Genomic DNA, 54,453 nt, shown 5'->3' on the forward strand with positions numbered 1-54,453 from the left:
GCAAAAGCGCTTGTCGCCGACAAAGGCTACGACAGCTGGCGGTTGGTTGATCTCATCGCCAGAACCGGGGGCTGCGCCAACATTCCAACCCGCCGGCACGTTAAGAATAAACGCGTGGTCCCGCCAGAACTCTATCGGGAGCGCAATCGCATCGAACGCTTCTTCTGCAGGCTCAAGCAATTCCGCCGCGCCGCAACCCGCTTCGACAAACTCGCGCGAAATTACATGGCCACCCTCAACCTTGCCTCGCTCCGAATATGGCTACGGCATGTTGAGTCCACGCCCTAGGGTCTGCGCTGCGTCGCTTAGCTCCTTGCTTCGCCCGTGGATGACGAGGCGGCCGAGTGCTAATGCGCCTCGTCCCAGTTGTTCGCCGCGCGGGCGTCGACGTGCAGCGGCACCGACATCGATACCGCCGGCATCGCGGCGTTTTCCATGACGTGGCGCACGACCGGGATTGTCGCCTCGACTTCCCCTTCCACCGTTTCGAAAATCAGTTCGTCATGCACCTGCAGCAGCATGCGGGCCGATAATTTTGCCTCGTCCAGCGCTTCCTCCATGCGCACCATGGCGCGGCGGATGATGTCGGCGGCCGTGCCTTGCAGGCGGGCGTTGATCGAGGCGCGCTCGTTGAATGCGCGCAGCGACGGGTTCGAGGACCTTATATCCGGATAATGAATGCGGCGGCCGAAGATCGTTTCAACGAAACCGTGCTCGCGCGCATAGGCCTTGGTCTCCTCGATATAGTCGCGGATGCCGGGGAAACGCTCGAAATACTTCTTGATGTAGTTGCTCGCTTCCTCGCGCGGGATCGACAGCTGGTTGGCGAGGCCGAAGGCCGAGATGCCGTAGATGATGCCGAAATTGATCGCCTTGGCACGGCGACGAATTTCCGATGGCATGCCCTCCACCGGCACGTTGAACATTTCCGAGGCGGTGATGGCATGAATGTCGGCGCCGTCGGCGAAAGCCTGCCGCAGTTGCGGGATTTCGGCGACATGGGCAAGCACGCGCAGTTCGATCTGGCTGTAGTCGGCCGAAACCAGCTTGTTGCCCTTGTCGGCGATGAAGGCTGTCCTGATCTTGCGGCCTTCGGCGGTGCGCACCGGAATGTTCTGCAGGTTCGGGTCGGAGGATGACAGTCGGCCGGTCGTCGTCGCGGCCAGCGCGTAGGAGGTGTGGACGCGTTTGCTGTCCGGGTTGACGAAGCCGGGCAGCGCGTCGGTATAGGTCGATTTCAGCTTGGTCAGCTGGCGCCAGTCGACGACCTTGCGCGGCAGTTCGTGACCCTCGGCGGCGAGGTCTTCCAGCAGCTGCGCCGAGGTCGACCACTGGCCTGTCTTGGTCTTCGAGCCGCCGGGCAGGCCCATGCGGCCGAACAGGATGTCGCCGAGTTGCTTGGGCGAGCCGATGTTGATGCGCTCGCCGATGAGCTGGTAGATTTCCTCTTCGAGCCGGGCAGCACCTTGCGCCAGTTCGCCCGATAGCCTGGACAGAATCTGCCGGTCGACGGAGATCCCGCGCTGTTCCATGCGGGCCAGCACCGGCACCAGGGGCCGCTCCAGCCGCTCATAGACCGAGACCAGTCCTTTGGCGGCAAGCCTGGGCTTCAGCACCAGCCAGAGCCGCAGCGTCACATCAGCGTCTTCGGCGGCGTGCGCGGTCGCCCTGTCGATGTCGACCTGGTCGAAACCGACCGAGCTCTTGCCGGACCCGGTCACGTCCTTGAGCTGGAGGGGGGTGTGGCCGAGCCATTTCTCGGCCAGCGCGTCCATGCCGTGACCGTGAGGCGTGCCGGCGTCGAGCACGTAGGAGATCAGCATGGTATCGTCGAACGGCGCGACATCGATGCCGTAGCGGCTCATGATGACCAGATCGTATTTCAGGTTCTGCGCGATCTTGAGGACCGATTTGTCCTCGAGCAGCGGTTTCAGCACCGCCAGCGCTTCGCGCAGCGGGATCTGGTTTTCGAGCGTGCCACCGCCGAGCAGATCACCATTGCCGCTCTTGTGGGCGAAGGGAATGTAGCCGGCGCGGCCTGGTGCAGTGGCGATGGCCATGCCGATCAGTTCGGCCTGCATCGGATCGCTCGACGTCGCCCTGACGTCGAAGGCGGCGATGCCGGCCTCGCGCGCCTCGGCGACCCAGGCCTTCAGCGTCTCGATATCGCGGATGCAGTGATAGGCCGCCGTGTCGATCTTGCCGGTGGTCGCGCGCTCCAGCCGCAAGGCTGAGAGCAGGGAAGGGGTATCGCCTTGCTTGGCGGCGTCCGTCGCGGATGGCGCCGCTCCGTTGGCCTGACCGGGCTCGACAGCGCCGCGGGCCGGCGCTCCGGCACCGACGTCAGGGCCATGCGCATTGTCGGCGCGTTCGACGGTCACCGCCACGGCCTGGACGTCGCCGGCCTCGGTGCTGGTCGCTTCCGCGACGCGGCGGGTCAGCGAGGTGAATTCCATGGTTTTCAGGAAGCCGATCAGCTTCGGCCCGTCCGGGGCATGCAGGACGAAATCGTCCAACCCCTCGGCCACCGGCACGTCGTTCTTCAGCGTCACCAATTGGCGCGAAATGCGCGCCTTGTCGGTATTGGCGATGATCGATTCGCGTCGCTTGTCCTGCTTGATCTCGCCGGCGCGGGCCAGCAGCGTGTCGAGGTCGCCGAACTGCTCGAGCAACTGCGCCGCAGTCTTTGGCCCGATGCCGGGCACGCCGGGGACATTGTCGACGGAATCGCCGGTCAGCGCCTGCAGGTCGACCATCTTTTCCGGCGGCACGCCCCATTTCTCGATGACTTCGGGAATGCCGATCTGACGGTCCTTCATCGGGTCGTACATGCCGACGGTGTCGCCGACCAGTTGCATCAGGTCCTTGTCGGAGGAGATGATGGTGGTATCGCCGCCCGCTTCGCAGGCAAGCCGACAGTAGGTGGCGATGAGATCGTCGGCCTCGAAGCCCTCCATCTCGATGCAGGGCAGGTTGAACGCCCTGGTGGCCTGGCGGATCAGGCCGAATTGCGGGATCAGGTCTTCCGGCGGCGCAGAACGGTTGGCCTTGTATTCGGGGTAGAGGTCATTGCGGAAGGTTTTGGAGGAATAGTCGAAGATGACCGCGAAATGCGTCGGCACGATGCCTACATCGGTGTTGCGGGCATCGAGCATCAGCTTCCACAGCATGTTGCAGAAGCCGGAAACGGCGCCGACCGGCAAACCATCGGATTTGCGGGTCAGCGGCGGCAGCGCATGATAGGCACGGAAGATGTAGCCGGAGCCGTCGACAAGGAAGAGATGATCGCCTTTTTTCATGTCGGCAGGGATAGCGCGGGGCCGGCATCGCGTCCACTGACAAGGCTGGTTTTTTGCTGCCATCCAGCTTCGCGCATGGCAGTCGCGACTGACAGCGAGTTGACAGGTCCGCGTTGCTAGTCGGGCCGGTAACCGGTCCCGCGGACGGAACCGGCGGACAACCGGAAACCGAGGTTACAATATGATTTCACTACAGCATGTTCATCCTGTTCTCGTCCACTTTCCCATCGTTTTCTTTCTCACGCTCGCAGCGTTCGACATGGTCGCAGCATTTCGCGGCAAAGCGGTGACCGGACGTTCTTCCGCGGCAAATGCCTCGACCGGGTTGGCCCTCCTGGCCGGGCTTTCCGCTATCGTCGCGTACTTCTTCGGCGATCTGGCACTCACAATTGCCGAGAATGGAGGGTTCTCAAGTGACATTGCCGAGATTCATGAAAGTCTCGGCATGGCCACCGCGACTGCCTTTGTCATCTGGGCCGCTGTGCGTGCCTTTCTATGGTGGCGCGACATTCGCTTGAGCGGCCGGCTTGGCGCGGCAGTACCCGCCATGGAATTCCTCGGCGCGGCACTGGTCATGACCACCGCCTACTATGGCGGCCAACTGGTTTATGAACTTGGGGTCAATGTCGCACACGCCGCTGGCTAACCGGCAGCGATCACGCCCACGTTACAAAAGTGTAACGTTGACGCCCTTGAATCGCCACGTTCGCGGACCCAAATACACGTCATCGGCAGTTTTCGCCGAAGTCCGGAGCAAGGCCCGTCCCCCGCCTATCCCGGACACCTGCGGCAGCCTATCCCCCCTCTCCGGGCTGCCGCATCGTTTCGAGTATGAGGCCGCCGTGGTTCCCCCTCCACCACGGCGGTCTTTTTTTGCCTTGCGGCAGCATTTGCAGCCCGTGGTCCAACGATCGCGGGCTTTTCGTTTTGGCCCGCTCCCTTTACGGTTCCGGCACTGAATCGAAAGGCTTGCCAAATGTCCGCAGTTTCCCCCGTCCTCGACCGCCTCGACCAGAATCTCGACCAGAGCCTGGAACGCCTGTTCGGCCTGCTCAGGATCAAGTCGATCTCCACCGATCCGGCCTATGCCGCCGACTGCCGCAAGGCGGCGGAGTGGCTGGTGGCGGAACTCAAGCTGATCGGCTTCGACGCCAGCGTGCGCGACACGCCAGGCCACCCGATGGTGGTCGCGCATCATCAAGGACCGGCCGGTGCGCCGCATGTGTTGTTCTACGGCCATTACGACGTGCAGCCGGTCGATCCCATCGAGTTGTGGGAAAACGACCCGTTCGCGCCTGCGATCAAGGAGGTCGGACCCGATCACAAGGTGATATCAGGGCGCGGCTCGGCCGACGACAAGGGCCAGCTGATGACCTTCGTCGAGGCTTGCCGCGCCTGGAAACAGGTGCACGGCAGTCTGCCGTGCCGCGTCACCATCCTGTTCGAGGGCGAGGAGGAGTCCGGCTCGCCGTCGCTGAAGCCGTTCCTCGAGGCCAATGCCGAGGAGCTCAAGGCCGATTTCGCGCTGGTCTGCGATACCGGCATGTGGGACCGCGACACGCCGTCGATCTGCGTGGCGCTGCGCGGGCTGGTCGGCGAAGAGATAACGGTCAAGGCCGCCGACCGCGATTTGCATTCGGGCCTCTACGGCGGCGCGGCCGCCAACCCGATCCGCATCCTGTCCAAGATCCTGGCCGACATCCACGACAAGGATGGCCACATCACCATCCCAAGCTTCTATGACGGCGTCGAGGAGACGCCCTCGCAGGTGCTGAAATCCTGGGAGACGCTGGGCGAAACCGCCGAGACGTTCCTCGGGCCTGTCGGCCTGTCGATCCCGTCGGGTGAAAAGGGCCGCTCGGTGCTGGAATTGACCTGGGCACGCCCGACAGCCGAGTTCAACGGCATCATCGGCGGTTATACCGGCAAGGGCTTCAAGACGGTGATCGCGGCGGAAGCCTCGGCAAAGGTTTCGTTCCGTCTCGTCCACAAGCAGGACCCGGCCAAGATCCGCGACGCGTTCCAGAAATTCGTCGAGGAACGCATTCCCGCCGACTGTTCGGTCGAGTTCCATCCGCATGGCGGCTCGCCGGCAATCCAGCTTTCCTATGACTCGTCGTTCCTCGCCAAAGCCAAGGATGCACTTTCCGATGAATGGCCGAAGCCGGCGGTGACGACCGGCAGCGGCGGTTCCATTCCCGTGGTCGGCGACTTCCAGACCTATCTCGGTATGGAATCGCTGCTGGTCGGCTTCGGCCTCGATGACGACCGCATCCACTCGCCCAACGAGAAGTATGAGCTCTCCTCCTTCCACAAGGGCCAGCGCTCCTGGGCGCGCATTCTCGACGCACTGACGCGCTGAGCGGAGCCAAAGATGTTTTCCTGTTGATTTTTCACCGGATCGCGGCGAGGACGGGGAACGCCGCGACCGGAGAAGACAATGGCCGACATCCGTTTCCACAAGCATGATCTGCCCGACCTCACCCATTACAATGTCGGGGCGGTGGCCATCGATACCGAGACGCTGGGGCTGAACCCGCATCGCGACCGGCTCTGCGTGGTGCAGATTTCGCCGGGCGACGGCAGCGCCGACGTCATCCAGATCGCCCCCGGCCAGAAGAAGGCGCCGAACCTCGTCAGCCTGCTCAGGAACCGCAGCGTGACGAAGCTGTTCCACTACGGCCGCTTCGACCTTGCCGTGCTCTACAACGCGTTCGGTGTGATGCCCGAGCCGGTGTTCTGCACCAAGATCGCGTCACGGCTGACCCGCACCTACACCGACCGTCACGGGTTGAAGGATATCTGCTTCGAGTTGCTCGGCGTCGGCCTTTCCAAGGCGCAGCAATCGTCGGACTGGGCGGCCGAGACGCTGTCGCCCGAACAGCTCGAATATGCCGCTTCCGACGTGCTCTACCTGCACCGGTTGCGCGATGTGCTGGCCGGGCGGCTGGCCCGCGAAGGGCGGACAAAGGAGGCCGATGCCTGCTTCCGCTTCCTGCCGACGCGCGCGAAACTCGATTTGATGGGCTGGGCCGAAGAGGATATCTTCGCCCACAGCTGACGGCTCGCGGCCGCTGCCGTGTCCGCTGCCAGGGAACCAGACGCATACGGACGCGTTCTGTTGGGCTCGAAGAGGGGATGAGATGACCGATCGAAAGCCGATATCGACCGCGCCGACCGATGGCTCCAAGGTTTCCGTCATGTGGAAGAACAGCGACGGCGTCGTCAGCGAATCCATCGCGCAATATCGCGACGGCGGATGGTGGGTCTACACCGACAGCGACACCCAGAAAAAGGTCGAACCGACCAGTTGGCGGCCCGCTTCCAGCGACGACGACGATTAGCGCGGCTCACCGTTTCACAGAAACGGCGAGCTGCCGTAACTCGTTGTTTTGATGCAATCCCAAGGAAAAGCGCTGTGCGCTTTTTCCGGGAAAACCGCTTCACACTTTTCCTGGAATTGGTTAGTGAGCGCCAAACTGGCGAGGCCGGCTGCTTTCGAATAGCCTGAAGCCGTTGATATCGGAGCCGATTCGGAGCCTTCCGCTGCGCGATCGTGCTCTTCCTCGGAGGAAATCGTCATGGGTGTCGAAAGCCTGCTCGTCTTCATCATCATCGGTGCCATCGCCGGCTGGCTCGCCGGTCTCATCGTTTCCGGTTTCGGCTTCGGCCTGATCGGCAACATCATCGTCGGTATCGTCGGCGCGTTCATCGCCGGCTGGCTGTTCCCGCGGATCGGCTTCTCCATCGGCGGCGGCATCATCGCCTCCATTATCCATGCCACGATCGGCGCCATCATCCTGCTGGTGCTGGTCAAGGTCTTGAAACGAGCCTGAGGCTCGAGCTTTTCAACCAACGCAATTCCTGTGGGAAAACCGCTTCACACCGTCCTGGAATTGCTTCAAAGGAGCGCGCCATGAAGCAGAATACGCTCTATCTCATCATTGGCGCGCTCATCGTCGTGGTCATCGCGCTTGGCGTCTATGTCTACCGCGAGCAGACCAAGCCGAAAGGCGTTGAACTGAAGATCGACGACAAGGGCATTTCGATCCAGCAGAACTGAGCCCGGCGCCGATTGGGCGGCGACATCAACCGTATGACGGTGACCTACGCGCTGGTGCCCGATCTGGCAAAGGCGGCGGGTCTCTCACCGTTATGGCCCAAACTCCTGCATTGCGCTTGACCGTCGGGGGCCGTGATCAGGCTTAGTCGGCGACATCGAAGCGGGGCAGGCAGCTGTCGATGACAGGGAGCAGTTGGACAGTTCGCGATCCCTGTGAGGACCAGACGCTGGCGTTTTGCTCGCGGGCGTCGATGACCGGTTCACGGACGGCGGTACCGCTTCCGTTTGAGGCGCCCGGCCAAAACCCAGCGCCAATGGCGGTGACGAATTTAGAAAATCGTAAGGTTTTTCAAAAGGCTGCATAAACCTTGCTTTAACCCGCCCTTAAATCGCCGCATCTACTCTGCAACCGGAGCGCCATAGGCACCCCGGGGACATCAAGCGCAGCGCATGGCGAACCGCAGAGACAGTCGCATCGAGCCCAGTTTCGAGGGACCGCCACAGGCGCGATCCGAGGCGGGTCTTTCGGTGAGCGAGGAGGACCGCGTCGTGCCGAGCAACCGCAAAGTCTCCGCCAAACGCAAATCGTCGAAGGCGAAATCGTCGCGCGGCGGACGCGGCAGAAGCCGGCGCGGCCTGTTCGGCCTGCTCGGCCGGCTGTTCTACTGGTGCTTCGTGCTCGCCATCTGGGGCGGCATCGCCGTGGCTGGCGTCGTCGTCTATTACGGCGCCAAGATGCCGGCGGCCACCACCTGGTCGATCCCCGACCGCGCCCCCAACATAAAGATCGTTTCGGTCGATGGCCAGTTGCTCGCCAACAGGGGCACGAGCGGCGGCGAGGCCGTCGGCCTGCACGAAATGTCGCCCTATATTCCGGAAGCCGTCATCGCCATCGAGGACCGCCGGTTCTATTCGCATTTCGGTGTCGATCCGATCGGCCTGTCGCGCGCCATGGTGACCAACCTGCTCGGCGGGCATTTCTCGCAAGGCGGTTCGACGCTGACGCAGCAATTGGCCAAGAACCTGTTCCTGAAGCCCGACCGCACGCTGGAGCGCAAGGTGCAGGAGGTGCTTCTGGCGCTGTGGCTGGAGCACAAGCACACCAAGGACCAGATCCTCGAAATGTACCTCAACCGGGTCTATTTCGGCTCCGGCGCCTACGGCGTCGAGGCGGCTTCGCGGCGCTATTTCGGCAAGAGCGCGCGCGATGTCACGCTGTCGGAGGCCGCCCTGCTTGCCGGCCTGTTGAAGGCGCCATCGAAATTGTCGCCGGCCCGTGATCCGAAAGCCGCCGAAGAGCGCTCGCAACTCGTGCTCGCCGCCATGCGCGAGGAGGGCAAGATCAGCGACAAGGAGCTGAAGACGGCGCTCAGCGCGCCGGCGACGCGCGCGCCGTCCTACTGGACCGGCTCGGAAAACTACGTCGCCGACACCATCATGGAAGAACTGCCCGACCTGATCGGCGACGTGCGCGGCGACATCGTCATCGACTCGACCGTCGACCTGAATCTGCAGAAGCTCGCCGAGCAGTCGATCCGCCGGCTGATCGACGAGAGCGGCAAGAAGCTCAACGTCACCCAGGGCGCGCTGGTGTCGATCGACGATTCCGGCGCGGTGCGCGCCATGGTCGGCGGCTACGACTATTCGACCAGCCAGTTCGACCGCGCCTCCGAGGCGCGCCGCCAGCCCGGCTCGGCGTTCAAGCCGTTCGTCTATATGGCGGCGCTCGAAGCCGGCCGCACGCCCGACAGCATCCGCAACGACGCGCCGATCAAGATCGGCAACTGGACGCCGGACAATTACGGCGGCAAGTATTTCGGCAAGGTGACGCTAGCGACGGCGCTGGCAAAGTCGCTGAATTCGGTGGCGGCGCAACTGGCGATGGAAGTCGGGCCGAACGCCGTGGTCGAGGCGGCGCACCGCATGGGCATCCAGTCCGAATTGCAGGCCAACACCTCGATCGCGCTCGGCACCTCGGAAGTGACGCCGCTGGAACTGACCTCGGCCTATGTGCCGTTCGCCAATGGCGGCTACAAGCCCGACATCCATTTCATCCGCCGCATCACCTCGGCCGACGGCAAGGTGCTCTATGACAGCGGTGGCAGCGGCAGCGCGCCGCGCGTCGTCAAAACCGAGATCGTCGGCATGATGAACTCGATGATGATGGGCACGGTCGAGTTCGGCTCGGCCAAGAAGGCGGCTTTTGCCTGGCCGTCGGCCGGCAAGACCGGCACGAGCCAGAATTCGCGCGATGCCTGGTTCGTCGGCTACACAGCCAATCTCACCACCGGCGTGTGGTTCGGCAATGATGATGGCACGGCGATGAAGAAGGTCACCGGCGGCGCGCTGCCGGCGCAGGCCTGGCACGAATTCATGGTCGCGGCACATGAGGGCGTACCCGTGCGGCCGCTGCCAGGCACCTGGAAATCGACGCCGGCCGACACGATCGTGCCCGACGACATACCCTCGGCCGACAACAACCAGCCGGCGCCGGTTCCGTCCGCGTCGGTTGGCCAGCAGGCTCCGGCGGCGCCGCGAGCCGCTCCCGTTGCTCAAGCGCCAACGCCGGTCCGCCCGGTGCGACCCGCCCAGACGGTCGATGCCGATGGTTTCGATATGCCGGCTGACAGTGGCACGACCGCCTCGGTCGGGCATCCGGTGCCTCCGGGCAGTGTCGGCGGTCCGCTGAAGAAGAAGCAGACCTCGATCCTGGATATTCTGGGCGGCGGCTGATGGCGGTCGCCCCGGCGGTCGGCAGCGGCGTCAATCCGCCTCTCGCCAGCGCCACGGTGTTCGGCTACATCTCCGGCCGGAGACCGTGACATGGCTGAACTCGACACCAGAAAAACCATCGTGCTGACCGGCGCCAGCCGGGGCATCGGCCATGCCACGGTCAAGCGTTTTTCGCGCGAGGGCTGGCGCGTCATCACCTGCTCGCGGCAGGCCTTTGCCGAGGACTGCCCGTGGCCGGCCGGTCCGGAAGACCACATCAAGGTCGACCTCGCCGACCAGGAAGATGTCGGCATCGCCGTCTCGGAAATCCGCCATCGGCTGGAAGCACATGGCGGCCAGCTCAACGCACTGGTCAACAATGCCGGCATTTCGCCCAAGCTCAAGGACGGCAACGGCCGCATGAATTCGATCGACACGCCGATGCATGTCTGGCGCGACGTGTTCCAGGTCAATTTCTTCGCGCCGATCATGCTGGCGCGGGGTTTGTTTAAAGAGTTAGCCGCGGCCAAGGGCTCGATCGTCAACGTCACCTCGATCGCCGGCACCCGCGTGCATCCCTTCGCCGGCACCGCCTATGCGACCTCGAAGGCGGCGCTGGGCTCGCTGACGCGCGAGATGGCGCATGATTTCGGCCCGCACGGCATCCGCGTCAACGCCATCGCGCCAGGCGAGATCGACACGGCAATCCTGTCGCCAGGCACGGAAAAGATCGTCGAGACGATCCCGCTCAGGCGCCTCGGCACCACGGCGGAGGTCGCCGACATCATCTTCTTCCTGTGCTCGCAGCAGGCCTCCTACGTGACCGGCTCGGAAATTCACATCAATGGCGGCCAGCACGTTTGAGCCGTTCGGGCCAAAGCTTGCTCATCCGGTCATAGTGAGGACGGCCTTGCCGCTGAAGCTGCGCTGGCGCAGGGCGCCGAGAGCCTGGGCGATGTCCGTCCAAGGTACGGTCAAGGCGACACGGGTTTCCAGCCGGCCAGCTGCAACCAGGGCAAGCAGGGAGGCGATATCCGCGCCGATGCCCGCACCAGACGTGTAGTAGGCGAAAGTCTGAAGCCTCGCCCCCTCGTGGTCGGGAACGAACTGGCGGAATCCGACCGGCGTCAGTTCGCCGCTGCTCGAACCGAACATGACGATCGTCCCGCCAGGGGCGATGCGGTCGATCGCGCGGGCGAGGCTTTCGCCGCCGACCGACTCGGTGATCAGCGAAAACGGCCCCTCGGCCTGATCGATCGCCCCGACAACTTGCCCGGCCCCGAGTCCGTGGAGATCCTCTTCATGCCGGGCGGCGGCGATCGCGGTCACCGAGGCACCTTGCTCGCGAGCGATCTGGATCTGGAAACGGCCGACCGCACCGCTTGCGCCGGTAATCAGGACCTTTTGGCCGGCGAGGTCACCACCGTGGCGCAAGGTCCTCAGCGCCGTCGTGCCCGCGACCGGAAGCGTGGCCGCGGACGCGAAGCCGACCTCATCCGGCATGATGGCGAGGCGATCGGTCGGAATGGCGACGCGTTCGGCCCAGCCACCCTCGTCGACCAAAGCCGCCACCCGGGTGCCCACGGCCGGTCCGGAGCCGTCGGCCGCCGCCCGCTCGACGAACCCGACGACATCCTGGCCGGGTATCCAGCCGTCCGGGCGTATGGCGAGCAGGCGCAGCTCGCCGCGGTTCAAAGAGGTCGCGTGGACGGCGATCAGCGCTTCGTTCGCGCGAGGTCGTGGCTCATCGACCTCGGTGCGTTTCAATCGGGCTGCATCTTCGGAAGAGATGGTGAGGGCGAGCATGGGTGCACCTTTGCCAATTGCGGCGAGAACGACCCAAGCCTATCGATTTGTGTGAACGAATAATTTAGATATAGAAGCAATCGATCGCTAAAAATCGGCAATGATGAGACAGCCTCTTCGCTACCCATGGCTCAATTTCGACGTCGATGACGTTCTTGCTCCGGCGATCGCCGTGCGCGTCGACGTCACCGAGACCAAGGCCGAGGTGTCGCAGCACTGGCATCGCAAAGGGCAGCTCATCTTCGCGCTTGGCGGCGGCGTCACCTGCCGTGTTCCCAGTGGCCTCTGGATGGTGCCGCCGCATTGCGGCGTGTGGGTGCCGAGCACCATGGAACACAGCAACATCGCGACCGCCAATGCCCGGCTATTCTTCGTCTACATCGAGCCTGGGGCGGCCGAACTGCCGGATCGGTGCTGCACGCTTTCGATCTCGCCGCTGCTGCGCGAACTCATCATCGAGCTGTCGGAGTGTGCTCCTGATGACGTACGGTGCGCTTTCCTGGGAAGCGTTCTGCTCGCCGAACTGCCTGATATGCCTGTCCAGCAATTGCATCTGCCGATCTCTTCCGAGCCGCGCCTGCGGCGGATCGCCGAAGCGTTGGCGCAAGACCCCGCGGACCGCAGCACGCTGGCGCAGTGGGCCAATCGCCTTGCGCTCAGCGAGAGCAGTCTCGCCCGTCTCGTCGTCAAGGAGACCGGCTTGAGCTTCGGCCGCTGGCGCCAGCAATTGCACTTGATCGTTGCGATCAGGGAGCTGGCTTCGGGCGCAAGTGTTCAGCGGGTTTCCGGCGATCTTGGCTATGGGTCCGTCACAGCCTTCATCACCATGTTCAAAAAGGCGCTCGGCAAGCCTCCCGCACAATATCTCGGCAGCATCGCCCGTAATGGCGGTTCTGCGTTCGTGGCGTGATCAGGCGGCGGACGGCTCAGTCGCGGAAGGCTTGTGACCGAGCACCTCTTCCACGATCCCGCGTGCGATCTCACGCTCGCCCATGATCACGGTGTCGGCCCCGAGCCCCTTGAGATGCTCGACCTCGGCATCGGAATGGGCGCGGGCGACGACGTTGATGCTGGGGTTGGCCGCACGGGCGCGCAACACAATCTGGCCGGCCTCGAACGCATTGGGGATGGCGAGGATCAGCCGCCTGGCGCCTTCGGGATTGGCGGCGGCGAATACCTCGGCGTTGGCCGCGTTCCCGGCGACGGTCTCGATACCGTCGGCTTTCAACCTGGCCAGTGTCTTGTCGGCATCCTCGATGACGAGGAAGGGCTGCGCCGCTTCCTTAAGCGCCGCGCCGACGAGGCTGCCGACACGGCCATAGCCAATCAGGATGGCATGGCCGGCAAGGGCCGTCTTCGGCGGTGGGCCATCTTCTTTGGACGCCGAAGCCACCGAGGCGACCTGACCGGGTTCCGTCGCCGGGCCGACCGGCTTGGCGTCCGCCGGCGGGGCTGTCCTGGCGGCACGGGCCTCAAGCCACGGCTTCATCCAATCAATGACCAGGAACATCAGCGGGTTGAGCACGATCGACAGAATGGCGCCGGCCAGGATCAGGTCGCGGCCCTGCTCGGGCAGAAGTTTCAGCCCAACGCCGAGTTCGGCCAGGATGAAGGAGAATTCGCCGATCTGGGCAAGGCTTGCCGAAATCATCAAGGCCGTTGCCACGGGATAGCCGAAGGCGACGACGATAACGAAGGCCGCCAGCGACTTGCCGATGACGATAATTGCCAGCGTCGCCAGGATCGGCAGGCCGTTGCTGAACAGGCTGAACGGGTCGAACAGCATGCCGACCGAGACGAAGAACAGCACCGAGAAGGCATCGCGCAGCGGCAGCGATTCTTCCGCCGCGCGGTGGCTGAGCTCGGATTCGCTCATGATCATGCCGGCGAAGAAGGCGCCCAGCGCCAGCGAGACGCCAAACAGTTTCGCCGCGCCGAAGGCGACGCCGAGCGCAATGGCGAGCACGGAAAGGCGGAACAGTTCGCGCGACCCGGTATGGGCGACGTAGTGCAGGATCCAGGGAATGACCCGGCGGCCGACCACCAGCATGATGACGACGAAGGCGGCGACCTTGGCGAGGGTAATGCCGACGACGCCCCAGATGCCGTAGCTAGCCGGCAGCGACAGCAGGCCGTTTGCGTGCACATCCGCCTGTTCCTGGCCGCCGAGCACGCCGGCAAGAGCCGGCAAAAGCACCAGCGCCAGCACCATGGCGAGATCCTCGACGATCAGCCAGCCGACGGCGATGCGACCGCGTTCGGTCTCGATCAACCGGCGTTCCTGAAGCGCGCGCAGCAGCACCACGGTCGAAGCGACCGACAGCGCCAGGCCGAATACCACACCAGCGCCCATGGACCAGCCGAGCATCCAGGCAAGCCCGACACCGAGCAGAGTGGCAAAGCCGATCTGGACGATGGCGCCAGGCACGGCGATGGCGCGGACCGATAGTAGGTCCTTGAGCGAGAAATGCAGGCCGACGCCGAACATCAGCAGGATGACGCCGATCTCGGCCAGTTCATTGGCAAGGCCGGCATCGGCCACGAAACCAGGCGTGTTCGGCCCGACCAGCACGCCGGCAACGAGATAGCCGACCAGCGGCGGGATGCGGAAACGATTGGCGAGAGCGCCGAAGACGAAAGCCAGCCCCAGACCGGCGACGATGGTGGCGATAAGGGGCGTGTCATGCGGCATTGTCTATGGAGCGCCTTTCAAGTTTGCGATGTCGGATGTGCGCCGCCCGAAGCCGCCGCCTGTTTGCAATATGGTGGAAGGGGTGACGGTGATGCAACCCGCACGGATGCGAAAATCGACAGTCAGGCCTCAATACTTTACCGGCGGCGGCGAGGCCGGCGGTAAAGTCTTTCACCAAGGCGCGGCGTCTTGATCGGCGCCGATCGGCCTGATGATCAGGCCGCCTTCAGCAATGCCTCTATTTCGAATACAGCGTGATTGGTCAGTGTCTTTGGGATCTCGGCGGTGACCTTGTCCCCGACCTCCTTGTGCAGCTTCTTGCGCATCGTCCCAAGCACCAATGGCGGTGCGACGAGCACGATCTCGTCGAACTCGCCGCGATGGGCCAGCTTGTATAGCCAGGCGGCGATTTCGTCAGCGAAACGCTCCTTGCCGATCCGGTGCCAATCGGTGTCCTCGACCGCGCTGCGGTGCACTGACGGGCCATCATTGTACCGGCCCGGGCTGTCGGTGCCTTGTTCGCGGGTCGGCGGATTTTCCTGCTCCATCTGGTGCACGACTTCCAGGTTGGGATAGAGATTGTCGCCCGCATTTTTCAGGAAAAGCGCCTTCTCACCATCGGCCACCATGACCCATATGCCGTGTCTCAGATTGATGCTCATAATGACGGGTTCCTTCTCAACAGGGTGGCGTTTGTGAATGCTTCGCCCGATGGTTGCTCTTCAGGCGATAGACGGATGGGGAACGCGCCCTGAAGCGGTAATGTTCCAACCGAAGGATCGCGCCGGGCGGCTCGCCATTCCATGCGAAACGGCACTCCCCATTGGCGGTCGCTTTAATCTACTGAATTAGTAGAAATTAGAAAAATCTGTTTTGCGAAACCAGGGGTCGGCGGCTAAAAAGGCCTGAAATCAAGGCCCGTTTCAGCGGCTTGAATTCATTCATTCTCCAAATGTGGAATATTTTTCTCCTGCCTTTCGCAGTTGCGAAAAAGCGATTGCCTGCCATCGCAGGATGCGCGAGTGCTTTGCTTCTGGTTTTTCGCGCCCGGGCGTAAAACTGCGAAACTGTTCCCGGATTGCACTTCTCATGCCGCAAGCCAATGCCAAGCTCAATGCCTTCCCCGTCTTCGTGCGGGTCGAAGGCGAAACCGTGGCCATTGTCGGCGGCGGCGAGGAAGCGCTGGCCAAGGCGCGGCTGATCGGACAGTCGAGTGCGGTGCTGCGCATCATCGCCGAAAATGCCGAGCCGGAACTGCTTGCCTTCATCGCTCAGTTCGGAGCCAGCCATGTCGCGGCGCCTTACGATGCCTCGCAGCTCGACGGCGCGGTGATGGTGTTTGCCGCCAGCGGCGACGAGACGCTCGACCGTCAGGTTGCCGTGGACGCGCGTCGCTCAGGCATTCCCGTCAATGCAGTCGACCGTCCGGAGCTCTGCGATTTCTTCACCCCGGCGCTGGTCAACCGCGCGCCGGTCGCCATCGCCATCGGCACAGAGGGCGCGGGCCCGGTGCTGGCCCAGATGCTGCGCGGCCGCATTGACCAGATGCTGCCGCCGTCGCTCGGGTCGCTGGCGACGCTTGCCGCTTCGCTGCGAGGCGCGGCCGAGAAATTGCTTCCAAAGGGCAATGCCCGCCGCCGCTTCTGGAACAGTTTCTTCCAGGGTGCGCCAGCCCATGCCGTGGAAGCCGGCCAGCTGTCGCGGGCGCATGACGCCGCGGTGGATCTTCTGCTGTCGAACGCACCGGCTTGCGGCCACGTCGCCCTGGTCGGCGCCGGTCCCGGCGCCGAGGATCTTTTGACGCTGCGTGCGCATCGCTTGCTGATGGAAGCCGATGTCATCGTCCATGACGCGCTGGTGCCGGAGGCGATCGTTGCCATGGGCCGCCGCGACGCCGAGCGCCTGCCGGTCGGCAAACGCAAGGGCTGCCACACCAAGAGCCAGGCCGAGATCAATGCGCTGCTGGTCGAACTCGGCCGCCAGGGCAAGCGCGTGGTGCGGCTGAAGTCGGGCGATCCGCTGGTGTTCGGCCGCGCCGGTGAGGAGATGGCGGCGCTGCGTGATGCCGGCATAGCCTATGAGGTGGTTCCAGGCGTCACCGCGGCCTTTGCCGCCGCCGCCGATTTCGAACTGCCGCTGACCTTGCGCGGTGTGTCGTCGTCGATGGTCTTCACCACCGGCCACGACCTCAAGGGCAATTCATTGCCGGACTGGGCCAAGCTCGCCATTTCCGGCGCCACCGTCGCCGTCTACATGGGCCGCTCGGTGGCGGCCGAAGTTGCCGGTCGGTTGATCGAAGCCGGCCTGTCGCCGGACACGGCTGTCGCCGTGGTCGAGAATGCCAGCCTTGCCAACCGGCGCCGGTTCCACGGCACGCTTGCCGACCTGCCGTCGCTGGAAGCGCGTGGCGATCTTTCCGGCCCGGTCATGACCATTATCGGCGATGCCGTCGCCGGCGCCAATTTCGAGCGGTCCGAGCCGCTTGCGGCATACAGGACTGCAAGTGCGTCCGTCGCCGCCGAAGGAGTTCAGCCATGAAGATACTGACCGCCAACCGCCTGACAGATGGCATAGCCGTCTGGTACGCCGATGGCGGTTGGGCCGAGACGGTGGGCCAGGCCGACCTTGCCCATGACAAGGCTGCCGAGGACCGCCTGGAGGCAATCGGCGCCAAGGCCTATGCCGACAATGAAGTGGTCGATGTCAATCTGATCGACGCGGACGTCGTCGACGGCGTCGTCGAGCCGGTGCGGTTGCGTGAAAAGATCCGCGCAGCAGGCCCGACCATCCGCGGCGATCTCGGCAAGCAGGCCGAGCGGGCGGCATAGCCAGGATTTGAGTGAAACGGGCGGACGCGCCCTGAAAGACGAAGCATGTACCGTTACGATGAGTTCGACCACGATTTTGTCCAGGCCCGCGTCGCCGAGTTTAGCGACCAGGTCCAGCGCCGGCTGTCCGGCGAGATCACTGAGGAGCAGTTCCGGCCGCTCAGGCTGATGAACGGCGTCTACCTGCAGCTGCACGCTTACATGCTGCGGATCGCGGTGCCTTATGGCACGCTCAACGGCAAGCAACTGCGCATGCTGGGCCACATCGCCCGCAAATACGACAAGGGCTACGGCCATTTCACCACGCGCCAGAACATCCAGTTCAACTGGCCGGCGCTGTCGGATATTCCAGCGATCCTCGCCGATCTGGCCAGCGTCGAGATGCACGCCATCCAGACCAGCGGAAACTGCATCCGCAACGTCACCGCCGACCACTTTGCCGGTGCTGCCGCGGATGAAGTCGCCGATCCGCGCCCCTATGCGGAAATCCTGCGGCAATGGTCATCGGTGCATCCGGAATTCTCCTTCCTGCCGAGAAAGTTCAAGATCGCGGTGACGGGCGCAGAGCGCGATCGCGCCGCCATCCAGACGCACGATATCGGCCTGCATCTGAAGAAGAACGCCGCCGGCGAACTCGGCTTTGCTGTGTATATCGGTGGCGGCCAGGGCCGCACGCCCATGGTGGCGAAGAAGGTCCGAGACTTCCTGCCGGAAGCCGATCTTCTGTCCTACTGCACGGCGATCCTGCGCGTGTACAACCTCTATGGCCGCCGCGACAACAAGTACAAGGCGCGCATCAAGATCCTCGTGCACGAGACCGGCGTCGAGGAGATCACCCGCCAGGTCGAGGCCGAATGGCAGGAATTGAAGGACGCCGAGCTGAAGCTGCCGGATGCCGACATCCGTGCCATCGAAGCCTATTTCGCCCCGCCGGCGCTGACCGACCGACCGGAAGGCGACCAGGCGGTCAAGCTGGCGCGCCTCGATTCCAAGGGCTTTTCCGACTGGCTCGACCAGAATGTGGTGACGCATCGCCATCCCGACTACGCGGCGGTGACGATCTCGCTCAAGGGCATCGGCGAGGTGCCTGGCGACGCGTCCGACAGCCAGATGGAAGCGGTCGCCGACATCGCCGAAAAGTACGCTTTCGACGAGCTGCGCGTCAGCCATGAGCAGAACCTGATCCTGCCGCACGTGGCGCGCGCCGACCTCAAGGCGGTTTATGACGCGCTGGTCGACATCGGGTTGGCGACGGCTAATTCCAATTTGATATCTGATATAATCTCGTGCCCAGGCCTCGACTATTGCGCGCTGGCGACGGCCCGCTCGATCCCGATCGCACAGGAGATATCGCAGCGCTTCGCTTCGATGGAGCGGCAGCGCGAGATCGGCGAGTTGAAGCTGAAGATCTCCGGCTGCATCAATGCCTGCGGCCATCACCATGTCGGCCATATCGGCATCCTTGGGGTCGAGAAGAAGGGCTCCGAGCTCTATCAGGTGACGCTGGGCGGTTCGGCCGACGAGAATACGTCGGTCGGCGAGATAATCGGCCGCGGCTTTTCTTCGGAAGAGATCACCGACGCCATCGAGCAGATCGTCGAGACCTATCTCGGCCTTCGGCTCAATGCCCAAGAAAAATTCATCGACGCTTACCGCCGTGTCGGTCCCGCGCCGTTCAAGGAGGCGCTCTATGCTGGCGAAGCCAAGGCCGCTTGACCATATAGCCGACGTCGATGACGGCGTCGCCGCCAAGGCGGCGGGGCTCGATGCGCTCTATGGCCATCTGAAGCCGCTCGAGATCATCGAACGTTCGGCGCGCGAACTGTTTCACGACGAAATCGCCGCCGTGTCGTCCTTTGGGGCGGACTCGGCGGTACTGCTGCACATGATCGCGGAGATCGACCGCACGCTACCGGTCATCTTCCTCGACACCGGCAAGCATTTCGAGGAGACGCTCGGCTATCGCGACGCGCTCGTCGCGGATTTCGGGCTGACCAACATCCAGGTCATCAAACCCGAGGAAGCGGCGCTCGCGCGGATCGACCCGGCGGGCAATCTGCATCAGAGCAACACCGACGCCTGCTGCGACGTGCGCAAGGTCGAGCCGTTGGCTAGGGGCGTGGCGCCGTTCCGGGCCTGGTTCACCGGCCGCAAGCGCTTCCAGGCCTCGACGCGGGCGGCACTGCCGGTGTTCGAGGCGGTCGGCGCGCGTATCCGCATCAATCCGCTGGCGCATTGGACGACATCGGACCAGGCGGACTACATGCGCGCGCATGCGCTGCGCGAAAATCCGCTGGTCGCCTATGGCTATCTGTCGATCGGCTGCTTCCCGTGCACGCAACCGGTGCAGCCGGGTGAGGACGCGCGCAGCGGCCGCTGGGCCGGTCATGCCAAGACCGAGTGCGGCATTCACCTGTCGGGACTGGAAGTATCGCTGACCGACGCATCCCTCTAGGATGTGCTGATATTCAGGTGAGGCTGGCCTGCAAACGGCAGCTTCCTACGCTTCCGGTGCTGACGTAGTTCAAGTACGCTCCGCTCCGGTTCTCGGAAGCCGCCATTTTCGGCGCAGCCTGACCTGAATCTCAACACGTCCTTGGCTCGTTTGAATATTTAGGACCTTTTATGACTGAAACGACGACACCGGAGACCCGGCTCTGGACCCCGGAGGGTTTTCGCGAGGACGAATGGGCTCACGCCGAAAGTGCGGACGCGCTTTCGGGCAATGGCCGCTTCATCCTGCCGTTGCAGGCATTCCTCGGTCTTGATCCGGAGGTGCGCCGGTCCGCCAAGGAGCGGCTCGGCGTGGTACTGCAGCCCGGCGACCAGCTCGAGAAGATCGCCGACCTGCTCGACCAGCTGTCGCTGGTGGCGCTGGTCTTCCCGGCCTTCAGCGACGGCCGCTCCTTCTCCAAGGCTGAGCTGCTGCGTAGCCGCTATCATTTCGAAGGCGTCGTTCGCGCCACCGGCCAGGTGCTGGTCGACCCGTTGCCGCATATGCTGCGGCTGGGCTTCGATGAGTTCGAGATCTCGAACCCGGTGCTGTTGAAGCGCCTGGAAGAGGGCCGCACCGGCGGGCTGGGTCTTTATTACCAGCCGACCGCCGTGGCGGAGCCAAAAGGGCCGAAATATTCTTGGCGGCGCGTTCGCGAGAGCTGACGCAGCGGTAATCGAGCGCGTCTTTACATCAGCTCTGATCAGGCCTTCTCTTGGCTGTCCGGACGGAAACATCCGCCGGGCGCGAGGAGGAAACCATGGCTTTCGACTATGTCATCGCAGGCGGCGGGTCGGCCGGTTGCGCGCTTGCTTCACGGCTTTCCGAAGACCCTTCGAAGACGGTCTGCCTGATCGAAGCCGGCGGCGAGGGCAAGGATTTTCTGATTCGCGCTCCTGCGGGGGTGATCGCACTGCTGCCGGGCCGACCGAAGATCAACAACTGGGCCTTCGACACGGTGCCGCAGCAAGGTCTCGGCGGCCGCAAGGGCTACCAGCCACGCGGCAAAGCGCTGGGTGGCTCCAGTGCCATCAACGCCATGCTTTATGTCAGGGGCCATCGCAGCGACTACGACGGATGGGCCGAACTAGGCTGCAGCGGCTGGTCATGGGACGAGGTGCTGCCCTATTTCCGCCGCGCCGAAGGCAACCAGCGCGGGGCTGACGCGCTGCACGGTGACGATGGGCCGTTACGGGTCGCCGAGCAGCAGGATCCGCGTGAACTCTCCAGGGCCTTTGTCGAGGCCTGCGGCGAAAACCAGATACGCCGCAATGATGATTTCAACGGCATCGAGCAGGAAGGTGCCGGGCTTTACCAGGTCACGCAATTCTGGGGTGAGCGCCGCAATGGCGAGCGCTGTTCGGCTGCGGCCGCCTATCTGCACCCGGCGATGAGCCGGTCGAACCTCACCGTCATCACTGGAGCGCGTGCCACCGGCGTCGTCCTTGACGGCAAGCGGGCTACGGGCGTGCGCTATAGCAAGGGCAAAAGCGAGGCCATCGCGAAGGCCCGGCGCGAGGTCATCGTCTGTGGCGGAGCCTTCGGCTCGCCTCAGCTCCTGCTGCTGTCCGGGATCGGTCCGGCGGTCGAGCTTGCCGCGCATGGCATTGCGGTTGCGCACGAACTGCCAGGCGTCGGCAAGAACCTGCAGGATCATCTCGATTTCATCATGGGCTGGACGTCTAGGAATGCCGACATGATGGGCATCGGCCTGCGCGGCCTGCCCGGCCTGTTGCGGCACATGCTGCGCTGGCGCAAGGATGGCGGTGGCATGATCGCGACGCCCTACGCCGAAGGTGGCGCTTTCCTCAGATCCGATCCGGCGATCGACCGGCCGGACCTGCAACTGCATTTCTGCATCGCCATCGTCGACGATCATGGTCGCAAGCTGCATATGGGCTACGGCTTTTCCTGCCATGTCTGTGTGCTGCGTCCGCATTCGCGCGGCGAGGTGGGGCTGTCGTCACCGGACCCGCTGGCGCCACCGCGCATCGATCCGCGTTTTCTGTCCGACCAGCGCGATGCCGACCTGTTGCTCAAGGGCGCCAGAATGATGCGCGCCATATTGGAGGCGCCGGCGCTGGCCAGATATCGCGACAAGGAAATCTACACCGCCGGCGTTTCCAGCGACGCTGACTTGATGTTGCATATCAGGGCTCGCGCCGACACCATCTATCACCCCGTCGGCACCTGCAAGATGGGCGTCGACGACATGGCCGTGGTCGATCCTGAACTCAGGGTGTACGGGCTTGAAGGGCTGCGGGTCGTCGACGCCTCGGTGATGCCGACGCTGATCGGCGGCAACACCAATGCGCCGACGATCATGATCGCCGAAAAGGCGGCCGACATGATCAAGGCGGCTGCCTGACTGATATTTTGGTCGAACCAGAGGTGCTGTTTTCGTCCACCAGGGAGGGTTGTGTGTCGTCTTTTGCCGATCGCAAATCAGGCTGGTCGGACCAATTGTGCGATTTATGCTTTTCCTTTTGACATCCGCCCCCTAGGATACGGGTATTATTTCGTGACCAGAAATAAATATGGCCACAAGGGAGGAACCGGGAATGGCTGGCAAGAAGATATTGATGCTCGTTGGCGAGTTCAGCGAGGAGTATGAGATTTTCGTCTTTGAACAGGCCATGCACGCCGTCGGCCACACCGTGCACGTCGTCTGCCCGGACAAGAAGGCGGGCGAGGTGCTGAAGACCTCGCTGCATGATTTCGAAGGCCACCAGACCTACACGGAAAAGCCCGGCCACGACTACATCCTCAACAAGACGTTCTCCGAAGTGGACGTGGCCAAATATGACGCCGTCTATGCGGCGGGCGGGCGCGGCCCCGAATACATCCGCATCGACAAGCGGGTGCAGGCCCTGGTGCGGCATTTCCACGAGGCGGGCAAGCCGATCTTCACCATCTGCCATGGCGTGCAGATCCTGATCGCGGTCGACGGCGTGGTGCGCGGCAGGGAAGTGGCGGCGCTGCACTATTGCGAGCCGGAAGTGACGCTGGCCGGCGGCATCTACATCGACGTCGCGCCGACCGGCGCCCATGTCGACGGCAATCTCGTTTCAGCCAAGGGCTGGCCTGGCCTGTCCAACTTCATCCGCGAATGCCTGAAGGTGCTGGGTACCGAAATCCGTCACGGCGAAATCCTGATGCGTGACGAGCGCCAGGCGGCTTGATCCGATGGCAAGCTGCCGCGCCATGGCGCGGCAGGCTTTCTACGCCAAGGCGCGTGCCTCGCGGAACGACACCAGCTTACGGCGGTTTTCGTCCCACAAGGCCAGTTTGACGCAGCGCAGGCTGTCGAGCAGCGTGACGCGGCCAATGCCACGCAGTTCCGGATAATCCCGCAGCACTTCCTGCAGCCGGTAGCCCGGCACCTTGGCGGAGAGGTGATGGACGTGGTGGACGCCGATATTGCCGGTGAACCAGTTCAGCACCGGCGGCAGGTCGTAATAGGACGAGCCGTGCAGGGCGGCATGCTGGAATTCCCAGTCGTCATCCTTCGCCCATTCCGTCTCCTCGAACTGGTGCTGGACGTAGAACAGCCAGATGCCGGCCGAACCGGCGAGAACGACGATCGGCAAGTGGACGACCAGGAACGCACCCGGGCCGACGGCCCAGATAAGCAGGGCCGCCGCAAGCGCGATGGCGAGATTGGTGGTCATCGATGACACCCAAGGCGTCAAGCCGCCGCGCATCATGCCGATCGGCAGCCTTTGCGAGAAGATGAACAGCCAGATCGGTCCAAGACCGAACATCACCAGCGGGTGGCGATAGAGACGATAGCCAAGGCGCCCGCGCCAGGACAATTGCCTGTACTCGGCAACCGTCAGCGTCCTGATGTCGCCCATACCGCGCTCATCGAGATTGCCGGCGCTGGCATGATGTGTCGCGTGGGCGCGCCGCCAGCAATCGTAGGGCGTCAGTGTGAGCACGCCGAGCGCGCGGCCGATCCAGTCGTCGGCGTAGCGGTTGGCGAAGAAGGAGCCATGGCCGCAATCGTGCTGGATCATGAAGATGCGCACCAGGAACCCGGCCGCCGGAAGAACCAGGATCAGTCCCCACCAATGGCCATAGGCATAGGCCGCCGCGGACATGGCCCAGAGCGTGGCGAACGGAATGAGGGTGATGGCGAGTTCGACGGCGCTGCGTCGCCGGTCCGGCTTCTTGTAGCGTGCCAGAATCTTCAGCCAGGCACGCTTGCTGTTGGCGGCCGCGTCGGGGGAAATCATGTTCATCAGGAATCATAGGCGGGGCGTGTGGCCGCCGCAAGGCGACCATCACGTAAAATTACTGTGCGTAATTGTCGCGCGAAAGACGATTTTGAACCGCTCCTTGCGTCCTGAGAGGCGGCGATTGACCGGTCGGCTGCCTATCGGCGACCGCCGCCAAGGCTTTTGCTCTCCATCCGATCGAGATGGTCAAGCAATTCCCTGAAGCGATTGGGAATGTCGGCTTCCGCACGGAAAGCCGGCAAGGTGCGCAGAAAGCGCGTCATCGCCTCGGCACCGAACTGGCGCCTGACTTCGGCGGCGAGCCTTTCTCCTTTTTCAGCCTTGTCGCGGGTCATCATTTCAAAATCCTGTGTCGGCTCCAAAACTCCTCCAGCAAGGGAATGGTTCCCCCATCACGCTTCCGTGGCAAGCCAAGCTGGCAAGCACGGTAAAATTTGAATTAAAATCGAGGCATCCCCATTGATCGCCTTCCAGGTCCGGTCAAAGCTTCAATGGTGGCTTGCCCCTTGATTTTTGACCGCCAAACCTCGATATCGGGCACAAAATCCATACCATTCAAGATGACGGGAAACGGCGATGAGCGACCAGGCAAAAGACGAACGCGCGCCCAGTGAAGCCGAGGCGGCCGAGGCCAATGCCGAGCGCACGGAAGGCGGCATTGACGGCGATTATGAAGCGCTTGTGCGGCTGTTGAAGGAAAATGAAGAGCTGAAGGACCGCGCGCTGCGCGTAGCGGCGGAGATGGAGAACCTGCGGCGCCGCACCGCGCGCGACGTGCACGACGCGCGCACCTATGCGGTTGCGAATTTCGCCCGCGACATGCTGTCGGTGTCGGACAATCTGCGCCGCGCGCTGGACGCCATCCCCGCCGAGGCCAAGGCGTCTGGCGACGCCGGCTTCAAGGCGCTGATCGAAGGCGTCGACCTGACCGAGCGCGCCATGCTGTCGGCGTTGGAACGGCACGGGGTCAAGAAACTGACGCCGGAAGGCGAGAAGTTCGATCCGAACTTCCACCAGGCCATGTTCGAGATTCCTAATCCGGAGGTTCCCGCCGGCACTGTCATCCAGGTGGTGCAACCGGGCTATTCGATCGGAGAGCGCGTGCTGCGGCCGGCCATGGTGGGCGTCGCCAAGGGCGGCCCGAAGATTGCCGCCGAGGCGCCGGTCGAGCCGGGGCCGGTCAACGAGCAGGCGGAGAAGGATGCTTGATAGGGATTAGGCAGTAGGCAGTAGGGAAATAGGCAGTCGTATCAATCGCGCGGCTTCGTGCTATGCATATGCCCCATTCCTAATTCCTAATTCCTAATCCCTACTGCCTCATGCCCTTTAACCCCATCGCCCTTCTCGACTACGCCGGCGTCGCCGTTTTTGCGGCGACCGGGGCGTTGGCCGCGTCGCGCAAGCAGCTCGACATTATCGGGTTCCTGTTCCTGGCCAGTGTCACCGGTATTGGCGGCGGCACGTTTCGCGATCTCATCCTCAATGTGCCTGTCTTCTGGGTGGGAAACCGCGACTATGTGCTGATCTGCGCGGTGGTGGCGGTCCTGGTCTTCTTCACCGCGCACCGCGTCGAATCCCGCTACAAGCTGCTTTTGTGGCTCGATGCCATCGGCCTCGCCGCGTTTTCTGTGATGGGCGCGGCCAAGGGGCTGGCAATCACCGGTTCGCCGGTGGTTTCGATCATCACAGGCATGCTGACCGCGACCTTCGGCGGCATATTGCGCGATCTCCTGGCGGGCGAGCCGTCGGTGCTGCTGAGGCCCGAAATCTACGTCACGGCCGCCCTGGCCGGCGCCGCCATCTTCACGCTGGGCGACGTTGCCGGATTGCCGCAGATTGTCTCGGGCTTGGCCGGCTTCGTCGTGGCGTTCGTTGTGCGCGGCGGCGCGCTGCGTCTCGGCTGGTCGTTTCCGTCGTACAAAAGCCGGCCGGGAAGAAGGCCTGAAGACATTCCGTGAAAAGGAAAGCGAATAGCGAATAGGGCATGACGGCCAGCAAGATTGCCGCGGAGCCCTCGCTACTCGCTATGCGGCGAAACGCTGCGCTTCGCCGCCATAATAGTTGACGTAGCGGGCACCGATCTCCTTGACCGGCATCACCACGAAGACGTCGACGGTCGAGAATTCGCGGTCGATGACGCAGCCGTCGCCGATGCGGGCGCCAACCCTCAGATAGCCCTTGACCAGAGGTGGCATCGCCGCGATCGCCGCCTTGGTGTTGACCGCCTCGATAGGCATCAGGTCCATGGAACAATAGCGCCCCGACACCGCACGCACGTCCCAGGCGGAGTTGGTGCGGCAGTGATGAGCGAGATAGGTGAGCGCCTCGGCATGCGCCGCCGGCACGGTGCCATGGAAGGAGGCACAGCCGGTCATCACGCCGATTTCGTAGTGGTTGATGTAGGCCCAGATGCCTTGCCAAAGCGCCTCGATGGTGCGCTTCGAGCGGTATTCCGGCAAAACGCAGGAACGTCCGAGCTCAAGAAAACGCTGGCCGGGATGGCGGGCGATGAGCTTGGTCAGCTCGAATTCGCCTTCTGAATAGAAGCCGCCGGCGGTGGCCGCGATTTCTTGCCGCAGCAGGCGATAGGTGCCGACGATACGGCGGTGTTCGGGACCGGAAAGCGTCGTGTCCAGCACCAGCAGATGGTCGCAAAGCGGATCGAACCGGTCGGCGTCGCGGCGGTCCTGCGCCTGGAACAGGTCCTTCCTGGCGCCAAGCTCGTCATAAAATACCCGGTAGCGCACTTCCTGCGCCGCCGCGATCTCGGCCTCGTTGCGGGCGAGCCGCACTTCGAGATTGCCGATACGGCCGAGCGCTGCGCCTTTTATGACGCAATCGACATTACGTCCGGCAAGCAAGGCGCTGCCGGCGTTCGGCCGAGTGTCACATTCAGGCATAACTGTATGCACGAGTGATTCTCCTTCGAGCCATCCCTCTTGGCACGGGGATACGGTGTAGGTGCAACAGGATTATGACAGTACCGTGATACGGCGTCGCGGGCAATACTTCGTCGGCTGGCGAAAACGGTCAACCGGCTACGTTGGGTCAGGAAAAAGCAAGCGCGTCGCGTTTGCACCGATCCGCACGAGCCGCTTCAGTTTCTCGTTTTCATGCGTGCCGTCGCGGCAAAACCGCGACAATTTTTGATCGACATAGGGCAGCCTTGCACCTGAAAACAGGCCGCTCAAGCGGCGGCCTGGCCCTCGACGGCGTTGACCAGGGCGTCGGGGTCGAGCGGCTTGGTGACGAAGCCGGAGGCGCCGTGGGCAAGCACCGTATGGCGGGTCTTTTCCTGGCTGTCGGCCGAAAGCACCATGATCGGCACCGGCGGCGCGGATATTTCCTCCTCATGGCGGCGGATCGCGGCAATGGCGTCCAGACCGTCCATGACCGGCATATGCAGATCCATCAGCACCACGTCGAAGCGGTGCTTGTGCCCGGCACTGGTGACGGCCTCGACCGCGGCCTTGCCGTTGCCGACCACCGTGACGCGGTGCCCCGCCTTCAACAGCGTGGCGCGGGCCAGCATGGCATTGATGTCGTTGTCTTCAGCGATCAGCACGGACAAGCCCTGCTGGCGGCCGCTCGAGGCACTGGCCGGGGCACGGCGCTTCTCCGGCTGCGGCTGAGCGAGGGCCGATGCATGGCTGGTCAAAAGCACACGCAAAAGTGTCCCCCCGCGCACCGGTCGAGCCAGGAAAGTCGCGTAGCCGCTGGCGCGGAACTCGCCGAGCATGCCGCGGTCGGTCGGCGCGATCAGGGTGATGGCTTCGCAATCGGAAAAACCGCTTTGGCGCAACCGCTTGAGCAGCCTTCCGTCACTCTCTTCCATGGCCGCATCGACGAGAAGCGCGTCGCAGCCCTCGGCCAGCGGCGCCGCCTGCGCCATGGTGCTGGCAATACCGGCGGTACCGCCATTGGCACGGATGGTGCGGGCGATGGCCTCGGCCTCGACGGCATTCCTGGAGAGGATTACCGCGTGCCTGCCGGCAAGCGCGTTCTGCCGGCCCTGTGGCGCCTCGGTGGCCTCCCTGGCCGGGATCTCGAAAACGAATTCCGAGCCTTGACCAAGCCGGCTGGAGACCGAAATCGTGCCGCCCATGGCAGCCACCAGGCGCTTGGAAATGGCAAGCCCCAGCCCCGCTCCGCCATGCGCGCGCGTCGAGGTGCCGTCGGCCTGCTCGAACTCCTCGAAGATGCGCTCCATGTCCTCGTCGCGCAGGCCGGGCCCGGTGTCGGTAATGGTGAAGCAGATGCGGTCGCTGTTTTCGGTGCGGGCGCGCGCGACGCTGACCAGCACGCCGCCGCCGTCGGTGAACTTGATGGCATTGCCGATCAGGTTGAGCAGCACCTGACGGACCCGGCCCGGATCGGCGGTGATCAATTGCGGTACATCCGGCTCGACGTGGCAGCCGAGGCCGATACCCTTGGCGAAGGCGCGCGCGGCGAGCAATTCGATGATGTTGTCGGCGATCTCGCGCACCGACATCGGTTGCGGTTCCGGGTCGAAGCGACCGGCCTCGATCTTGGAATAGTCGAGCAGGTCCTCGATCAGGGCGAGCAAGGCACTGGCCGAGGTCGAGATGGCACCGACATAGGTCTGCTGTTCCGGCGACAGGCTGGTGTCGGCGAGCAGCCTCGCCATGCCCATGATGCCGTTCATCGGCGTGCGGATTTCATGGCTGACGGTGGCGAGAAAGCGCGATTTGGCCTGGCTTGCGTATTCGGCCCGTTCGCGCGCGGTGATCAGCGAGGATTCGGCGCGCTTGCGGGCGGTGATGTCGCGGGCGATGGCGCGATGCGAAACCGCACCGCTGTCCTTTTCGCGCACCGAAAGCTCGATCCAGGAGAACCAGCGCGAGCCGCCCGGCGCGCGGATGGCGACATCGGTGGAACTCAGGCACTCGTGGTCGGAAAAGGCGGCGTCGGGAACGATGCCGACCTCGATGCCGAGTTCGGCCAGCGTCTTGCCGGCAAGATCGCGCGGATCGGTTTCAACGAGATCGGCGAATACCTTGTTGGCATAGACGATGTAGCCGTCACGGTCGCGGTGGATGACGAGATCGCCAAGCGCGTCGATGAGACCGCGAAAGCGCTCCTCGCTTTCCTGCATTTCCCACATGCGGTCGGCCAGCGTCTCGATCTCAGCGCGGCTGCGAGCGGTGGTCTCGTCGAGCAGCACCACGGTCCGGTGGACGCGGCGTCTGGCATGCAGGTGCATTCCCAGGCCGGCGAGGCCGGTTGCCAGCAATGCGAGACTGATGAAGATTGGCGCCCCAGTGAGATACGCAAGGCCCGCCAGGATCATGATGGCAACGAAGGTGAGCGGCGGCAGGCCTTCCCGTCTGACCAATTGCTGCTCGGGCACCAGCGGCGGCGCGGCGATAAACCGCCGTCCCGGCGCCGGCACGGCAACTGCGTCGACGTCGTCGCCCTTGTCCACCTGCTGGCTGTCGGATTCCGCGATCATGCGAAACCCTTGGCAGAGAGAGATTATGGAAAATTGCGGCGGATCGTTCGAATTTTAGCGGATGCGCCGCTTTTTGCCCGCGGCGCCCGATTTGTCGTCGCAGAGTGTCAATTCCGCCAACCTTCCGGCCTGGCGAACTCACATGTCGACGACGACGCGACCGCGGATCTTGCCGTCGACGATGTCGCGCGCGGCATCGATGATGCCGTCGAAACCAATGGTCGTGGATAGGCTGGCGAGCTTCTCCAGGTCGAGATCGGCGCCGATGCGCCGCCAAGCCTCGAGGCGAACGGCCTTCGGCGCCATCACCGAATCGATACCAAGAAGCGAGACGCCGCGCAGGATGAAGGGGGCGACGCTCGACGGCAAATCCATGCCGCCGGCCAGACCGCAGGCCGCGACCGCGCCGCCATAGGAGGTCATCGACAGCACATTGGCCAGTGTGTGGCTGCCGACCGAATCGATCCCGCCCGCCCAGCGTTCCTTGGCCAGCGGCTTGGCCGGCTGGCTCAGTTCGTCGCGCGAGATCACCTCGGCGGCGCCGAGGTTGATCAGATAGGGGCTTTCGGCATTGCGCCCGGTCGAGGCAATGACGTGGTAACCGAGGCTGGACAGGATGGAGACCGCGACCGAACCGACGCCGCCGGCCGCACCCGTCACCACGACCGGACCGCGATCGGGCAGGATGCCGTGACGCTCCAGCGCCATGACGCTGAGCATGGCGGTGTAGCCGGCGGTGCCGACCGCCATGGCGTCATGCGCGCTGATGCCCTCCGGCAGTGGCACCAGCCAGTCGCCCTTGACTCGGGCACGCCCCGCATAGGCGCCAAAATGCGTCTCGCCGACACCCCAGCCGTTGAGGATGACCTTGTCGCCCTTGCGCCAGTCGGGATTGGAGGACGAGATGACCGTGCCAGCAAAGTCGATGCCCGGCACCAGCGGCCAGCGGCGGACCACCGGCGCCTTGCCTGATATGGCCAGTCCATCCTTGTAGTTCACCGTCGTTGCCTCGACCGCGACGGTGACGTCACCCTCCATCAGGTCGGCTTCGGTCAGATCCGTCACGGCGACCGACTGCTTCTTGTCGGCGTCGCGCGAGACGAGAATGGCTTTGAAGGTTTGCGACATCTTTTTCTCCGCGAGCTTGCTTGGCGTCCTGGACTGTGCGGCGATGGCCGCGCGCGGTCAATCTTTGGAAGGCTTGGCTTTGGAAGGCGTGGCGTTCGAAGGTTTGGGCTCGCGCCGCCAGCCGATGAGTTCGTCGAAGACGACAAGAGCCGCGCCCACGGAAATGAAGGCGTCGGCGAGGTTGAAGACGGCAAAGGACCAGACCGGCGTGTGGAACAGGATGTAGTCGATGACGTGGCCGTAGACGGCGCGGTCGATCAGATTGCCCAGCGCACCGCCGATGATCAGGGCAAAGCCTATACGGGCGACGACATGGCCTGACGGCGTGTGGGTGGCAAGGTAGAGCACGAAAGCGACGACCAGCGCGGCGATGACCACCAGGCCGGTGTCGCCGAAGGAGGAGAACATCGAGAAGGCGATGCCGGTGTTGTAGGTGCGAAACAGCGCCAGGAACGGGACCAGATCGAGCTTTTCCTGAAAGGGCAGGCCGGTCTCGACCAGATGCTTTATCCACTGATCGAGCGCGATGGCCGCGACGACGAGAAGGGCGTAGGGGGACCATGATCTCAAGGCGGCAACCTTCATTGTTGGTCGGCGATCGGTTCAAGCTTCAGCGCGCCGCGCCGGATCTCGAACAGCATGATGCCGGTGGCGACGGCGAGATTGAGCGAATCGGCACGGCCCGCTTGCGGAATCCTGAGCAACCTGTCGCAGCTCGCCGCCAGGCTTTCGGGCAGGCCTTGCTGCTCATTGCCCATCATCAACAGCACCGGCCCACGGGAAAAATCGACCGAGCGGTAGTCGACGGCTCCTTTCAGATGCGTGCCGGCGACCAGACCTGAAAACCCGCCGCGCCAGGCAAGGAACGCCTCGGTATTTGCCCTCGCCACCGGCACGGCGAAAATGGAACCCATGGTGGCGCGCACCGTCTCCACGGAAAACGGATCGGTGGTGTCGCCGACCAGGATGACGCCCTTGGCGCCGACGGCATCGACGGTACGGATGACGGTGCCGAGATTACCGGGATCGCGCACCCGGTCGAGCGCCACCCAGACATCGCCATTGTCGGCGCGGATGTCCTTCAGGGCCAGGAATTTCTGCGTAAAGACACCGACCACCATCTGCGGATTGTCGCGGCGGGTGATGGCGACAAGCACTTTTTCCGACACTTCGAGCACCGTGCCGCCGGCGGCAACCGTGCGCGCCGCGACCTTTTCCACCGCGGCATTGCCACGCCCGGCCTTGGCAAACACCAGCGTCCTGATCTGCCAGCCGAGGTCGAGCGCATCGATGACCAGCTTCAGCCCCTCGGCCATGAAGGCGTTCTGCTGGTCGCGGAATTTCTTCAGGGCGAGCGCCTTGATGTCCTTGATCAGCGGATTGGCGAGGCTGGTGACTTCCTTCACCTGGCCGGGTGCACCGACGTGCCGTTCGTTCATTCGGGACTCCCGGGCATTCAGGCCAACCAACGCGAAAACAGTGAGGTCGAAAGCGCCCGGCCGGCGGACTTTTCGCGGATGATCAGCTCACCCGATTCAACCCTGCCGCCCATACCGGCAAAGGTGTCGCGCATCAGAGCATGGATGGCGAAGAAGGAGGCGCGGATCGAGTAGGCGGTCAGCACCACGGCAAGCGGTTTCGGCGTCAGGATCGCCCGGCATAGATCGGTCAATGCCGGGAGGTCCTCGAACAGTTGCCAGACCTCGCCCTTGGGACCGCGACCATAGGCCGGCGGATCGAAGAGCACGATGTCGTAGCGGCTGCCGCGGCGCTCCTCGCGCTCGGCGAATTTCACCGCGTCGTCGACGATCCAACGGATCGGCTTGCCGCCGAGCCCGGCCATCTGCTGGTTTTCACGCGCCCAGCCGATCGCCTTCTTCGAGGCATCGACATGAGTGACCTCGGCACCTGCGCGGGCCGCCACCAGCGAGGCAAGGCCGGTATAGCCGAACAGGTTGAGCACCTTGACCGGCCGCCTGGCCGCCGCGATCAAGCCCGCCATATGGCCCCAGTGCGAGGCCTGTTCGGGAAAGACGCCGACGTGGCGAAACGAGGTGAAGCGGCCGAGATAGTCGATGCCGTCGTGCTTCATCGGCCAGGTTTCGCCGAGCGGCGCTTTCGGGAAGCGCCAGCGTCCGATGCCTTCCTCGTCTGTGTCGCCGGTGAAGATGGCGTCGACGCGTTCCCAGTCCCTCGCCGGCAAGGCCTTCTGCCAGATTGCCTGGCCCTCGGGCCGCACGATGCGGTAGGGTCCATATCGTTCGAGTTTCTGGCCGGTGCCGCTGTCGAGCAGCGCATAATCGGCGTTGGGCGCCACTTCGAGGATTACCGGAAGCTGCTCGGCTGGCAGTGACCCTTCGCGGCGGGCGAGGATGCGGGGTGCGGATTTCGGTTCGGCGCGATCATCGGTTCTGGTCTCATGCCGCTCGCGCGGCCTGGCATCCGGTCGTGCGGCTCCACGGGGCTCGTTCGGACGCAATTCCGCGGTTCCGCCTTTCGCGGGCGGGCGGTTGTCGCGGCGTTTGTCGCGAAAAGACTTCAAGCGGGAGCATCTCCGAGCGGCGTGCCGCTTTTGGCATAGGGCAACCGGCTTCGCAACCAAGTCCGCTGCGGCCGTTCTAATGCTCATGTCGGTCAGAGATGGACCGATGTCAAAGAAACAGGCAAATCTGCTGGATGTCCCGCTCCGAACGCCTGCTCGACCTCATTCAGTGCCTGCGGCGGCATCGCCGGCCGGTGAGCGGGCAGCTGCTGGCCGCTGAGCTCGGGATTTCGATCCGCACACTCTACCGCGACATCGCCACGCTGCAGGGGCAGGGCGCGCCGATCGAGGGCGAGGCGGGTCTGGGCTACGTGCTGAAGCCCGGCTTCATGCTGCCGCCGCTGATGTTCTCGGACGAGGAGATCGAAGCCATCGTGCTCGGCTCACGCTGGGTCGCCAGGCAGCCGGACCGGCGTCTTTCCGCCGCCGCCGTCAATGCGCTGGCCAAGATCGCGGCCGTGCTGCCGGACGATCTGCGTGAAGATCTCGATGCCTCGACGCTGCTGGTCGGGCCATCGGCGCAAGCCATCGAGGGCATCGATCTCGGCACCGTTCGGCAGGCCATCCGCAACGAACGCAAGATCGGTTTTCTCTACCAGACCGCCGGCGGTGCCGCGTCACAGCGTGTGGTCTGGCCGTTTGCGCTCGGTTTCTTCGACAAGGTGCGGGTGGTGGTGGCGTGGTGCGAGATGCGGCAGGATTTCCGGCATTTTCGCGCCGATCGCATATCCGGCCTCAACGCCACCGAGACGCGCTATCCGCGCCGCCGCCAGGTGCTGCTCAAGGAATGGCGGGCGACGTTCGACAAGCCGCGTGAGTCATGACGGCTACTGCCAGAATCTGACAGTAGCCTGCTCTAGGTTCAGCGCATCGAAACGCTGACCTTTGGAGAGCAGACATGACCACCCCGAATTTCGTCATCCTCTGTCGACCAGCCATTGCGGAGCGGTGCCTTCTACAGCGCCCTGCTCGGACGCGAGCCGGCCGAAAGCGCGCCGACCTTCGTGCTGTTCGTGCTCGACAACGGCTTCAAGCTCGGCCTCTGGTCGCGTCATACGGTCGAACCGGCGGCGGCCGCGACGGGTGGCGGCGGCGAGATCGTGTTCGCAATGGAGACGTCTGATGCGGTCGACGCCACCCATGCCGACTGGTCCGGCCGCGGCCTTAAGATCCTGCAGACGCCGACCGATCTGGATTTCGGCCGCACTTTCGTCGCGCTCGATCCTGACAGTCACCGCCTGCGTGTCTACTGGCTGTCCGATGGGAAACAGGCCAATGGGGAACAGAAATGAGCGCGTGTTGGATCGCGGTCGCATCGGCCGAGCACGTCCGGCGCGGCCGCAGGGACGGCTTCATGCAGGTCAACCACGGCAAGGCGGCGCCGCTGCGCCGCATCAAGCCCGGCGACGGCATCGTCTATTATTCGCCGACTACAATTCTCGGTGAAAAGGATGGCCTGCAGGCCTTCACGGCAATCGGCACCGTGCGGGAAGGCGAACCCTATCAGGGCGATATGGGCGGCGGCTTCACCCCGTTCCGGCGCGACGTCGACTGGGCACCTGCGCAGGAAGCGCCGATCAAGCCGCTGCTCGAAGAACTGGCCTTCACAGCTGGCAAGTCGAACTGGGGATATCAGCTGCGCTTCGGCCTGTTCGAAATCACCGATCACGATTTTCGTCTGATCGCCGACGCGATGGGCGCAGGAATGGAGACGGCGAGTTAGACTACGCTTTCAGCGCGTCATAAACGGCAATACCGACGGCGAGGTCCTCGAGTGCCGCGCCGACCGATTTGAACAGCGTGATCTCGTTGGGGCTCTGGCGGCCTTTCTTCTGGCCGCGCGCCAGTTCGTGCAAATCGGCGACTATGGCGTCCGGCTTCAGCAGGCCGGAGGCCAGCGGCTGGACGATGTCGCCGGCCTCCTTGGTGGCGCCGGCGCGGGTGTCGACATAGACGCGGCCACGCGTGATCGCGTCATCATCGCTTTCGCGCATCGTTGGTGTAAAGCCGCCGACCAGGTCGACATGGGTTCCCGGCCGCAACAGTGCTCCCTTGATCAGTGGCGTCGTGGAGATCGTGGCCGAGGAGACGATGTCGGCGTCGCCAAGCTCGGTATCGAGATCGGTCGCGGCGCTGGCCGCGAAACCTTCCGCGCGCAAATCGGCCGCGACCTTCTCGGCGTTTGCCAAGGTGCGGTTCCAGATGCGGATGGTCTTGATCGGCCGCACCGCGCAATGCGCCTTGGCGAGGAACGGCGCCAGCGCGCCGGCGCCGACCACGAGCAGCCGCGAGGCATCGTCGCGGGCCAGGTAGGACGCCGCCAGCGCCGACGCGCAGGCGGTGCGCCACTGCGTGAGGCGCTGGCCGTCGATCAGGGCTTCCGGTTCGCCGGTGCTGCCATCGAGCAGGAGATAGAGCCCCATCACCGCCGGCTTGCCGATGGCGTTGTTGTCGGGCGAGACGGTGACGATCTTGACGCCGATATGGCCACCGGCCGAGCTGCCGGCGGCGTTGAAATCGGTCCATGCCGGCATCAGCAGCAAGGTCGAGGCCGCACCATCCGGCCGCTCGACCGCGTGATGATGCCTGACGGGCTGTACGGCGCCGTCACGGAAAGCCGTGCGCAACGTCTCGACCAATCCGGGGAAGGTCAGCGCATGATCGACCTCGGCGGCCGAAATGGTCAGCATGACAAGCTCCGTGGAAGAAAAGGCGCCGGCCGGCTCATCAATTGGTCGGCTTTGGCAATGCCGATCCTTGGGCCGATCCTTGGCTCAGTCCCTGAGCTGATCCTTGGGCTGGCCCCTGTGGCGCCGCCGGCGCGCGGCTGACCGCCTGGCGCAGGTTTTCCGCCTCGACGCCGCGCTGGCGCGCCAGCTTGCGGTAGCGGCCCTGCTTGACCCAGGTCGCCAGGCTGCCGACGATCATGCCGATGGCGAGCGCCAGGAACAGGAAAATGAACAGCGGCAAGGTGAGCGTCAGCTTCGGATTGCCGGGATTGAAAGGGTCCAGCGTGAAGGCGACGAGTTCGCGGTTGGCGACGGCGAGCGCGATCAGGATGATCGCAAGAGGCACGAAGACCACGATGAGCATGAAACGATTGAGCATTATGTTTTCCGTCGGAAGCCGGCGCTGAGACCGCGCCTACTTGCCGCCGTTCAGCCTTTCGCGCAGTTCCTTGCCGGTCTTGAAGAACGGCACCCATTTCTCCTCGACCTCGACGGATTCTCCGGTGCGCGGGTTGCGGCCGGTGCGGGCGGGTCGGTTTTTCACCGAAAAAGCACCAAAACCGCGCAACTCGACCCGATTGCCTTCGGCAAGGGCGTCGGTGATCTCGTCGAAGATCGCGCCGACGATGTTTTCGACGTCGCGCAGGAAAAGATGCGGATTGCGCGTGGCAATAATCTGCACAAGTTCGGACTTGATCATCAGACGTGTCCCCGTGAAAGCAGTGCGGTCAAAATTATGAGGATGATTTTATTGGCTTTTTCAGCTGTCCCAAACCGCACTCAAGGGTGCCAGACGGAAACGAGGCCGTCAAGAAACAAGCGGTCGGCGCCAAGTTCGTGGATGACATCGCCGCTGGAGTCCGGCAGGCCGAGTGCGCTGCCGACCATTTTCACCATGGCTTTCGACCACAGGAAGCTGCCGCGCCGGTCGGTGTCCTTCCATTCAACCACCTTGAGCTTGGCGTCGACACCCTTGGTCGCCAGCCAGTCGATCGCCTCGGTCTCGCCGCCGACGGCGTCGATCAGCCCGTTGGCGACACCCTGGCGGCCGGTGAAGATCGACCCGTCGGCAAGCGCCAGTGCCTGTTCGCGGGTCATCTTGCGGCGTTCGGCGACAATGCCGACAAACCAGTCGTAGCTGTCGAGGATAAGCTTGCGGACCATGGCGCGCTCGTCGTCATTGGTCGGCTTGAAGGGAGAGGGCGAGGCCTTGAGCGGCGAGGATTTCACCTCCTCCAGCTTGACGCCAAGCTTGTCCATCAGGCCGCTGACGTCGGGGTACTGGATCAGCACGCCGATCGAGCCGACGATCGAGGTCTTGCGGGCGACGATGTGATCGGCGGCGCTGGCGATCATGTAACCCGCCGACGCGGCGAGCGTGCCGACTTCGGCCACGACCGGCTTGTCGGCTGCCACCTTGCGCACTTCCTCATAGATCGATTCACCGCCGACAGTCGTACCGCCGGGTGAATCGATCGCCAGGATCACGCCCTTCACCTTCGACGACTTGCGGATGTCCTCCAGGCGCTTGATCAGTTCCTCGTCCTCGGTGATCGTGCCTTCGATCCTGACCTTGGCGATATGGTCGACGGACGAGCCGCCGAGATCGTCGCGATAGAACCAGGCCGACAGCGCAATCACTCCGAGCGCGACGATGCCGATGGCCGCAACACGCCAGAATGTCAGCTTGCGCCGCAAGCGGCGGCGGTCGATCAGGTCGTCGGCTCTCAATGCCATGGTCAGCCTCACGGTCGGCGGGAAGAGACGCTTTTAGACCATGATGAACGCATCGGGAAGCGGTTCCGTCTTGCCGATGGCGCGGCAATCCGCCCGCCGCGATCCCGGCGCTGTCTGTTTTGTGACTGGCCCGCGCAAGGGACGCGAGATAAGGGAGGAAAGGCGGCGATGAAAAAACGGCGCAGGCGTGCCCATTTCTGCTATGAAGTACCGGTTGTTGTGCCGACCTCGTTTTCGTTTGTTCAACCACAGTTGTCACATTTTTGCGGTTTTCGTGGGCTTGTGCTTGCCTGAAGGCACCGGCCCCCCACCTATAGGCGGTGCTTCCTGGCGGGCAGGGGGCTAGAAGAAAGCAGTCATGTTAGCGCGATCCAATGAACCGACCAGCCCGGAGACGGAGTTGGCTCCCCCGGCGGATGGCTGGACGCGGGGCGAAGCGTTCGACCGTGCCCAGCGCCATTCGCGCCGCGTGCGCGTGCTCAAATTCGCCGTGCCGCTGGCCGCGGCGCTGATCGCAGTCGCCTTCCCGGTCTATTCCTATCTGGCCGCACCCGTCTCCGTGGCGGTGCAGTCGGAAGGCACCGCCTTTTCCAACGGCAAGCTGGTGATGGCCAACCCCAAGCTCAACGGGTTCACCAAGCAGAAGCAGCCCTATTCGATGACCGCCCTGCGGGCGATACAGGATGTCAGCACGCAAGGCATCATCGAACTCGAAGGGATAGATGCCAAGGTGCCGGTCGGGCCGGACAATGTCGCTGCGATCAAGGCCTCGCGCGGTACCTATGATCGCAACGGCAATACGATGAAAATGACCAGCGACGTCATCATCACCACGACCGACGGCATGCAAGCCAAGTTCAAATCGGTCTTCCTCGACATGGGCAAAGGCACTATGAAGACGGATGATCCCGTCGATGTCAGCCGTGGCGGGTCACAGATCACTGCGAATTCCCTGACGGTCCAGGACAATGGCAAGGTCCTGGTGTTCGAGAACAGGGTGCGCGTCAACATCGATCCTGCCGCTCTGAAGGCGGCTGAGGCAGAGGGCAAAGAAGCGAATGTGGCTCAATAGTTCGACACGGCTTGCGGCCGCAACTTCGGCGTTGCTTCTGCTGGGCCTTGCGCCGTCGCTGGCGCAGTCCGGCGCCACCAGTCAGGTGTCGGGCCTCAAACTGGCGGGCGACAAGCCGATCCAGATCGAAAGCGACAAGCTGGAAGTCCGGCAGGCGGAAAATGTCGCCATCTTCACGGGCAATGTCACCGTCGTCCAGGGACCGACGCTGATGAAGGCCGGCAAGATGATGGTCTACTACATCAAGGATCCGAATGCGGCGGCCAAGGGCACGGAAGCTGCCGGCGCGGCGATGACCGGCTCGGCCAACATCGACCATCTGGAGATCTCCGACAAGGTCTACATCAAGTCGGATCAGCAGGTAGCTACCGGTGATCAAGGAAGCTTCGACATGAAGAGCCAGGTGCTGGTGCTTTCAGGCAAGAAGGTCGTCCTTTCGCAAAACGACAACGTCCTGGTCGGCTGCAAGCTGACCGTCCAGATGAAAAGCGGGCTGGCCCAGGTTGATCCATGCGCCGGGCAGCGCGTCCAGATGTCGATCACGCCGCCGCCGAAATCGGATGCGCCGAAATCGGGAGCGACGAACCCCTGATGGCCAGCCTGTCATCGCTGACGGCGCGTCTTCCGGGACGAGCCGCGGCTAAGGTTTCGGCTCCGGCCACGATCAACGTCGACAAGGCGAAGTTCAAGGGAACCTTGATCGCCAAGGGCCTGACCAAGAGCTACAAGGGCCGCAAGGTGGTCAGTGGCGTCACGCTGGGCGTGCGTGCCGGCGAAGCCGTCGGGCTGCTCGGCCCCAACGGTGCCGGCAAGACGACCTGTTTCTACATGGTCACCGGCCTGGTGCCGGTGGATGAAGGCACGATCGAGATCGACGGCTTCGACGTCACCTCGATGCCGATGTACCGCCGTGCGCGTCTCGGCATCGGCTACCTGCCGCAAGAGGCGTCGATCTTTCGCGGCCTCAATGTCGAGCAGAATATCCGCGCGGTGCTCGAAGTGGTCGAACAGGACCGCAAGGCGCGCGAGCGCAGTCTCGACGAACTGCTCGAGGAATTCCACATCAGCCATCTGCGCAAGGCGCCATCCATGTCGCTCTCCGGCGGCGAGCGGCGGCGCCTGGAAATCGCGCGCGCGCTGGCGACTCGCCCGGCCTACATGCTGCTCGACGAGCCTTTCGCCGGCATCGATCCGATTGCGGTCGCCGATATCCAGCAGCTAGTTCGTCACCTGACGGCGCGCGGGATCGGTGTCCTCATCACCGACCACAATGTGCGCGAGACGCTCGGGCTGATCGACCGCGCCTACATCATCCATGCCGGTCAGGTGCTGACCCATGGCCGCGCCGACGAAGTGGTGGCAAATCCAGATGTGCGGCGTCTTTACCTCGGCGAGGGTTTTACGCTCTGACTTTTCCATGCAATCGCGGACGGCGGGACCGCTTCCGGGATTTTGCCCTGGGCGTGAAATTTGTTTCCTGACACGATTTTTTGGGTGTGACGGCCTGATTTTCGGCGATTTTGCTCCGGGATAACGCTCCGGTAAGCGGCTTTTGCTAGGCTTTGCCTTGACAAGCAAAAGCCGGGCCAGTTTCTATGGCCAGCCGCGAAATTCATTTGCGGCAAGTCCGGACGCTAGAGGAGGCGTTTGAAACCGAACCATGGCGTTGGCGGCGAAACTACAACTCCGACAGTCGCAGTCGCTGGTGATGACGCCGCAGCTGATGCAGTCGATTCGGCTGCTGCAGTTCACCCATGTCGAGCTCGAGCACTTCATCGACGAGGAGATCGAGCGCAACCCGCTTCTGGAGCGCGCCGAGCCGCAGGACGACGCCGCCAGCGACCAGGCGCAGAAGACCGAGGCGGAGCCGCAGGCGGCGGCCGATGGCGACTGGTTCGAGAACGAGGCGGGATGGAGCGCAGAGGCGATCTCGGAAAAACTCGATACGTCGCTTGAGAACCTGTTTCCCGATGATCCCGGCACCAGCGAGCGGCTCGGACCCGACCTGACGGCGCAATGGAAATCGGCTTCCGGCAATGGCGGCGGCTCCTCGTCCGAGGGGCTTGACGCCGGTGACATGGCAGCGGGCGCCATCACCTTGCGCGACCATGTCGGCGAGCAGGTCGCACTTGCCTTCGCCGAACCGGTGGCGCGGCTGATCGCCGCCGACCTTGCCGACGGGCTCGACGAGGCCGGTTATCTGCGCGCGGACCCGGCCGAGGTCGCAGCAAGGCTTGGCACCGACGCTGCCACCGTGGCCAAGGTGCTGGCGGTGTGCCAGACGTTCGAGCCGGCCGGCCTGTTCGCCCGCGACCTTGCCGAGTGCCTGTCACTGCAGCTTGCGGCGCGCGATCGCCTCGATCCGGCGATGAAGGCCCTGGTCGCCAATCTCGAACTCCTGGCGCGGCGCGATTTCCAGACGCTGAAGCGGATTTGCGGCGTCGACGAGGAGGATCTGCTCGACATGCTGGCTGAGATCCGGGCACTCGATCCGCGTCCGGGCATGGCGTTTTCGGGCGGCGTCAGCGACGCCATCGTTGCCGATGTCGAGGTGCGCGCGGCCAATGACGGCAGCTGGACCGTCGAACTCAACGCCGAAACGCTGCCGCGCGTGCTGGTCGACCATATCTATTTCGCCCAGGTCTCGCCGCACGCTAAGAATCAGGCGGAAAAGGATTTCCTGGCCGAGTGCCTGCAAAACGCCAACTGGCTGACGCGCAGCCTCGACCAGCGGGCAAAGACCATCCTCAAAGTGGCCTCGGAAATCGTGCGCCAGCAGGATGCGTTCCTGGTCCATGGCGTGCGCCATCTGAAGCCGCTCAACCTGCGCACGGTGGCCGACGCCATCGGCATGCACGAATCGACCGTCAGCCGCGTCACCGCCAACAAATACATACTGACCCCGCGCGGCGTGTTCGAACTGCGCTATTTCTTCACAGCCTCGATCGCCGCGTCGGGCGGCGGCGACGCGCATTCCTCGGAAGCGGTGCGCGACCGCATCAAGCAGTTGATCGACGAGGAGAAACCCGTCGATGTCCTTTCCGACGACGCGATCGTCGATATGCTCAAGGAGAGCGGCGTCGATATCGCCCGGCGCACGGTCGCCAAGTACCGGGAAGGCATGAATATTCCGTCTTCCGTGCAGCGCCGGCGCGAAAAGCGGGCGCTTGCCAGCGCCGGTCGTTAAAGCAATTCCGGCGAAGTGTGAGGCGGTTTTCCAGAAGGAATTGCGTCAAGACAAAGAGATGGAGCGGTTCAACGTTTCCCTGAAACGATGAACTGCTCCAGGCCTCGGGCATTTCCACAGCTTTCGAGCTTCATTGACAAGCCGCGGGGAAGTGTCTAGAAGCCCGCCCGCATGAGACGGGCCCGATGCCCGCTAGCGGATGGTCCGTCACGACAATGGCCTCGGGACGGTCAAAAAGGCGGCTTGCGATCAACCGGAAAGTTCGGATTTAAATCGGCGCGAGTGACGCCGCAAAGCTTGTGCGCACGGATCACGAGTATAAACTCAGGCCAGTTTGAAGCCTGAGCAAGGAAGGTCAGTTTTCAGATGAATCTGCGCATATCGGGAAAACACATGGATATCGGCGATGCGTTCCGCACACGCATCAACGATCGTGTCGGCGAAGCGATCGGCAAATATTTCGATCGCGGCTTTGCGGGACACGTCACCGTCATCAAATCGGGCTCGCGCTACCAGGCGGATTGCATGATCCGGCTGGATTCCGGCGCCTCGCTGCAGGCCACCGGCGATGCCCAGGACCCAACCTTGGCCTTCGAGGCCGCGGCCGATCGGCTGGAGACCCGGCTCCGGCGTTACAAGCGCCGTCTCAAATCGCACAACTCCGGCAATGCCAACGGCGATCTGACCGACATCGCCTATACGGTGATGGCGCCGCTTGCCGATGACGACGAGGATATCCCGGAGGATTTCGCACCGGCCATCGTCGCCGAATCAACCATGACGCTGAAGACCATGTCGGTGGCCTCGGCGGTAATCGAGCTCGATAACAAGGACAGCCCGGTGTTCGTTTTCCGCAACGCCGGAACCGACCATCTCAATATCGTCTATCGCCGGCCCGACGGAAACATTGGCTGGATCGACCCGTCCACGACCAAGGTCGCACAAGCGTGACGACCAAGGTCGCACAGGTGACGACCGAGATCGCACAGGGATAAAGCCAGCCGCACGAGGGGTGGGGACTGGTGACGGCAGGCGAACAAGGGATTTTCAAGCATGGATCTGAGCGATCTTATCAGCGTTCCGGCGATTTTGCCGGCGTTGAAGGCGAACTCCAAGAAGCAGCTTCTGCAATTGCTGTCCGAACGGGCAGCGGCGATTTCGGGCATTCCGGAGAGGGAAGTGTTCGACACCATCCTGCAGCGTGAACGGTTGGGCTCGACCGGTGTCGGCAACGGCATTGCCATTCCGCATGGCAAGCTCGCCGGCGTGAAGCGCATCGCCGGCGTTTTCGCCCGGCTGGAAACGCCGGTCGATTTCGAGTCGCTGGATGACCAGCCTGTCGACCTGGTGTTTCTGCTGCTGGCGCCGGAAGGGGCGGGCGCCGATCATCTGAAGGCCCTGTCGCGCATTGCCCGCGTGCTGCGCGACGCCGACACGGTGGCCAAGGTCAGGGGCACGCGCGACGCCGCTGCGATCCACGCGCTGTTGTCGGATACCCAGGCCTCGCACGCGGCCTGACGCCATTTTTGAGTGTGACCGCCAAGGGCCGCCTCAAGCGGCCCTTTTTGTTTTAGCCAACCGATCGCCTCTCGACGGAATCCCGCAGGGAAAGCGCGAGGTGCTTTTCGCCGGAAAAGGTCTTAATGAATGGCGACGGTGGTCAGGTCGTTTTCCATGGCGCCGGCCAGTGCGCGGTCGCGCGCATCGGAAAGCAGGATCGGCTGGCCATTGGCCGCAAACAGCGCCCACAGCGTCATGCCGGGCGCTAGCTCGCCGATGTTGGGGAAACGACCAAGCAGATCGTCGCTCGAGACCTTGCGGAGGTAAGCGACCGAGCCTTCGCCGAGATGGGCGAATTCGCCGCTGGTCATTGTGATGGTTTCGTCAGTTCTGGTCATTTCAAGCCTCCTTGGCGCGCGGACGCCACGATTGGCCGCCCCGCACAGAGCCATCGGCGAAGATCAGTCTTTCACCGATATGTTTATTTTCCGTACCAGCCGTTCGGACTCCGGCCGATCGAGGTCGATCGACAACAGGCCGTTCTTCAGCTCCGCCGCGATCACCCGCATGCCGTCGGCCAGCACGAAACAGCGCTGGAACTGGCGCGCGGCGATGCCGCGATGAAGGAATTCGCGCTCGGTGTCGTCGGTTTGACGGCCGCGCACGACCAACTGGTTTTCCTCCGTGGTCACATCGAGATCGCTTTCGGCGAAACCGGCGACGGCGAGCGTGATGCGCAACCTTTCGGCCTTGCCGTCGGCGCCGCTGAGCCGTTCGATGTTATAGGGAGGGTAGCTGTCGCCGGATTTCGCCAGGCGCTCCAGGGTCTTTTCCATGGCGTCGAAACCAAGGAGAAGCGGGCTGGAAAAAGGCGTCATTCGGCTCATGTTACACTGTCCTCTCAAGAGCGACATAAACTGGAAAAACCCGGATGGCATTTTTCCCGATGCTCTTGATATGGTCCGCCCCGCGACCAAGTTCAAGCCACCAGAAGACCCGCCCAAAAAGACCAGGCCTTGGACTCACAGGAATAATCGAGATGGCGCTTGAAATGACGCTTGGATGCAAGGAGAAGCGCCAAGGTCCTGCTTCGGGCGTGCTCTCGATCCGGTGAGTCCACGGCCAGCCAAACAAGGAATTGAAATGCCCCAACCACGCAAGATCATCATCGACACCGATCCTGGACAGGACGATGCCGTCGCCATTCTGTTGGCGCTCGGCAGCAGCGAACTGGAGATCGTCGGCATATCAGCCGTTGCCGGAAACGTGCCGCTGAAGCTTACCGAAAAGAATGCCCGCAGGATCTGCGAACTGGCCGGCCGGCCTGACATCAAGGTCTATGCCGGTGCCATCCGCCCGCTGGCGCGCACACTGGTCACCGCCGAGGAAGTGCATGGCAAGACCGGCCTCAACGGGCCGCAACTGCCCGAGCCGACGATGCCGCTGCAGGAGCAGTATGCCGTCGACTTCATCGTCGAGACGCTGATGAAGGAAGAGAGCGGCACCATCACGCTCTGCCCGCTCGGGCCGCTGACCAACATCGCGCTGGCGCTGATCCGCGAACCGCGCATCGCACCGCGCATCAAGGAAATCGTGCTGATGGGCGGCGGCTTCTTCGAGGGCGGCAACGTCACGCCGGCGGCCGAGTTCAACATCTATGTCGATCCGCAGGCCGCCGATCTGGTGTTCAAATCCGGCATCCCGATCGTGATGATGCCGCTCGACGTCACCCACAAGGCACTGACCACCACGAAACGCATCAAGGCCTTCCGCGACCTCGGCACCAAGGTCGGCATCGCGACCGCCGAGATGCTGGAATTCTTCGAGCGCTACGACGAGCGCAAGTACGGCACCGATGGCGGGCCGCTGCACGACCCCTGCGTCATCGCCTATCTGTTGAAGCCGGAACTGTTCAAGGGCCGCAACTGCAACGTCACCGTCGAGACCGCCTCGGAGCTAACCATGGGCATGACCGTCATCGACTGGTGGGGTGTCACAGCCAGGGAAAAGAACGCCATGGTGATGCGCGACATTGACCATGACGGTCTCTTCGCATTGCTGGTGGGGAGGCTGGGAAGGCTGTGAAAACTCCTTTCTCCCCGTTCACGGGGAGAAGGTCCCGGCAAGGGGATGAGGGGCAGCGCAACCGCCGAGAGTATGCCTGCATCCTCGGCGCTGCCCCTCGCTCGATCGCTTCGCGACCACCTCTGCCCGTACACGGGCGAGGGAAGGGCCGCTATTACTTCGACCGTGAAAAAGCCAGCCACAGGCCGCCGCCGACCATGAAGCTGCCACTGATCCTGGACAGGAGCTTGACGCGGCGGGCCGACAGCATGCGGCCGGCGCGGCCGGCGGCCAATGCATAGGTCGAGTCCGACATGGCGGCGAAGATCATGGCGGTCAGGCCCATGACGACGATCTGCAGCGAATAGTTGCCTTGCGGTGCTATGAACTGCGGGAAGAAGGCGCCGAAGAAGATCAGCGTCTTGGGATTGCTCAGCGCCACCAGCAGGCCCTGCAGGAAAAAGCCGCCACGCGGCTTTCTCGCCGTTCCGTCGGCATTCAGCGTTCCCTTGGAGCGGAACATCTGCACGCCCATCCAGATCAGGTAGGCGGCGCCGATCAGCCTGACCCATTCGAACCAGTGGCCCATGCCCGAGATCAGCGTGTTGAGGCCGATGCCGACGATGGCGATCATGATGGCAAGGCCGGCCTGGGTGCCGGCGACATTGGCAAGACCAGCGCGGGCGCCATGGCGGATGCTGTTGGCGATGATCAGCGTGACTGTCGGTCCGGGCACCAGGATGATGACGATGCAGGCGAGGACATAGGCGGCGTAGAGTTCCAGCGACATAAGTTTTCCTCAAAAATTCTGCCGATGCGGCGCAACCGGGAACAATCAATGCATGGCGGCAGCCGGGTACGCAAGCCATCGGCGAAGCGCCGCGCCGATGGGCGCTTCAGGCGCCGACGGGCCAGGGCAGCGTCGCCTCATAGGCCGCCGCCGCCCTCAGCACGGCAAGGTCACTGCGCGGCCGTCCGATCAGCTGCATGCCCATCGGGCGGCCCTGGCCGTCGAAGCCGACCGGCACGTTGACCGCCGGGCAGCCGCCTAGCGTAGCGTAGGCGGAAACCTGCATCCAGCGGTGATAGCTATCCATCGCCTGTCCGGCGACCTCGCGCGGCCAATGGGTGCCGACATCGAAGGGGAAGACCTGCGCCGTCGGCAGCGCGATGAGATCAAAGCGGTCGAAGATCGACAGCAGCGTGCGATGCCAGGAAGTACGGACGACCGAGGCCGCGCGGATCTGCGGCCCCGTCAGCCGCATCGCATTTTCCACCTCCCAGACGGCTTCCGGCTTCAGCAGGCCGCGCCTGGAGGGGTCGTCATAATGGACTTTGAGGGCGCAGCCACTGCTGGCCTGGCGCAGTGTGACGAAGGCCTGCCACAGTGCTTCGAAATCGAAATCCGGCAGCAGCGGCTCGGTCACGAAGGATGCGTCCGCGAACCGACGAAGCGCCGCCTCGCACAGATCAAGGATGCCGGGTTCGAGAGGCAAATGGCCGCCGAGGTCGCCGAGCCAGGCGATGCGGCCGCCAGTCGAGGGAGCTGCAAGCCCTTCGAGGAACGAGCCCGGTTTCTCATAGGACAATGGTGCCTGGGGATGGTGGCCAGCCTGCACGTCGACCAGCAGCGCCATGTCGGCGACGTTGCGGCCCATCGGCCCGTCGACACCCATCTGCGCGTGAAAAACCTCGACGTCCGGCCCGCCGGGCACAAGCCCCTGCGAGGGCCGAAAACCGTAGACATTGTTCCAGGCCGCCGGATTGCGCAGCGAGCCGCCGAAATCGCTGCCGTCGGCGACAGGCACCATGTCGAGCGCCAGTGCCACCGCCGCACCGCCGCTCGAACCGCCGGCGGTGAGTGCCGGGTCGAATGCGTTCAGCGTCGGCCCGAAGACAGTGTTGTAGGTGTTGGATCCCAGCCCGAATTCGGGGACATTGGTCTTGCCGATGATGATGGCGCCGGCGTCGCGGATGCGCTCGACGAAGAAATCGTCTTCCCGCGGCACGAAATCGGCGAAGATCGGCGAGCCGAAGGAGGTTCTGAGGCCCGTGGTCGAGGCGAGGTCCTTGATGGCTATCGGCAGGCCAAAGAGCGTCCCGGTTTCGGGTCCCCGTCTGGCATCGGCGGCATCGGCCTCGCGCAGGATGTCGCCGCGTTCGCGCAACGAGACGATGGCGTTGACCAGCGGGTTGACCGCATCGATGCGGTCGAGGAAAGCCGTCACCACCTCGCGTACGGAAAGGCTCTTGCGACGGATCGACTCGGCCAGTTCTACAGCCGACAGGCGGCAGATATCGCCGGCCGGCGGCACGGCGTGTTTGGTGCGGGGACGCGTCATTTCAGCTGGCTTCTTGCAATGCCTGGTCGACATCCTTGGCCAGCGGGATCGCCGGCTGGGCGCCAGGCTTCAGACAAGCCAGCGAACCGGCCGCACCGGCGCGCGCCAATGCCTTGTCGAGCGCGAGGCCGGACGACAGGCTGGCAGCGAAATAGCCGCAGAAGGTGTCGCCGGCGCCGACCGTGTCGACAGGCGTGATTTTCATTGCCGGAACGGTCAGGAAGTCAGCAGGTGTCGCCGCCATGACGCCGTCGCCGCCGAGCGTGACGACGATGGTGCGGCCGGTTTTCGCCGCGAAGTCGCGCATGCGTGCCGCCCGGTCGCGGCCGTTCAACGCCAGCGCCTCGCCATAGAGGTCGAACTCGGTCTCGTTGGCGACGGCATAATCGGCCTTGCCGAGGAAAGCCGCCGCATCGCCCTGGAAAGGAGCGGTGTTGAGCACGGTGATGGCGCCGGCCGCGCGGGCCTGCTCGAGCGCGGCATCGACGGTCGCCAGCGGGATTTCATGCTGCAAAAGCACGACATCGCCCTTTTTCAGAAAAGCTTTGGACAGGTCCCCGGGCAACACGGACGCATTGGCGCCGGGAACCACGGCGATGATGTTCTCGCCGTCGTCGCCGACCATGATCAGCGCCGTGCCGGTCGAGGCAAAGGTTTCCCCCACGCCCGACAGGTCGACCTTGGCCTCGCGCAACAAAGCCAGCGCCTCGGTGGCGAAACTGTCCCTGCCGACGGCGCCGACCATGCGCACCGGGACACCGGCACGTGCAGCGGCCAGCGCCTGGTTGGCGCCCTTGCCGCCGGGCGCCGTGGTGAAACCGGAGCCGCTCACCGTTTCGCCGGGGCTCGGCAGGCGGTCGACTTTGGCGATGAGGTCGAGGTTGATCGAGCCGATGACGATGATCAAGCAAGGCCTCCTGTCGGTACAAAAACGTGTTGGCGCGTTCCGGCCAGATGCACGTCGCTCCAATCGCGCGGGAAGCTAACCTGTAAGGCAGCAGCTTGCCAGACCACACGGATGGGTCCAGTCGGTTTTGTGTTATATCAACCTATTCGCATAGCACCGTGACCGTGCCCTGATAGGTGCCGGCAGGAAAGATGCCGCTCGACTTGGTGGCGGAGAGATCGACCTGCATGGAGTGGGTGCCGTTTGTGACCTTTTGCGGCACGCTTCCCGATATGTCGACCCCGGAGCCGTCGAGGCGGAAGACCGAGGCGAAGGTCACATTGGTGCCGCCGCCGCTCGGCGCGGACGAAAATGCGGCAGGCGCAGGCGCCGAAACCGAATAGCAGTCAAGCAAGTCGAACAAGGAACACAGCAGTGAGCTTGCCACGATGGTGGCGTTCGCACTCGATCCGCCTGCTTGTTTGGAGCCCAGTATACTGATGGCGGGATTTGCCTTCATCGTTCCCGATGTCCCGACCATGATGGTGCAGGTGCCGATAATCGCGGCCGGCGCTGGCTGGCAGAAGCCGGCCAGCGCCGCCACCGCAAGCAGCGCGCGGCTATTTCCTCTTCTTTTTCTTGCCATTGGCATTTCCGGTTCTGAGGCTCCAGCCCTCATTGGCCCATCCGGGTGACGCGGTCGCGGCAGCGGCGGGAGCGGTGGCGGCCACGCTCCCGGTCTGGCCGTCGGCGCCGAGACCCATTTTGAGGAGTTTCAACTCCAACTGCAGGCGCTGGACCTCGAGTTCGTACAGGCGGCTGCAGTCGAGACGCTTCGGCGTACGTCCGATCGGGATCACCACCCGGCCATAGGTGGCGACGCCATTGTCCGTCTGGCCGTTACCCCTGATAACGCCGAGATCGACGTAGGCACCTGAACCGGAGACTGCGGAACGGCAAGTGGTGCCGTCCGCGGCATGCACCTCGTCCTGGCCTTGGGGCAAGGTGACACCGGGCAAATTGAACCCGTTCTCGTTCTGGTTGAGATTATAGATCTGGTCCTGCGCCTGGGTTGGAGCGGTGTTTGTCACAGCAACTGCAAGTGCCAGCGTCAGGACTTGCGATGCCCAAAAAACTTTCCGCATATCTGTGCCTTTATCTGCGTCTGTTGATTGGGGAAGGGGATGCTTTCGGTACAGATACGGACTTTGCGCTCGACGGCGCCGCCGAAGGGGACGACCACGAGGACGGATCGGGAGGCCTGGGAGCCGAGTTGGAAGACACTCGGAGAGATCCTGGCGTCAACCGGCTGAAAGTCCTGATCGTAGACGTGGATTTCGACCCTGATCTTCTGGTCGTAGGGATTGGCCGGGAAGACACGGACGGCGAAGACGTCGGTGAAACTGTTGATCTCGCCACGCATCGGCGACATCGACTGGGCGCCGGCGGCAATAGGCATCAGCGCCACGGCCATTGCCGTCGCCAAGGTTCGAACATGTGTCAAGGACCCCTCCTTCCTGAGGGCTATTCGCAGCGCAGCGTCACCGTTGCCTGATAGTTTCCGTTCGAGAAGCGGTTGCTGCCGCTCTTGGTGCCGGCCAGATTGACCGAGACGAGATCGGCGCCGGGTGTGGTGATTGCGGTGGCCGAGCCTGTCTCCACGATCGAATGCGCGCCCGCGGCCGAATAGGTCGGTGTCCAGGTGGTCGACGTGGTGTCGGCCGACGGCACCGTCGTGGTGGTCACCGGATCGACGCTCAGCGACACGCCGCCGGTCGTCGTCAGAGTGACGGTTCCGGCCGAGCCGCCGCTGTTGTGGGAACTGAGGGACTGGAGATCGGGACTGACCGTCATCGTGCCATTGGTGGCGATGACAAGCGTGCAGGTCGGGCTGATTGTGCCATTGAAAATGACATTTTGCGTCGTGGCCGACGCGGCCTGGCCCATGCACGCGACCAGCAATGTTGCACCGATGGCGGTGCCGAACGACTTCATCGCGCCCCTCCTATCAAATCGGATTGCCCGAATTAACAGGAGTCATGATCGCTTTATCATGGTTAATTTAGCGTAAACTTAAATAACGCACTGAAATAACACCAGTGAATAAACCGACGGTTGTCCCAGGTTGTAATCCGAAATTCGTAGAATAAATCGCACTAATACTTAGAGATGCGAATATTCATATATTCATTCGCTGAAGACTGAAAAATCGATATTCAGGATGACACTTGCCCCGCCTCCCAGCCCAATATGGCGCGTTTGCGGGTCAGGCCCCAGTGATAGCCGGTGAGGTCGCCGGACTTGCCAATGGCGCGGTGGCAAGGCACGACGAAGGAGAGCGGGTTGGCGCCATTGGCGGCGCCGACCGCCCGGCTGGCGCTCGGCGCGCCGATGCTGGCGGCGATCGAGGAATAGGTACGGGCCTTGCCCATCGGAATCCGCAGCAGAGCCTCCCAGACGCGAACCTGGAAGTCGGTGCCGATCATGACGACATGCAGCGGCTGGTCGGGGCGCCACAGCGTCTGGTCGAAGATGCGCGCAGCATAGGGACCGGTCGCCGCCATGTCCTCGACATAGATGGCGTTCGGCCAGCGGCTGGACATGTCGGCGAACGACGCGCGTTCCTCGCCTGGATCGCTGAAGGCGAGGCCGGCAAGGCCACGGTCGGTGGCCATGATCAGGGCGGTGCCGAAAGGCGAGGGATGGTAGCCGTAGCGGATGGTGAGACCGGCGCCGCGCGTCTTGTAGTCGCCCGGCGACATCGCCTCGTGGGTGACGAACAGGTCGTGCAGCCGACCGGGACCGGACATGCCCAGTTCGAACGAGGTTTCGAGCAGCGGCATGCCGGAATCGAGCAACCGGCGGGCGTGATCCAGCGTCACCGCCTGCAGAAACGCTTTTGGCGACAGGCCGGCCCAGCGGGTGAAAAGTTTCTGCAGACCAGTCGGCGTCTCGCCGACCTCCTCCGCAAGCTCCTCGAGCGAGGGCTGATCGCGATAGTCGAGGCTGATCTTCTCGATTGCGCGGCGCACGATCTCATAGTCGCTGCCTTGCGGCGTGATGTCCTTCTTGAGGATTGCTGTCTGTGTGCTCATCGGACTGTCTCCTTGGCCAGGAATATCGCCCCTTGGGGCGCCGATCGCCACCCGAAACTTGCCTTCTTGCCGCGCATACCCAGATAGACTCGGGTTTCGTGAGCCTGTTCCATCCCGACGTGTCGGGATGGGGCTCTATCTTTGTGTTCGAGCATGATCTTTTCCGAATCCCGGCATCCACATTTCGGGATCATGTTCTTGCGAGGAGTCGCTCATGGCCGGCGAGAAAGTGCATCTGACCGGGGCAAGGGAAACCTTGCTGATGACGCTCTACGGCAAGGCGTTGGAAAGCCGGCTGCCCGATTCGCTGCTCGGTGATCATTTCGCCGACAAGGCGGTGCGCAAGATCGACTATGATTTTGCCAGGCTCAAGGTCGACGAGAATCTCGGCATCGGCCTGGCGATCCGGGCCAAGACACTGGACGTTCGTGTCGAGGATTTCCTGGCGAGAAATCCCGGCGCCATCGTGCTGCATCTGGGCTGCGGGCTCGATACGCGCATCTTCCGTGTCGATCCGCGACCGGGCGTGGACTGGTTCGATGTCGACTATCCAGAAGTTATCGAGCTCAGGCGCAAGCTCTACCCGTCGCGCGACCATTACCACCTCATCGCTTCGTCGGTGACCGAGCCCGGCTGGCTGGCCGAAGTGCCTCGCAACCGCCCGGCCATCGTCGTGGCGGAGGGGCTGACGCCCTATCTCCCCGCCGACGAGGGGCTGCGTCTGGTTTCTCGGCTTGTCTCGCATCTTGCCGGCGGCGAGTTGATGTTCGACGCCTATAGTCGTTTCGGCCTGACGCTGCTTCGCCTCAATCCGACCATCAAGGCGACAGGCGCAGAAGTTCACTGGGCGATCGACGATCCGCACGAGTTGGAGCAGGCGGTTCCCAAGCTGCGGTTCGTCGAGGACATCTCCGCCTACAAGCCTGAACATGCCGCCCGCATGGGCTGGTCCGCCAAACTGTTCGTTCGCCTTTGGAAACACATTCCGGCGCTGCGCAAGGTCGGCAGGCTTTTGCGGTATCGGTTCTAAGCACTTTGTCTGTCGCAATTCCCAAGGGAAAGCGCTGCGCGCTTTTCTAGGGAACCGCTTCACGCTTTTCCGGGAATTGCTTCTAGCGCGTCTTGGCGGTTGCCAGCGCCCGCGAAAAGGCGGTGGCAAAGCTCTCGCGGGACTCAGGATCGAGAAAGCCGCCGATCGGCACGTTCTGGCCTTGCCCTTCAACCGTCATCTTGGTGATACCGATCTCGGCGTGCCGGGCGACCGAGAATCGTGCCCAGAATGGGTTGAAGCGGTGCGCTTCCGATTTTCCCGAGGGAGTTGTCTTGCGGATGTCGAGGCTGGTGCGCGAGACCGACACTTCCTCACGGGCGCGGGCGGCGCGGTAGTTGGCGCGGAAGGCGATGTAGACGGCGACCACGTCGAGGCCGAAGAAGCCGAACACCGGCCAGGCGCCACGCGACAGGAAAAACGCGCCTGTCACCAGCCAGCCGAACAGCAGCGCGCCCATCAGGACCAGAAAACCCGTCCTGCCCAGCGACCGGTGCGGGGTCAGCAATGCGCGGAAGAAGGGTTCGTCGGCCTGGAATGAGGCGTTTGTGTCGCTCATGACTGGATATTATAGGAAGGGAATGGCGCGCCCCAAGTCCAAAGAGTCTCCGATGCCCAAAAAAGAGCGGTTCCCCGGCCGACGCGATGGCTCGAACGCCAAGCCGCGCCCACGGCCGGTGCGGCGGACTTCGCGCTACAGTCCGGCCGAAGTGCACGAGATATTCCGGCGCTTCTGCGTCCAGCGGCCAGAGCCGAAGGGCGAACTCGAACATGTCAACGCCTTCACCCTGCTGGTGGCGGTGGTGCTTTCGGCGCAGGCGACGGATGCCGGCGTCAATAAGGCGACACGGGCGCTGTTCAAGGTCGCCGACACACCGCAGAAAATGCTGGCGCTGGGTGAGGCAAAGATCGGCGAATACATCAGAACCATCGGGCTCTGGCGCAACAAGGCCAAGAACGTGATTGCGCTGTCGCAAGCGCTGATACGCGACCATGGCGGCGCGGTGCCTGATGACCGCGATGAACTGGTCAAGCTGCCGGGCGTCGGACGCAAGACCGCCAATGTCGTGCTCAACATGGCCTTCGGCCAGCACACGATGGCGGTCGACACGCATATCTTCCGCATCGGCAACCGGCTGGGCCTGGCGCCTGGCAAGACGCCTGAGCAGGTCGAGCAAGGGCTGCTCAGGATCATCCCGGACGAATATATGCGCCATGCACATCACTGGCTGATCCTGCATGGCCGCTATGTCTGCAAGGCGCGCAAGCCGGACTGCCCAGCCTGCGTCATCGCCGATATCTGCAAGGCCGAGGAGAAGACGACCGACGTGCCGGCGCCGCTGGTGCCGATCGCCTCGCTTGAAACGGCGTCAGCGGAAAATCAAATGCCGTAACCGCGTGCCATCGCCGCCGCGAAGACCGGGATCAGCAGGAAGACGAAGGCCTCGGCGCGGATATAGGCATTGACCGAGACCAGCTCGCTCGCGGGTACAGCGAAGGAGGGATTGGCGCCAG

General features: G+C 63.5%; 59 protein-coding genes and 1 pseudogene (1 of these 60 only partly in view). 31 read left to right on the forward strand and 29 right to left on the reverse strand.

The window, feature by feature from the left end:
• The coding region (locus tag A3AU_RS0132665; RefSeq protein ID WP_027055325.1) for an IS5/IS1182 family transposase at positions 1–288 on the forward strand (288 nt) is incomplete at its 5' end.
• A 59-nt stretch (positions 289–347) separates the two neighbouring features.
• Here the strand turns inward: A3AU_RS0132665 and polA are convergent.
• On the reverse strand, positions 348–3,299 hold the full coding sequence (gene polA, locus A3AU_RS0132670) for a DNA polymerase I (protein ID WP_027056589.1): 2,952 nt from the start codon (positions 3,297–3,299) through the stop codon (positions 348–350).
• A 181-nt stretch (positions 3,300–3,480) separates the two neighbouring features.
• Here polA and A3AU_RS0132675 point away from each other — a divergent pair, with 181 nt between their 5' ends.
• The 4 genes from A3AU_RS0132675 to A3AU_RS0132690 all read left to right on the forward strand — a co-directional run bounded on the left by A3AU_RS0132675 (position 3,481) and on the right by A3AU_RS0132690 (position 6,643).
• Positions 3,481–3,945, forward strand: coding sequence for a DUF2231 domain-containing protein (locus tag A3AU_RS0132675; protein WP_027056590.1), 465 nt, complete (start codon positions 3,481–3,483; stop codon positions 3,943–3,945).
• Between the two features lie 330 nt (positions 3,946–4,275).
• Positions 4,276–5,661 carry a M20/M25/M40 family metallo-hydrolase gene (locus A3AU_RS0132680; RefSeq protein ID WP_027056591.1) on the forward strand — a complete coding sequence of 462 codons (1,386 nt, stop codon included), beginning with the start codon at positions 4,276–4,278 and terminating at the stop codon, positions 5,659–5,661.
• Between the two features lie 78 nt (positions 5,662–5,739).
• Positions 5,740–6,360: a ribonuclease D gene (locus A3AU_RS0132685; protein WP_027056592.1), complete on the forward strand. Its 621-nt coding sequence runs from the start codon at positions 5,740–5,742 to the stop codon at positions 6,358–6,360.
• Between the two features lie 82 nt (positions 6,361–6,442).
• The gene (locus tag A3AU_RS0132690; protein WP_027056593.1) at positions 6,443–6,643 is read left to right on the forward strand and encodes a hypothetical protein; all 201 of its coding nucleotides are present in this window, start codon (positions 6,443–6,445) and stop codon (positions 6,641–6,643) included.
• Between the two features lie 14 nt (positions 6,644–6,657).
• Here A3AU_RS0132690 and A3AU_RS1000000139420 read toward each other — a convergent pair whose 3' ends face one another.
• The gene (locus tag A3AU_RS1000000139420) at positions 6,658–6,882 is read right to left on the reverse strand and encodes a hypothetical protein (protein WP_154674718.1); all 225 of its coding nucleotides are present in this window, start codon (positions 6,880–6,882) and stop codon (positions 6,658–6,660) included.
• Between A3AU_RS1000000139420 and A3AU_RS0132695 the strand changes: the two genes are divergently transcribed.
• The 4 genes from A3AU_RS0132695 (at position 6,881) to A3AU_RS0132715 (ending at position 10,938) form a co-directional block, all read left to right on the forward strand.
• The gene (locus A3AU_RS0132695) at positions 6,881–7,135 is read left to right on the forward strand and encodes a GlsB/YeaQ/YmgE family stress response membrane protein (protein ID WP_027056594.1); all 255 of its coding nucleotides are present in this window, start codon (positions 6,881–6,883) and stop codon (positions 7,133–7,135) included. The two genes, A3AU_RS1000000139420 and A3AU_RS0132695, sit on opposite strands and share 2 nt — an antisense overlap.
• Before the next feature lie 80 nt (positions 7,136–7,215).
• Positions 7,216–7,362, forward strand: a complete 147-nt coding sequence (locus A3AU_RS1000000140055; RefSeq protein WP_027056595.1) for a hypothetical protein — start codon at positions 7,216–7,218, stop codon at positions 7,360–7,362.
• Positions 7,363–7,812: 450 nt separating this feature from the next.
• On the forward strand, positions 7,813–10,095 hold the full coding sequence (locus A3AU_RS0132705) for a transglycosylase domain-containing protein (protein WP_027056596.1): 2,283 nt from the start codon (positions 7,813–7,815) through the stop codon (positions 10,093–10,095).
• 90 nt (positions 10,096–10,185) lie between these two features.
• Complete coding sequence (locus A3AU_RS0132715) at positions 10,186–10,938, forward strand: SDR family NAD(P)-dependent oxidoreductase (protein WP_027056597.1); 753 nt, start codon at positions 10,186–10,188, stop codon at positions 10,936–10,938.
• Between the two features lie 21 nt (positions 10,939–10,959).
• Here the strand turns inward: A3AU_RS0132715 and A3AU_RS0132720 are convergent, their stop codons facing one another.
• On the reverse strand, positions 10,960–11,880 hold the full coding sequence (locus A3AU_RS0132720) for a zinc-binding dehydrogenase (RefSeq protein ID WP_027056598.1): 921 nt from the start codon (positions 11,878–11,880) through the stop codon (positions 10,960–10,962).
• A gap of 103 nt (positions 11,881–11,983) precedes the next feature.
• Here A3AU_RS0132720 and A3AU_RS0132725 point away from each other — a divergent pair, with 103 nt between their 5' ends.
• Positions 11,984–12,790 carry an AraC family transcriptional regulator gene (locus tag A3AU_RS0132725; protein ID WP_027056599.1) on the forward strand — a complete coding sequence of 269 codons (807 nt, stop codon included), beginning with the start codon at positions 11,984–11,986 and terminating at the stop codon, positions 12,788–12,790.
• Here the strand turns inward: A3AU_RS0132725 and A3AU_RS0132730 are convergent, their stop codons facing one another.
• Positions 12,791–14,572 (reverse strand): cation:proton antiporter domain-containing protein, encoded by a 1,782-nt coding sequence (locus A3AU_RS0132730; RefSeq protein ID WP_027056600.1) that lies wholly within the window; start codon positions 14,570–14,572, stop codon positions 12,791–12,793.
• A 215-nt stretch (positions 14,573–14,787) separates the two neighbouring features.
• Positions 14,788–15,234, reverse strand: coding sequence for a baeRF12 domain-containing protein (locus A3AU_RS0132735; RefSeq protein ID WP_418001092.1), 447 nt, complete (start codon positions 15,232–15,234; stop codon positions 14,788–14,790).
• Between the two features lie 427 nt (positions 15,235–15,661).
• Here A3AU_RS0132735 and cysG point away from each other — a divergent pair, with 427 nt between their 5' ends.
• The 7 genes from cysG (at position 15,662) to A3AU_RS0132770 (ending at position 23,076) form a co-directional block, all read left to right on the forward strand.
• Complete coding sequence (cysG, locus tag A3AU_RS0132740; RefSeq protein WP_027056602.1) at positions 15,662–17,110, forward strand: siroheme synthase CysG; 1,449 nt, start codon at positions 15,662–15,664, stop codon at positions 17,108–17,110.
• On the forward strand, positions 17,107–17,400 hold the full coding sequence (locus A3AU_RS0132745) for a DUF2849 domain-containing protein (protein WP_027056603.1): 294 nt from the start codon (positions 17,107–17,109) through the stop codon (positions 17,398–17,400). Before cysG ends, A3AU_RS0132745 begins: the two co-directional genes overlap by 4 nt.
• A 45-nt stretch (positions 17,401–17,445) precedes the next feature.
• Positions 17,446–19,116, forward strand: a complete 1,671-nt coding sequence (locus A3AU_RS0132750) for a nitrite/sulfite reductase (protein WP_027056604.1) — start codon at positions 17,446–17,448, stop codon at positions 19,114–19,116.
• Complete coding sequence (locus A3AU_RS0132755) at positions 19,091–19,855, forward strand: phosphoadenylyl-sulfate reductase (protein WP_027056605.1); 765 nt, start codon at positions 19,091–19,093, stop codon at positions 19,853–19,855. The genes A3AU_RS0132750 and A3AU_RS0132755 overlap by 26 nt, the downstream gene beginning before the upstream one ends.
• Before the next feature lie 170 nt (positions 19,856–20,025).
• Entirely contained in the window at positions 20,026–20,559 is a 534-nt protein-coding gene (locus tag A3AU_RS0132760; RefSeq protein ID WP_027056606.1) for a DUF934 domain-containing protein, read from the forward strand.
• Between the two features lie 95 nt (positions 20,560–20,654).
• Positions 20,655–22,262 (forward strand): GMC family oxidoreductase, encoded by a 1,608-nt coding sequence (locus tag A3AU_RS0132765; protein ID WP_027056607.1) that lies wholly within the window; start codon positions 20,655–20,657, stop codon positions 22,260–22,262.
• A 193-nt stretch (positions 22,263–22,455) separates the two neighbouring features.
• Positions 22,456–23,076: a DJ-1/PfpI family protein gene (locus tag A3AU_RS0132770; protein ID WP_027056608.1), complete on the forward strand. Its 621-nt coding sequence runs from the start codon at positions 22,456–22,458 to the stop codon at positions 23,074–23,076.
• Between the two features lie 39 nt (positions 23,077–23,115).
• Here the strand turns inward: A3AU_RS0132770 and A3AU_RS0132775 are convergent, their stop codons facing one another.
• Together A3AU_RS0132775 and A3AU_RS0132780 are read right to left on the reverse strand one after the other, a co-directional pair.
• On the reverse strand, positions 23,116–24,138 hold the full coding sequence (locus A3AU_RS0132775) for a fatty acid desaturase (protein WP_027056609.1): 1,023 nt from the start codon (positions 24,136–24,138) through the stop codon (positions 23,116–23,118).
• A 134-nt stretch (positions 24,139–24,272) separates the two neighbouring features.
• Positions 24,273–24,473: a hypothetical protein gene (locus tag A3AU_RS0132780; protein WP_027056610.1), complete on the reverse strand. Its 201-nt coding sequence runs from the start codon at positions 24,471–24,473 to the stop codon at positions 24,273–24,275.
• A gap of 238 nt (positions 24,474–24,711) precedes the next feature.
• Between A3AU_RS0132780 and grpE the strand changes: the two genes are divergently transcribed.
• Positions 24,712–25,344 (forward strand): nucleotide exchange factor GrpE, encoded by a 633-nt coding sequence (gene grpE / locus A3AU_RS0132785; RefSeq protein WP_027056611.1) that lies wholly within the window; start codon positions 24,712–24,714, stop codon positions 25,342–25,344.
• Positions 25,345–25,454: 110 nt separating this feature from the next.
• Positions 25,455–26,093 carry a trimeric intracellular cation channel family protein gene (locus A3AU_RS0132790; RefSeq protein WP_027056612.1) on the forward strand — a complete coding sequence of 213 codons (639 nt, stop codon included), beginning with the start codon at positions 25,455–25,457 and terminating at the stop codon, positions 26,091–26,093.
• Between the two features lie 66 nt (positions 26,094–26,159).
• Here the strand turns inward: A3AU_RS0132790 and olsB are convergent, their stop codons facing one another.
• The 6 genes from olsB to A3AU_RS0132820 all read right to left on the reverse strand — a co-directional run bounded on the left by olsB (position 26,160) and on the right by A3AU_RS0132820 (position 33,278).
• Positions 26,160–27,035, reverse strand: coding sequence for a l-ornithine N(alpha)-acyltransferase (olsB, locus tag A3AU_RS0132795; RefSeq protein WP_032918601.1), 876 nt, complete (start codon positions 27,033–27,035; stop codon positions 26,160–26,162).
• A gap of 287 nt (positions 27,036–27,322) precedes the next feature.
• Positions 27,323–29,608 carry a PAS domain-containing hybrid sensor histidine kinase/response regulator gene (locus tag A3AU_RS0132800; RefSeq protein ID WP_027056614.1) on the reverse strand — a complete coding sequence of 762 codons (2,286 nt, stop codon included), beginning with the start codon at positions 29,606–29,608 and terminating at the stop codon, positions 27,323–27,325.
• 138 nt (positions 29,609–29,746) lie between these two features.
• Positions 29,747–30,736 carry an acrylyl-CoA reductase (NADPH) gene (gene acuI, locus A3AU_RS0132805; protein ID WP_027056615.1) on the reverse strand — a complete coding sequence of 330 codons (990 nt, stop codon included), beginning with the start codon at positions 30,734–30,736 and terminating at the stop codon, positions 29,747–29,749.
• Positions 30,737–30,793: 57 nt separating this feature from the next.
• On the reverse strand, positions 30,794–31,306 hold the full coding sequence (lspA, locus tag A3AU_RS0132810) for a signal peptidase II (protein ID WP_027056616.1): 513 nt from the start codon (positions 31,304–31,306) through the stop codon (positions 30,794–30,796).
• An 11-nt stretch (positions 31,307–31,317) separates the two neighbouring features.
• Entirely contained in the window at positions 31,318–32,175 is an 858-nt protein-coding gene (locus tag A3AU_RS0132815; RefSeq protein ID WP_027056617.1) for a TrmH family RNA methyltransferase, read from the reverse strand.
• Positions 32,176–32,192: 17 nt separating this feature from the next.
• A complete protein-coding gene (locus A3AU_RS0132820; protein WP_027056618.1) occupies positions 32,193–33,278 on the reverse strand; it encodes an RsmD family RNA methyltransferase in 1,086 nt (361 codons plus the stop codon).
• Between the two features lie 134 nt (positions 33,279–33,412).
• Here A3AU_RS0132820 and A3AU_RS0132825 point away from each other — a divergent pair, with 134 nt between their 5' ends.
• The 3 genes and pseudogenes from A3AU_RS0132825 to A3AU_RS0132835 all read left to right on the forward strand — a co-directional run bounded on the left by A3AU_RS0132825 (position 33,413) and on the right by A3AU_RS0132835 (position 35,001).
• Positions 33,413–34,102 carry a helix-turn-helix transcriptional regulator gene (locus A3AU_RS0132825; protein ID WP_027056619.1) on the forward strand — a complete coding sequence of 230 codons (690 nt, stop codon included), beginning with the start codon at positions 33,413–33,415 and terminating at the stop codon, positions 34,100–34,102.
• Positions 34,103–34,176: 74 nt separating this feature from the next.
• Positions 34,177–34,570: pseudogene (locus A3AU_RS1000000137165) on the forward strand (VOC family protein).
• Complete coding sequence (locus A3AU_RS0132835; protein WP_027056620.1) at positions 34,567–35,001, forward strand: EVE domain-containing protein; 435 nt, start codon at positions 34,567–34,569, stop codon at positions 34,999–35,001. Before A3AU_RS1000000137165 ends, A3AU_RS0132835 begins: the two are co-directional and overlap by 4 nt.
• Position 35,002: 1 nt before the next feature.
• Here A3AU_RS0132835 and lhpI read toward each other — a convergent pair whose 3' ends face one another.
• From lhpI to sppA, 4 genes are all read right to left on the reverse strand, one after another.
• The gene (gene lhpI, locus A3AU_RS0132840) at positions 35,003–35,968 is read right to left on the reverse strand and encodes a bifunctional Delta(1)-pyrroline-2-carboxylate/Delta(1)-piperideine-2-carboxylate reductase (RefSeq protein WP_027056621.1); all 966 of its coding nucleotides are present in this window, start codon (positions 35,966–35,968) and stop codon (positions 35,003–35,005) included.
• Between the two features lie 37 nt (positions 35,969–36,005).
• Positions 36,006–36,386: a DUF1049 domain-containing protein gene (locus A3AU_RS0132845; RefSeq protein ID WP_027056622.1), complete on the reverse strand. Its 381-nt coding sequence runs from the start codon at positions 36,384–36,386 to the stop codon at positions 36,006–36,008.
• 36 nt (positions 36,387–36,422) lie between these two features.
• Positions 36,423–36,707, reverse strand: a complete 285-nt coding sequence (locus tag A3AU_RS0132850) for an integration host factor subunit beta (RefSeq protein WP_006200394.1) — start codon at positions 36,705–36,707, stop codon at positions 36,423–36,425.
• Positions 36,708–36,787: 80 nt separating this feature from the next.
• A complete protein-coding gene (gene sppA / locus A3AU_RS0132855; RefSeq protein WP_027056623.1) occupies positions 36,788–37,744 on the reverse strand; it encodes a signal peptide peptidase SppA in 957 nt (318 codons plus the stop codon).
• A gap of 358 nt (positions 37,745–38,102) precedes the next feature.
• Here sppA and lptC point away from each other — a divergent pair, with 358 nt between their 5' ends.
• The 6 genes from lptC to ptsN all read left to right on the forward strand — a co-directional run bounded on the left by lptC (position 38,103) and on the right by ptsN (position 43,521).
• Complete coding sequence (gene lptC, locus A3AU_RS0132865; RefSeq protein ID WP_027056624.1) at positions 38,103–38,816, forward strand: LPS export ABC transporter periplasmic protein LptC; 714 nt, start codon at positions 38,103–38,105, stop codon at positions 38,814–38,816.
• On the forward strand, positions 38,803–39,408 hold the full coding sequence (locus A3AU_RS0132870; protein WP_027056625.1) for an LptA/OstA family protein: 606 nt from the start codon (positions 38,803–38,805) through the stop codon (positions 39,406–39,408). Before lptC ends, A3AU_RS0132870 begins: the two co-directional genes overlap by 14 nt.
• On the forward strand, positions 39,408–40,226 hold the full coding sequence (lptB, locus tag A3AU_RS0132875; protein WP_027056626.1) for an LPS export ABC transporter ATP-binding protein: 819 nt from the start codon (positions 39,408–39,410) through the stop codon (positions 40,224–40,226). Before A3AU_RS0132870 ends, lptB begins: the two co-directional genes overlap by 1 nt.
• A 250-nt stretch (positions 40,227–40,476) precedes the next feature.
• Positions 40,477–42,003, forward strand: a complete 1,527-nt coding sequence (gene rpoN / locus A3AU_RS0132880) for an RNA polymerase factor sigma-54 (protein WP_027056627.1) — start codon at positions 40,477–40,479, stop codon at positions 42,001–42,003.
• 366 nt (positions 42,004–42,369) lie between these two features.
• On the forward strand, positions 42,370–42,954 hold the full coding sequence (hpf, locus tag A3AU_RS0132885) for a ribosome hibernation-promoting factor, HPF/YfiA family (RefSeq protein ID WP_027056628.1): 585 nt from the start codon (positions 42,370–42,372) through the stop codon (positions 42,952–42,954).
• A 102-nt stretch (positions 42,955–43,056) separates the two neighbouring features.
• Entirely contained in the window at positions 43,057–43,521 is a 465-nt protein-coding gene (gene ptsN, locus A3AU_RS0132890) for a PTS IIA-like nitrogen regulatory protein PtsN (RefSeq protein WP_027056629.1), read from the forward strand.
• 122 nt (positions 43,522–43,643) lie between these two features.
• Here ptsN and A3AU_RS0132895 read toward each other — a convergent pair whose 3' ends face one another.
• Complete coding sequence (locus A3AU_RS0132895) at positions 43,644–43,901, reverse strand: BQ00720 family protein (RefSeq protein ID WP_032918604.1); 258 nt, start codon at positions 43,899–43,901, stop codon at positions 43,644–43,646.
• A 63-nt stretch (positions 43,902–43,964) separates the two neighbouring features.
• The gene (locus A3AU_RS0132900) at positions 43,965–44,390 is read right to left on the reverse strand and encodes an Hsp20 family protein (RefSeq protein WP_013893014.1); all 426 of its coding nucleotides are present in this window, start codon (positions 44,388–44,390) and stop codon (positions 43,965–43,967) included.
• A 256-nt stretch (positions 44,391–44,646) separates the two neighbouring features.
• On the opposite strand from A3AU_RS0132900, the gene A3AU_RS0132905 reads away from it, so the two are divergent.
• Complete coding sequence (locus A3AU_RS0132905; protein WP_027056631.1) at positions 44,647–45,588, forward strand: nucleoside hydrolase; 942 nt, start codon at positions 44,647–44,649, stop codon at positions 45,586–45,588.
• Positions 45,589–45,742: 154 nt separating this feature from the next.
• Here A3AU_RS0132905 and A3AU_RS0132910 read toward each other — a convergent pair whose 3' ends face one another.
• From A3AU_RS0132910 to A3AU_RS0132945, 8 genes are all read right to left on the reverse strand, one after another.
• Positions 45,743–46,357: a LysE family translocator gene (locus A3AU_RS0132910; protein WP_027056632.1), complete on the reverse strand. Its 615-nt coding sequence runs from the start codon at positions 46,355–46,357 to the stop codon at positions 45,743–45,745.
• A 106-nt stretch (positions 46,358–46,463) separates the two neighbouring features.
• Positions 46,464–47,909 carry an amidase gene (locus tag A3AU_RS0132915; RefSeq protein ID WP_027056633.1) on the reverse strand — a complete coding sequence of 482 codons (1,446 nt, stop codon included), beginning with the start codon at positions 47,907–47,909 and terminating at the stop codon, positions 46,464–46,466.
• A gap of 1 nt (position 47,910) precedes the next feature.
• Positions 47,911–48,816: a ribokinase gene (locus A3AU_RS0132920; RefSeq protein ID WP_027056634.1), complete on the reverse strand. Its 906-nt coding sequence runs from the start codon at positions 48,814–48,816 to the stop codon at positions 47,911–47,913.
• A 142-nt stretch (positions 48,817–48,958) separates the two neighbouring features.
• Entirely contained in the window at positions 48,959–49,441 is a 483-nt protein-coding gene (locus A3AU_RS0132925) for a hypothetical protein (protein WP_027056635.1), read from the reverse strand.
• On the reverse strand, positions 49,416–49,940 hold the full coding sequence (locus tag A3AU_RS0132930) for a hypothetical protein (protein WP_027056636.1): 525 nt from the start codon (positions 49,938–49,940) through the stop codon (positions 49,416–49,418). The genes A3AU_RS0132925 and A3AU_RS0132930 overlap by 26 nt, the downstream gene beginning before the upstream one ends.
• Positions 49,907–50,269 (reverse strand): hypothetical protein, encoded by a 363-nt coding sequence (locus A3AU_RS0132935; RefSeq protein WP_032918607.1) that lies wholly within the window; start codon positions 50,267–50,269, stop codon positions 49,907–49,909. Before A3AU_RS0132935 ends, A3AU_RS0132930 begins: the two co-directional genes overlap by 34 nt.
• A 50-nt stretch (positions 50,270–50,319) precedes the next feature.
• Entirely contained in the window at positions 50,320–50,790 is a 471-nt protein-coding gene (locus A3AU_RS0132940; RefSeq protein WP_027056638.1) for a hypothetical protein, read from the reverse strand.
• Positions 50,791–51,011: 221 nt separating this feature from the next.
• Positions 51,012–51,890 (reverse strand): methylated-DNA--[protein]-cysteine S-methyltransferase, encoded by an 879-nt coding sequence (locus tag A3AU_RS0132945; protein WP_027056639.1) that lies wholly within the window; start codon positions 51,888–51,890, stop codon positions 51,012–51,014.
• Positions 51,891–52,104: 214 nt separating this feature from the next.
• On the opposite strand from A3AU_RS0132945, the gene A3AU_RS0132950 reads away from it, so the two are divergent.
• Positions 52,105–52,920: a class I SAM-dependent methyltransferase gene (locus A3AU_RS0132950; RefSeq protein WP_027056640.1), complete on the forward strand. Its 816-nt coding sequence runs from the start codon at positions 52,105–52,107 to the stop codon at positions 52,918–52,920.
• Positions 52,921–53,002: 82 nt separating this feature from the next.
• Here A3AU_RS0132950 and A3AU_RS0132955 read toward each other — a convergent pair whose 3' ends face one another.
• The gene (locus A3AU_RS0132955) at positions 53,003–53,497 is read right to left on the reverse strand and encodes a DUF2244 domain-containing protein (protein ID WP_027056641.1); all 495 of its coding nucleotides are present in this window, start codon (positions 53,495–53,497) and stop codon (positions 53,003–53,005) included.
• Positions 53,498–53,519: 22 nt separating this feature from the next.
• On the opposite strand from A3AU_RS0132955, the gene nth reads away from it, so the two are divergent.
• Positions 53,520–54,332, forward strand: a complete 813-nt coding sequence (gene nth, locus A3AU_RS0132960) for an endonuclease III (RefSeq protein WP_027056642.1) — start codon at positions 53,520–53,522, stop codon at positions 54,330–54,332.
• Here the strand turns inward: nth and A3AU_RS0132965 are convergent.
• Positions 54,320–54,453: the 3' portion of a DUF2214 family protein gene (locus tag A3AU_RS0132965; RefSeq protein WP_027056643.1), read on the reverse strand. The gene runs 322 nt beyond the window's last position; the window shows 134 of its 456 coding nt (coding positions 323–456); its start codon lies beyond the right edge, outside the window; its stop codon occupies positions 54,320–54,322. The genes nth and A3AU_RS0132965 overlap by 13 nt on opposite strands.

Origin of the sequence: Mesorhizobium erdmanii USDA 3471 (assembly GCF_000472705.1) — a bacterium.
Lineage (GTDB): Bacteria > Pseudomonadota > Alphaproteobacteria > Rhizobiales > Rhizobiaceae > Mesorhizobium > Mesorhizobium erdmanii.

Bases quoted from the DNA above. Each gene is read 5' to 3' on its own strand.
- A3AU_RS0132715 (WP_027056597.1), top strand. From the start codon at position 10,186: ATGGCTGAACTCGACACCAGAAAAACCATCGTGCTGACCGGCGCCAGC.
- A3AU_RS0132750 (WP_027056604.1), top strand. From the start codon at position 17,446: ATGTACCGTTACGATGAGTTCGACCACGATTTTGTCCAGGCCCGCGTC.
- A3AU_RS0132955 (WP_027056641.1), bottom strand. From the start codon at position 53,497: ATGAGCGACACAAACGCCTCATTCCAGGCCGACGAACCCTTCTTCCGC.
- A3AU_RS0132770 (WP_027056608.1), top strand. From the start codon at position 22,456: ATGGCTGGCAAGAAGATATTGATGCTCGTTGGCGAGTTCAGCGAGGAG.
- A3AU_RS0132845 (WP_027056622.1), bottom strand. From the start codon at position 36,386: ATGCTCAATCGTTTCATGCTCATCGTGGTCTTCGTGCCTCTTGCGATC.
- A3AU_RS0132705 (WP_027056596.1), top strand. From the start codon at position 7,813: ATGGCGAACCGCAGAGACAGTCGCATCGAGCCCAGTTTCGAGGGACCG.
- A3AU_RS0132765 (WP_027056607.1), top strand. From the start codon at position 20,655: ATGGCTTTCGACTATGTCATCGCAGGCGGCGGGTCGGCCGGTTGCGCG.
- A3AU_RS1000000139420 (WP_154674718.1), bottom strand. From the start codon at position 6,882: ATGACGATTTCCTCCGAGGAAGAGCACGATCGCGCAGCGGAAGGCTCC.
- acuI (WP_027056615.1), bottom strand. From the start codon at position 30,736: ATGTCGCAAACCTTCAAAGCCATTCTCGTCTCGCGCGACGCCGACAAG.
- A3AU_RS0132925 (WP_027056635.1), bottom strand. From the start codon at position 49,441: ATGGCAAGAAAAAGAAGAGGAAATAGCCGCGCGCTGCTTGCGGTGGCG.
- lptB (WP_027056626.1), top strand. From the start codon at position 39,408: ATGGCCAGCCTGTCATCGCTGACGGCGCGTCTTCCGGGACGAGCCGCG.
- cysG (WP_027056602.1), top strand. From the start codon at position 15,662: ATGCCGCAAGCCAATGCCAAGCTCAATGCCTTCCCCGTCTTCGTGCGG.
- A3AU_RS0132870 (WP_027056625.1), top strand. From the start codon at position 38,803: ATGTGGCTCAATAGTTCGACACGGCTTGCGGCCGCAACTTCGGCGTTG.
- A3AU_RS0132680 (WP_027056591.1), top strand. From the start codon at position 4,276: ATGTCCGCAGTTTCCCCCGTCCTCGACCGCCTCGACCAGAATCTCGAC.
- A3AU_RS0132910 (WP_027056632.1), bottom strand. From the start codon at position 46,357: ATGTCGCTGGAACTCTACGCCGCCTATGTCCTCGCCTGCATCGTCATC.
- A3AU_RS0132825 (WP_027056619.1), top strand. From the start codon at position 33,413: ATGTCCCGCTCCGAACGCCTGCTCGACCTCATTCAGTGCCTGCGGCGG.
- A3AU_RS0132935 (WP_032918607.1), bottom strand. From the start codon at position 50,269: ATGGCCGTGGCGCTGATGCCTATTGCCGCCGGCGCCCAGTCGATGTCG.
- nth (WP_027056642.1), top strand. From the start codon at position 53,520: ATGGCGCGCCCCAAGTCCAAAGAGTCTCCGATGCCCAAAAAAGAGCGG.
- A3AU_RS0132695 (WP_027056594.1), top strand. From the start codon at position 6,881: ATGGGTGTCGAAAGCCTGCTCGTCTTCATCATCATCGGTGCCATCGCC.
- A3AU_RS0132905 (WP_027056631.1), top strand. From the start codon at position 44,647: ATGCCCCAACCACGCAAGATCATCATCGACACCGATCCTGGACAGGAC.
- A3AU_RS0132720 (WP_027056598.1), bottom strand. From the start codon at position 11,880: ATGCTCGCCCTCACCATCTCTTCCGAAGATGCAGCCCGATTGAAACGC.
- A3AU_RS0132725 (WP_027056599.1), top strand. From the start codon at position 11,984: ATGAGACAGCCTCTTCGCTACCCATGGCTCAATTTCGACGTCGATGAC.
- A3AU_RS0132945 (WP_027056639.1), bottom strand. From the start codon at position 51,890: ATGAGCACACAGACAGCAATCCTCAAGAAGGACATCACGCCGCAAGGC.
- lptC (WP_027056624.1), top strand. From the start codon at position 38,103: ATGTTAGCGCGATCCAATGAACCGACCAGCCCGGAGACGGAGTTGGCT.
- A3AU_RS0132780 (WP_027056610.1), bottom strand. From the start codon at position 24,473: ATGATGACCCGCGACAAGGCTGAAAAAGGAGAAAGGCTCGCCGCCGAA.
- A3AU_RS0132940 (WP_027056638.1), bottom strand. From the start codon at position 50,790: ATGAAGTCGTTCGGCACCGCCATCGGTGCAACATTGCTGGTCGCGTGC.
- A3AU_RS0132850 (WP_006200394.1), bottom strand. From the start codon at position 36,707: ATGATCAAGTCCGAACTTGTGCAGATTATTGCCACGCGCAATCCGCAT.
- polA (WP_027056589.1), bottom strand. From the start codon at position 3,299: ATGAAAAAAGGCGATCATCTCTTCCTTGTCGACGGCTCCGGCTACATC.
- A3AU_RS0132815 (WP_027056617.1), bottom strand. From the start codon at position 32,175: ATGAACGAACGGCACGTCGGTGCACCCGGCCAGGTGAAGGAAGTCACC.
- lhpI (WP_027056621.1), bottom strand. From the start codon at position 35,968: ATGCTGACCATTTCGGCCGCCGAGGTCGATCATGCGCTGACCTTCCCC.
- A3AU_RS0132745 (WP_027056603.1), top strand. From the start codon at position 17,107: ATGAAGATACTGACCGCCAACCGCCTGACAGATGGCATAGCCGTCTGG.
- A3AU_RS0132800 (WP_027056614.1), bottom strand. From the start codon at position 29,608: ATGATCGCGGAATCCGACAGCCAGCAGGTGGACAAGGGCGACGACGTC.
- A3AU_RS0132760 (WP_027056606.1), top strand. From the start codon at position 20,026: ATGACTGAAACGACGACACCGGAGACCCGGCTCTGGACCCCGGAGGGT.
- A3AU_RS0132685 (WP_027056592.1), top strand. From the start codon at position 5,740: ATGGCCGACATCCGTTTCCACAAGCATGATCTGCCCGACCTCACCCAT.
- A3AU_RS0132900 (WP_013893014.1), bottom strand. From the start codon at position 44,390: ATGAGCCGAATGACGCCTTTTTCCAGCCCGCTTCTCCTTGGTTTCGAC.
- A3AU_RS0132690 (WP_027056593.1), top strand. From the start codon at position 6,443: ATGACCGATCGAAAGCCGATATCGACCGCGCCGACCGATGGCTCCAAG.
- A3AU_RS0132790 (WP_027056612.1), top strand. From the start codon at position 25,455: ATGCCCTTTAACCCCATCGCCCTTCTCGACTACGCCGGCGTCGCCGTT.
- A3AU_RS0132930 (WP_027056636.1), bottom strand. From the start codon at position 49,940: ATGCGGAAAGTTTTTTGGGCATCGCAAGTCCTGACGCTGGCACTTGCA.
- sppA (WP_027056623.1), bottom strand. From the start codon at position 37,744: ATGGCATTGAGAGCCGACGACCTGATCGACCGCCGCCGCTTGCGGCGC.
- A3AU_RS1000000140055 (WP_027056595.1), top strand. From the start codon at position 7,216: ATGAAGCAGAATACGCTCTATCTCATCATTGGCGCGCTCATCGTCGTG.
- A3AU_RS0132915 (WP_027056633.1), bottom strand. From the start codon at position 47,909: ATGACGCGTCCCCGCACCAAACACGCCGTGCCGCCGGCCGGCGATATC.
- A3AU_RS0132895 (WP_032918604.1), bottom strand. From the start codon at position 43,901: ATGACCAGAACTGACGAAACCATCACAATGACCAGCGGCGAATTCGCC.
- olsB (WP_032918601.1), bottom strand. From the start codon at position 27,035: ATGCCTGAATGTGACACTCGGCCGAACGCCGGCAGCGCCTTGCTTGCC.
- A3AU_RS0132775 (WP_027056609.1), bottom strand. From the start codon at position 24,138: ATGAACATGATTTCCCCCGACGCGGCCGCCAACAGCAAGCGTGCCTGG.
- A3AU_RS0132835 (WP_027056620.1), top strand. From the start codon at position 34,567: ATGAGCGCGTGTTGGATCGCGGTCGCATCGGCCGAGCACGTCCGGCGC.
- ptsN (WP_027056629.1), top strand. From the start codon at position 43,057: ATGGATCTGAGCGATCTTATCAGCGTTCCGGCGATTTTGCCGGCGTTG.
- A3AU_RS0132730 (WP_027056600.1), bottom strand. From the start codon at position 14,572: ATGCCGCATGACACGCCCCTTATCGCCACCATCGTCGCCGGTCTGGGG.
- A3AU_RS0132755 (WP_027056605.1), top strand. From the start codon at position 19,091: ATGCTGGCGAAGCCAAGGCCGCTTGACCATATAGCCGACGTCGATGAC.
- A3AU_RS0132950 (WP_027056640.1), top strand. From the start codon at position 52,105: ATGGCCGGCGAGAAAGTGCATCTGACCGGGGCAAGGGAAACCTTGCTG.
- A3AU_RS0132735 (WP_418001092.1), bottom strand. From the start codon at position 15,234: ATGAGCATCAATCTGAGACACGGCATATGGGTCATGGTGGCCGATGGT.
- hpf (WP_027056628.1), top strand. From the start codon at position 42,370: ATGAATCTGCGCATATCGGGAAAACACATGGATATCGGCGATGCGTTC.
- grpE (WP_027056611.1), top strand. From the start codon at position 24,712: ATGAGCGACCAGGCAAAAGACGAACGCGCGCCCAGTGAAGCCGAGGCG.
- A3AU_RS0132675 (WP_027056590.1), top strand. From the start codon at position 3,481: ATGATTTCACTACAGCATGTTCATCCTGTTCTCGTCCACTTTCCCATC.
- rpoN (WP_027056627.1), top strand. From the start codon at position 40,477: ATGGCGTTGGCGGCGAAACTACAACTCCGACAGTCGCAGTCGCTGGTG.